Annotated in this window: 54 protein-coding genes (2 of these 54 cut by a window edge); 29 read left to right on the plus strand and 25 right to left on the minus strand. The window is 52.8% G+C overall.

Translation table 11 applies throughout. The features are described 5' to 3' along the window. Together JTN23_RS07475 and JTN23_RS07480 are read left to right on the plus strand one after the other, a co-directional pair. Positions 1-810 carry the 3' end of a carboxy terminal-processing peptidase gene (locus tag JTN23_RS07475; protein ID WP_247233488.1) on the plus strand. 1,299 nt of this gene lie to the left of the window's left edge, so the window shows 810 of its 2,109 coding nt (coding positions 1,300-2,109); its start codon lies beyond the left edge, outside the window; it ends in the stop codon at positions 808-810. A gap of 82 nt (positions 811-892) precedes the next feature. Then, a complete protein-coding gene (locus JTN23_RS07480; RefSeq protein WP_247233489.1) occupies positions 893-1,627 on the plus strand; it encodes a CPBP family glutamic-type intramembrane protease in 735 nt (244 codons plus the stop codon). 5 nt (positions 1,628-1,632) lie between these two features. Here the strand turns inward: JTN23_RS07480 and JTN23_RS07485 are convergent, their stop codons facing one another. Continuing rightward, a complete protein-coding gene (locus JTN23_RS07485) occupies positions 1,633-3,000 on the minus strand; it encodes an MATE family efflux transporter (RefSeq protein ID WP_247233490.1) in 1,368 nt (455 codons plus the stop codon). 139 nt (positions 3,001-3,139) lie between these two features. On the opposite strand from JTN23_RS07485, the gene JTN23_RS07490 reads away from it, so the two are divergent. Then, positions 3,140-3,874, plus strand: coding sequence for a DUF4290 domain-containing protein (locus JTN23_RS07490; RefSeq protein ID WP_247233491.1), 735 nt, complete (start codon positions 3,140-3,142; stop codon positions 3,872-3,874). A gap of 207 nt (positions 3,875-4,081) precedes the next feature. Further along, positions 4,082-5,389, plus strand: coding sequence for a UDP-N-acetylglucosamine 1-carboxyvinyltransferase (gene murA, locus JTN23_RS07495; protein WP_247233492.1), 1,308 nt, complete (start codon positions 4,082-4,084; stop codon positions 5,387-5,389). A gap of 57 nt (positions 5,390-5,446) precedes the next feature. On the opposite strand, the gene JTN23_RS07500 is transcribed toward murA, so the two are convergent. Both JTN23_RS07500 and JTN23_RS07505 read right to left on the minus strand, forming a co-directional pair. Further along, entirely contained in the window at positions 5,447-7,033 is a 1,587-nt protein-coding gene (locus tag JTN23_RS07500; protein ID WP_247233493.1) for a capsule assembly Wzi family protein, read from the minus strand. A gap of 88 nt (positions 7,034-7,121) precedes the next feature. Then, a complete protein-coding gene (locus JTN23_RS07505; protein ID WP_247233494.1) occupies positions 7,122-7,865 on the minus strand; it encodes a class I SAM-dependent methyltransferase in 744 nt (247 codons plus the stop codon). A 94-nt stretch (positions 7,866-7,959) separates the two neighbouring features. Between JTN23_RS07505 and JTN23_RS07510 the strand changes: the two genes are divergently transcribed. Next, the gene (locus tag JTN23_RS07510; protein WP_247233496.1) at positions 7,960-8,688 is read left to right on the plus strand and encodes a DUF3267 domain-containing protein; all 729 of its coding nucleotides are present in this window, start codon (positions 7,960-7,962) and stop codon (positions 8,686-8,688) included. Between the two features lie 4 nt (positions 8,689-8,692). On the opposite strand, the gene JTN23_RS07515 is transcribed toward JTN23_RS07510, so the two are convergent. Both JTN23_RS07515 and JTN23_RS07520 read right to left on the minus strand, forming a co-directional pair. Further along, entirely contained in the window at positions 8,693-9,565 is an 873-nt protein-coding gene (locus JTN23_RS07515) for a 3-keto-disaccharide hydrolase (protein ID WP_247233497.1), read from the minus strand. A 120-nt stretch (positions 9,566-9,685) separates the two neighbouring features. Continuing rightward, positions 9,686-10,957, minus strand: a complete 1,272-nt coding sequence (locus JTN23_RS07520) for an McrC family protein (protein WP_247233498.1) — start codon at positions 10,955-10,957, stop codon at positions 9,686-9,688. A gap of 178 nt (positions 10,958-11,135) precedes the next feature. On the opposite strand from JTN23_RS07520, the gene JTN23_RS07525 reads away from it, so the two are divergent. The 4 genes from JTN23_RS07525 (at position 11,136) to JTN23_RS07540 (ending at position 15,933) form a co-directional block, all read left to right on the plus strand. Continuing rightward, complete coding sequence (locus JTN23_RS07525) at positions 11,136-12,116, plus strand: Kelch repeat-containing protein (protein ID WP_247233499.1); 981 nt, start codon at positions 11,136-11,138, stop codon at positions 12,114-12,116. A gap of 86 nt (positions 12,117-12,202) precedes the next feature. After that, positions 12,203-13,834, plus strand: a complete 1,632-nt coding sequence (locus JTN23_RS07530) for a M1 family metallopeptidase (RefSeq protein WP_247233500.1) — start codon at positions 12,203-12,205, stop codon at positions 13,832-13,834. Between the two features lie 51 nt (positions 13,835-13,885). After that, on the plus strand, positions 13,886-14,335 hold the full coding sequence (locus tag JTN23_RS07535; protein WP_247233501.1) for a DUF4265 domain-containing protein: 450 nt from the start codon (positions 13,886-13,888) through the stop codon (positions 14,333-14,335). 455 nt (positions 14,336-14,790) lie between these two features. Further along, on the plus strand, positions 14,791-15,933 hold the full coding sequence (locus JTN23_RS07540) for a S8 family serine peptidase (RefSeq protein WP_247233502.1): 1,143 nt from the start codon (positions 14,791-14,793) through the stop codon (positions 15,931-15,933). Between the two features lie 6 nt (positions 15,934-15,939). Here the strand turns inward: JTN23_RS07540 and JTN23_RS07545 are convergent, their stop codons facing one another. The 7 genes from JTN23_RS07545 to JTN23_RS07575 all read right to left on the minus strand — a co-directional run bounded on the left by JTN23_RS07545 (position 15,940) and on the right by JTN23_RS07575 (position 23,935). Next, on the minus strand, positions 15,940-17,061 hold the full coding sequence (locus JTN23_RS07545; protein WP_247233503.1) for a vWA domain-containing protein: 1,122 nt from the start codon (positions 17,059-17,061) through the stop codon (positions 15,940-15,942). Positions 17,062-17,295: 234 nt separating this feature from the next. After that, positions 17,296-18,198, minus strand: a complete 903-nt coding sequence (locus JTN23_RS07550) for an AAA family ATPase (protein ID WP_247233504.1) — start codon at positions 18,196-18,198, stop codon at positions 17,296-17,298. A 156-nt stretch (positions 18,199-18,354) separates the two neighbouring features. Further along, positions 18,355-19,185 (minus strand): FAD binding domain-containing protein, encoded by an 831-nt coding sequence (locus tag JTN23_RS07555; RefSeq protein ID WP_247233505.1) that lies wholly within the window; start codon positions 19,183-19,185, stop codon positions 18,355-18,357. Positions 19,186-19,200: 15 nt separating this feature from the next. Further along, positions 19,201-21,606, minus strand: coding sequence for a xanthine dehydrogenase family protein molybdopterin-binding subunit (locus tag JTN23_RS07560; RefSeq protein WP_247233506.1), 2,406 nt, complete (start codon positions 21,604-21,606; stop codon positions 19,201-19,203). Then, entirely contained in the window at positions 21,603-22,157 is a 555-nt protein-coding gene (locus tag JTN23_RS07565; protein ID WP_247233507.1) for a (2Fe-2S)-binding protein, read from the minus strand. Before JTN23_RS07565 ends, JTN23_RS07560 begins: the two co-directional genes overlap by 4 nt. 50 nt (positions 22,158-22,207) lie before the next feature. After that, a complete protein-coding gene (locus JTN23_RS07570; protein ID WP_247233508.1) occupies positions 22,208-22,660 on the minus strand; it encodes an SRPBCC family protein in 453 nt (150 codons plus the stop codon). 291 nt (positions 22,661-22,951) lie between these two features. Beyond that, positions 22,952-23,935, minus strand: a complete 984-nt coding sequence (locus tag JTN23_RS07575) for an AraC family transcriptional regulator (RefSeq protein ID WP_247233510.1) — start codon at positions 23,933-23,935, stop codon at positions 22,952-22,954. Between the two features lie 392 nt (positions 23,936-24,327). On the opposite strand from JTN23_RS07575, the gene JTN23_RS07580 reads away from it, so the two are divergent. Further along, entirely contained in the window at positions 24,328-25,446 is a 1,119-nt protein-coding gene (locus JTN23_RS07580) for an XdhC family protein (protein WP_247233512.1), read from the plus strand. Positions 25,447-25,461: 15 nt separating this feature from the next. On the opposite strand, the gene JTN23_RS07585 is transcribed toward JTN23_RS07580, so the two are convergent. Both JTN23_RS07585 and JTN23_RS07590 read right to left on the minus strand, forming a co-directional pair. Next, the gene (locus JTN23_RS07585; protein WP_247233514.1) at positions 25,462-26,625 is read right to left on the minus strand and encodes an IscS subfamily cysteine desulfurase; all 1,164 of its coding nucleotides are present in this window, start codon (positions 26,623-26,625) and stop codon (positions 25,462-25,464) included. A 158-nt stretch (positions 26,626-26,783) separates the two neighbouring features. After that, on the minus strand, positions 26,784-27,713 hold the full coding sequence (locus JTN23_RS07590) for a sugar phosphate isomerase/epimerase family protein (protein WP_247233516.1): 930 nt from the start codon (positions 27,711-27,713) through the stop codon (positions 26,784-26,786). Positions 27,714-27,873: 160 nt separating this feature from the next. Here JTN23_RS07590 and JTN23_RS07595 point away from each other — a divergent pair, with 160 nt between their 5' ends. Further along, positions 27,874-28,773: an SMP-30/gluconolactonase/LRE family protein gene (locus JTN23_RS07595; RefSeq protein ID WP_247233518.1), complete on the plus strand. Its 900-nt coding sequence runs from the start codon at positions 27,874-27,876 to the stop codon at positions 28,771-28,773. 57 nt (positions 28,774-28,830) lie between these two features. Here the strand turns inward: JTN23_RS07595 and JTN23_RS07600 are convergent, their stop codons facing one another. Further along, positions 28,831-30,261 carry an arylsulfatase gene (locus JTN23_RS07600; protein WP_247233520.1) on the minus strand — a complete coding sequence of 477 codons (1,431 nt, stop codon included), beginning with the start codon at positions 30,259-30,261 and terminating at the stop codon, positions 28,831-28,833. Between the two features lie 115 nt (positions 30,262-30,376). Between JTN23_RS07600 and JTN23_RS07605 the strand changes: the two genes are divergently transcribed. After that, on the plus strand, positions 30,377-31,129 hold the full coding sequence (locus JTN23_RS07605; protein ID WP_247233522.1) for an SDR family NAD(P)-dependent oxidoreductase: 753 nt from the start codon (positions 30,377-30,379) through the stop codon (positions 31,127-31,129). Here the strand turns inward: JTN23_RS07605 and JTN23_RS07610 are convergent. Beyond that, positions 31,117-31,767 (minus strand): alpha/beta hydrolase, encoded by a 651-nt coding sequence (locus JTN23_RS07610; protein WP_247233523.1) that lies wholly within the window; start codon positions 31,765-31,767, stop codon positions 31,117-31,119. The genes JTN23_RS07605 and JTN23_RS07610 overlap by 13 nt on opposite strands. A gap of 70 nt (positions 31,768-31,837) precedes the next feature. Then, complete coding sequence (locus JTN23_RS07615) at positions 31,838-32,773, minus strand: Ppx/GppA phosphatase family protein (RefSeq protein WP_247233525.1); 936 nt, start codon at positions 32,771-32,773, stop codon at positions 31,838-31,840. A 132-nt stretch (positions 32,774-32,905) separates the two neighbouring features. On the opposite strand from JTN23_RS07615, the gene rpsU reads away from it, so the two are divergent. The 11 genes from rpsU to JTN23_RS07670 all read left to right on the plus strand — a co-directional run bounded on the left by rpsU (position 32,906) and on the right by JTN23_RS07670 (position 44,667). Next, positions 32,906-33,103: a 30S ribosomal protein S21 gene (rpsU, locus tag JTN23_RS07620; protein WP_247233526.1), complete on the plus strand. Its 198-nt coding sequence runs from the start codon at positions 32,906-32,908 to the stop codon at positions 33,101-33,103. Between the two features lie 101 nt (positions 33,104-33,204). Then, a complete protein-coding gene (locus tag JTN23_RS07625; RefSeq protein ID WP_247233527.1) occupies positions 33,205-34,077 on the plus strand; it encodes a tyrosine-type recombinase/integrase in 873 nt (290 codons plus the stop codon). Between the two features lie 66 nt (positions 34,078-34,143). Further along, entirely contained in the window at positions 34,144-36,729 is a 2,586-nt protein-coding gene (locus tag JTN23_RS07630; protein WP_247233528.1) for a phosphoenolpyruvate carboxylase, read from the plus strand. A 562-nt stretch (positions 36,730-37,291) separates the two neighbouring features. After that, entirely contained in the window at positions 37,292-38,470 is a 1,179-nt protein-coding gene (locus JTN23_RS07635; protein WP_247233529.1) for a homogentisate 1,2-dioxygenase, read from the plus strand. A 152-nt stretch (positions 38,471-38,622) separates the two neighbouring features. Continuing rightward, entirely contained in the window at positions 38,623-39,762 is a 1,140-nt protein-coding gene (gene hppD, locus JTN23_RS07640; protein WP_247233530.1) for a 4-hydroxyphenylpyruvate dioxygenase, read from the plus strand. A gap of 81 nt (positions 39,763-39,843) precedes the next feature. Continuing rightward, on the plus strand, positions 39,844-40,578 hold the full coding sequence (gene phhA, locus JTN23_RS07645) for a phenylalanine 4-monooxygenase (RefSeq protein ID WP_247233531.1): 735 nt from the start codon (positions 39,844-39,846) through the stop codon (positions 40,576-40,578). Between the two features lie 102 nt (positions 40,579-40,680). After that, the gene (locus tag JTN23_RS07650; RefSeq protein WP_247233532.1) at positions 40,681-41,124 is read left to right on the plus strand and encodes a MarR family winged helix-turn-helix transcriptional regulator; all 444 of its coding nucleotides are present in this window, start codon (positions 40,681-40,683) and stop codon (positions 41,122-41,124) included. Continuing rightward, positions 41,121-42,374 carry a fumarylacetoacetase gene (gene fahA, locus JTN23_RS07655; protein WP_247233534.1) on the plus strand — a complete coding sequence of 418 codons (1,254 nt, stop codon included), beginning with the start codon at positions 41,121-41,123 and terminating at the stop codon, positions 42,372-42,374. The genes JTN23_RS07650 and fahA overlap by 4 nt, the downstream gene beginning before the upstream one ends. 96 nt (positions 42,375-42,470) lie before the next feature. After that, on the plus strand, positions 42,471-43,346 hold the full coding sequence (locus JTN23_RS07660) for a flavin reductase family protein (protein WP_247233536.1): 876 nt from the start codon (positions 42,471-42,473) through the stop codon (positions 43,344-43,346). Between the two features lie 169 nt (positions 43,347-43,515). Continuing rightward, positions 43,516-44,253, plus strand: a complete 738-nt coding sequence (locus JTN23_RS07665) for an SIMPL domain-containing protein (RefSeq protein ID WP_247233538.1) — start codon at positions 43,516-43,518, stop codon at positions 44,251-44,253. A 120-nt stretch (positions 44,254-44,373) separates the two neighbouring features. Further along, positions 44,374-44,667 (plus strand): YtxH domain-containing protein, encoded by a 294-nt coding sequence (locus tag JTN23_RS07670; RefSeq protein WP_247233540.1) that lies wholly within the window; start codon positions 44,374-44,376, stop codon positions 44,665-44,667. Between the two features lie 45 nt (positions 44,668-44,712). Here the strand turns inward: JTN23_RS07670 and nudK (JTN23_RS07675) are convergent, their stop codons facing one another. Together nudK (JTN23_RS07675) and nudK (JTN23_RS07680) are read right to left on the minus strand one after the other, a co-directional pair. Further along, positions 44,713-45,294: a GDP-mannose pyrophosphatase NudK gene (gene nudK / locus JTN23_RS07675; RefSeq protein WP_247233541.1), complete on the minus strand. Its 582-nt coding sequence runs from the start codon at positions 45,292-45,294 to the stop codon at positions 44,713-44,715. Positions 45,295-45,470: 176 nt separating this feature from the next. Then, a complete protein-coding gene (nudK, locus tag JTN23_RS07680; RefSeq protein ID WP_247233544.1) occupies positions 45,471-46,052 on the minus strand; it encodes a GDP-mannose pyrophosphatase NudK in 582 nt (193 codons plus the stop codon). 57 nt (positions 46,053-46,109) lie between these two features. Between nudK (JTN23_RS07680) and JTN23_RS07685 the strand changes: the two genes are divergently transcribed. Both JTN23_RS07685 and JTN23_RS07690 read left to right on the plus strand, forming a co-directional pair. Beyond that, positions 46,110-46,862, plus strand: a complete 753-nt coding sequence (locus JTN23_RS07685; RefSeq protein WP_247233546.1) for a DeoR/GlpR family DNA-binding transcription regulator — start codon at positions 46,110-46,112, stop codon at positions 46,860-46,862. Positions 46,863-46,941: 79 nt separating this feature from the next. Then, complete coding sequence (locus JTN23_RS07690) at positions 46,942-47,631, plus strand: metallophosphoesterase (protein ID WP_247233547.1); 690 nt, start codon at positions 46,942-46,944, stop codon at positions 47,629-47,631. On the opposite strand, the gene ggt is transcribed toward JTN23_RS07690, so the two are convergent. Then, positions 47,628-49,391 carry a gamma-glutamyltransferase gene (gene ggt, locus JTN23_RS07695; protein WP_247233549.1) on the minus strand — a complete coding sequence of 588 codons (1,764 nt, stop codon included), beginning with the start codon at positions 49,389-49,391 and terminating at the stop codon, positions 47,628-47,630. The genes JTN23_RS07690 and ggt overlap by 4 nt on opposite strands. 233 nt (positions 49,392-49,624) lie before the next feature. Here ggt and JTN23_RS07700 point away from each other — a divergent pair, with 233 nt between their 5' ends. Together JTN23_RS07700 and JTN23_RS07705 are read left to right on the plus strand one after the other, a co-directional pair. Beyond that, a complete protein-coding gene (locus tag JTN23_RS07700; RefSeq protein ID WP_247233551.1) occupies positions 49,625-50,866 on the plus strand; it encodes an ABC transporter permease in 1,242 nt (413 codons plus the stop codon). Between the two features lie 64 nt (positions 50,867-50,930). Next, positions 50,931-51,404: a hypothetical protein gene (locus tag JTN23_RS07705; protein ID WP_247233553.1), complete on the plus strand. Its 474-nt coding sequence runs from the start codon at positions 50,931-50,933 to the stop codon at positions 51,402-51,404. Between the two features lie 176 nt (positions 51,405-51,580). Here the strand turns inward: JTN23_RS07705 and JTN23_RS07710 are convergent, their stop codons facing one another. Next, positions 51,581-51,916: a translation initiation factor gene (locus JTN23_RS07710; RefSeq protein ID WP_247233555.1), complete on the minus strand. Its 336-nt coding sequence runs from the start codon at positions 51,914-51,916 to the stop codon at positions 51,581-51,583. A gap of 158 nt (positions 51,917-52,074) precedes the next feature. Further along, the gene (locus JTN23_RS07715) at positions 52,075-52,953 is read right to left on the minus strand and encodes a diacylglycerol/lipid kinase family protein (protein WP_247233557.1); all 879 of its coding nucleotides are present in this window, start codon (positions 52,951-52,953) and stop codon (positions 52,075-52,077) included. A 237-nt stretch (positions 52,954-53,190) separates the two neighbouring features. On the opposite strand from JTN23_RS07715, the gene JTN23_RS07720 reads away from it, so the two are divergent. Then, positions 53,191-53,622, plus strand: coding sequence for a YybH family protein (locus JTN23_RS07720; RefSeq protein ID WP_247233559.1), 432 nt, complete (start codon positions 53,191-53,193; stop codon positions 53,620-53,622). Positions 53,623-53,784: 162 nt separating this feature from the next. Next, a complete protein-coding gene (gene nhaA, locus JTN23_RS07725) occupies positions 53,785-55,071 on the plus strand; it encodes a Na+/H+ antiporter NhaA (protein ID WP_247233560.1) in 1,287 nt (428 codons plus the stop codon). Positions 55,072-55,124: 53 nt separating this feature from the next. On the opposite strand, the gene JTN23_RS07730 is transcribed toward nhaA, so the two are convergent. The 3 genes from JTN23_RS07730 to JTN23_RS07740 form a co-directional block, all read right to left on the minus strand. Then, on the minus strand, positions 55,125-55,604 hold the full coding sequence (locus tag JTN23_RS07730; protein ID WP_247233563.1) for a hypothetical protein: 480 nt from the start codon (positions 55,602-55,604) through the stop codon (positions 55,125-55,127). Between the two features lie 152 nt (positions 55,605-55,756). Continuing rightward, positions 55,757-56,743, minus strand: coding sequence for a methylmalonyl Co-A mutase-associated GTPase MeaB (gene meaB / locus JTN23_RS07735; protein WP_247233565.1), 987 nt, complete (start codon positions 56,741-56,743; stop codon positions 55,757-55,759). 169 nt (positions 56,744-56,912) lie between these two features. Then, positions 56,913-57,101, minus strand: partial view of a 2-C-methyl-D-erythritol 4-phosphate cytidylyltransferase gene (locus JTN23_RS07740; RefSeq protein WP_247233567.1) — the final stretch only. Its footprint extends 483 nt past the window's final position; 189 of the gene's 672 nt are visible here — the last part of the coding sequence; its start codon lies off the right edge, out of view; the stop codon is at positions 56,913-56,915.

The following is a 57,101-nucleotide window of genomic DNA, read 5'->3' on the forward strand; positions in this document are numbered from 1 at the left end:
ACCGGCTTGTTTATCAACAAAGGCCCTGTGGTACAGGTGAAGGAGTCGATGGGAGATATCGAAGTACAGGCTGATACCGATCCGTCGGTAGCTTATACAGGTCCGCTGGCGGTAATTGTAAACCGTTTTAGCGCCTCGGCTTCTGAGATTTTTGCGGCGGCTATCCAGGATTACAAGCGTGGATTGATCGTAGGCGAGCAGACGTATGGTAAAGGTACCGTTCAGACGCTGATCGACCTGAACCAGTGGATGCCGAAGGAAAGCGAGCAGCTGGGACAGGTTAAAATGACCGTGGCTAAGTTCTACCGGATTAATGGTAGCAGTACCCAGCTTCGTGGTGTAATGCCGGATGTAGAGCTACCTACTGCCTTTAAGATAAATGAGTACGGGGAAGGCTCACAGAAGAGTGCACTACCCTGGGATCAGATAGCTTCTACCCGCTTTGAGATCACAGACAACATCAGCGATAAGCTGGTGAGCCAGGTCAAAGACAAGTATAATCAGCGTCTGCGTAGCGACGAGGAGCTGAAAAAACTAGCCGAAGATCTAGAGTCGTTCCGTAAGGCCCGTGAAGATAAGACGGTATCGCTGCAGGAGTCGAAGCGTAAAAAAGAACGCGAAGAAGCCGAGAAGAAGCGGGCTGCTCTTACCAAACTGGGTGAAACTGATTTGGACGCCGAGGAGGAAGACACAACCGCGAAAGCTGATACCAAGAAGAAGGATGTGTATATCACCGAAACCGGACGTATTCTGGCTGACCTGATTACTTTTTCGAAGGAGCCTAGCCTGGCAGGCACCAAGAAGAAATAATACAATAAACTAATGCAAAAGCGACCGCTCCGGATCTTGCCGGGGTGGTCGCTTTTGTAATTTATCAGCTCATAGCTACTGTATGCGCCCCGGCTTTATAGTTAAAGATTTCCTCCATTTTCTTCGCAATCCTACCTATTCGCTGGCTGACGTGCCCGTGCGGCTGCGGGTAGTTTTGGGACTTTTTGTAGCTCTGACCATTTTCAGAGCCGCCGCCATTGTGGCCGATGTGTGGCTGATTAGGCCGATAGCCAAGCTGCTCAGCCATCAGGACCTGGCCCGGCAGACGGTTTATTCGACGAGTCTGCTGGAACTGGTGGTGGGTTCTCTGGTAATGGCGCCACTGGTTGAAGAACTGGCCTATCGCTGGGGGCTTCACTACTCACCGGCGCGTATTGCCCTGTCGCTGGGACTGATCGTGTTTTACTGGCTGCCGTTTGGAGGGACCTATTCGACCAACATTATTCAGGTACTTAATCAGCCGGGCTTCTATCTGATGGTCGTTATGGCTGCCGTAGCGGGGCTTACTGCCTTTGCTTTGCTAAGCGTCCCGCTCCTGGAGGCTTCTTTTCGCCGGCGCTGGCAGCAGCAGTTTGGTCTTATTTTCTACCTGTCGTCGCTGCTCTTCGGCCTGATGCATATCTTCAATGTAGCCGAACTGACGTGGAGTGTATGGCTGCTGGCCCCCTTTATTACGGTACAGCAGATTGTATTTGGCTTGTTCAATGGCTATGTACGTATGCGCTTTGGCTTTATGCATGCGGTAGTGCAGCACGCTCTATTCAACCTGATCCCCCTTTTACTACTGTATGTATAGTAGCATCAGTGGCCAGTCACTGCCTCAGGCTTTACCTCGTCCAGCCTGACCCGTCGGAGTTTCCGGAAGAATCGGATGGTGAGCAGCAGCGCTGATACCGTCAGACCTACCGATAAGCCGATCCACACGCCCGTCACATCCATGCCCAGCGGGAAAGCAAATACATAGCTCATGGGTAGTGCCAGTCCCCAGTAGGCAAACAGCGTAATAACCGTAGGAATATTGACATCGGCGATACCTCGCAAGGTACCCAGCCCTACTACCTGTATACCATCCGAAAGCTGAAAGAAGCCGGCAATGATGACCAGACCTGCGGCAATGGTAGCTACTTCTGGAGAGTCCCGTATGTAGAGGCTCACCAGCCAGTCGTTGGCTGTAAGGAAGAGGATGCAGCAGAGCCCCATAAATGCCGCTACCAGCAGGAAGGCAGCCGTACCTGCTCTACGTACAGCCTGTATACTGCGTTGCCCCACGGCCATACCCACCCGGATACTCCCCGCGGCGGCAATACCCGTAGCCATCATATAGGTAGTAGAGGCCATGTTGATGGCTATCTGGTGAGCGGCCAGTTGGGGCTCGCCCAGCCAGCCAATCATGATCACGGCCAGTGAGAAGGCGGCAATTTCAAAGAAAAACTGAAATCCACCCGGGAGCCCCAGCTTCAGGATTTTGGTCCGGAGGGCCTGTAACGATGATCCAGGGGCGAAAGCCGTGAAGTAAGGCCGAAAGAAGACGTCCCGCTTCACGTAGAACCAGATGGCTACGGCCATATAGATCCGGGAAAGCAAAGTACCCACGGCGGCACCCAGGAATCCCATGCTCAGGATGAGAGCGTAGTTGAGGATAGCGTTCAGTGCAAGGGCCGACATGGTAATATACATCGCTACCCGCGGGCGCGAGAGGCCATCGCAAAGCTGCCGCACGGCCACGAATAGCAACAGAGGTATATTGGAAATGGTAATAATAATCATGAACGGACGGGCCAGTTCGGTTATATCAGCCGTCTGGCGGAAGATTTCGAACTGCCAGGCAAGCAGCAGGCCGATTACCCCCAGTACTATCCCCAGTAGCCACGCCACCTGGGTACCTGCTTTGTACAGGCGGCTTATTTCGGCTTTTTCGCCCTGTCCGTTGGCTCTAGACACCAGTGCTGATACGATGGAAAGCCCGCCTACTCCGATGCTACCGATCAGGAAGGTGACCGAGTTGGCAATACCGGCGGCCCCCAGCGGCACCGCGCCCAGCAGCCGCCCGATCATGAGGTTGTCGGTTACGCCCATAAGTACCACTCCCAACTGAGCCACCACGATGGGAATGCTTAACTCAAAGGTCTTTTTTATATCACGTTGGTATAGTCGCACTAAAGGATGCATACACTCTTTCTAATCTGCTGATTTTGATTTGGGCCTGCAAAAGTACAAAAACAAACCCGGACCAGCTGCTTCTGGGTTACATCAACTTTTTTCTCAGAAAAAACTTCTTAATTTTGTCTCTCTAAAAATCTTCACGCTCTTGAAAGAATACGGTAGCAACGTACAGAAACTCGCGGATCACATCACTGCCATGCAGGATCGCGACAAGCGCAATCTCTACGCGCATATTTTGGTGGAGCTTATGCGTCAGATTCATCCTAACATGAAGGATAATCAGGACTACTACAATAAGCTTTGGGATGATCTTTATATTATGTCGGGTTTTGAACTGGATGTTGATAGTCCCTATCCACCGCCGTCCAAAGAAGTACTGGGCCGCAAACCATTAAGAGTGGATTACAATCAGCAGAACCTTAACTTCCGCCACTACGGCCGGAACGTGGAGCTACTGGTAGAGAAAGCCATCCAGACCGAAGACAAGGATGACCGTCTGGCTTTTGTATCGTACCTGTTCAGGCTGATGCGCTCATTCTATAATACCTGGAATAAGGATAATCCGGAAGATGTCGTGCTCCTGGAGCATCTGGAGATCCTGGCGGATGGGCAGCTAAATGATGAGATTGCCTATATTCGTCAGAATGGACCGATAGAATCTTCGCCCAAAGATCGGAACAGCAATCCGGAGCGTGGCCGCAATACCCAACCTACCGGCTACCAGGCTCAGACGAATAACTACAATGCCGGAAATGACCGGTCTCAGAATAACTCCAATACTAATCGTAACCGGCACAACAACAACAACAACAACAATAAGTACTCAAACCGGCATAATAACAACAACAATAACAATAATAACCGAAACCGCAGGAAGTAACGATCACATCCGATTTAAGTTACTTTTTACACACTACTGGTCCGGATCTCCCAACCAAAGCGGGTTTAGGTAGTTTGGTACTTAGGTTACAATACATTCACCATCGAGAGCTTTTGCAGTCAGCAAATGTAAAACCATACGCTGACTGAGCCGGTTATTTCGATAGCCAAGACTTTTACGGCATTTTCTAAGACTTTACAATTACATATGGCTTCATTCAAAATAGCAGGCGACTGCCGCCTTAAAGGAGAACTAATACCCCAGGGGGCTAAAAACGAGGCGCTGCAGATCCTGTGCGCAGTACTACTCACCAAAGAACCCGTTACTATTCATAATATCCCTAATATCCGCGATGTAAATCAGCTTATCGATCTATTGAGGGATCTGGGGGTCCGGCAGACCCGCCTGAGCGAATCATCCATCCAATTTGAAGCCAGTGATGTAAACGTGGAGCATCTGGAGTCAGACTCCTATCGTCAGAAAGGATCCGCACTACGTGGTTCGGTAATGCTGCTGGGGCCCATGCTGGCCCGCTTCCGGAAGGGGCGTATACCCCGCCCGGGTGGAGACAAGATTGGCCGCCGCCGCATGGATACCCACTTTATCGGGTTCGAGAAGCTGGGAGCTAAGTTCTCTTTTTCGAGCGATGACGACGGGTTCTATAAAGTAGATGCTACCAACCTCAAAGGTACCTATATACTACTGGACGAAGCCTCTGTGACGGGTACGGCCAACGTACTGATGGCTGCTGTCATGGCCGAAGGTACTACTACGATCTACAATGCCGCCTGCGAACCTTACCTGCAGCAACTGTGCCGGATGCTCAACCGCATGGGAGCTAAGATATCCGGTATAGGCTCTAACATGCTGATCATTGAAGGTGTAGCCGAACTGCACGGAACGGAGCATACGATGCTTCCCGATATGATCGAGATTGGTAGCTTCATCGGCCTGGCTGCCATGACCCAGTCGGAGATCACCATCAAAAACTGCCAGATCCCGATGCTCGGAATCATCCCTGATATATTCAAAAGACTGGGTATCCAGATGGAGTTCCGGGGCGACGATATATTCATCCCGGCGCAGGAGCGCTACCGCATCGAGACCTTCCTCGATGGCTCTACCATGACCGTTGCCGATGCTCCCTGGCCGGGCTTCACGCCTGACCTGCTCAGCATTGTACTGGTGACGGCCGTACAGGCCGAGGGAACAGTGCTGATTCACCAGAAAATGTTCGAGAGCCGCCTGTTCTTTGTAGATAAGCTGATCGAGATGGGAGCGCAGATTGTACTTTGCGATCCGCACCGTGCCATCGTAGTAGGTCTTAACCGGGCCACGCAGCTACGGGGTATCCGGATGACTTCGCCTGATATCAGAGCCGGTGTAGCCCTGCTGATCGCTGCCATGTCAGCCAAGGGCGTAAGTATCATTGATAACATTGAGCAGATAGACCGTGGTTATCAGAATATCGATACACGTCTGAACGCCATCGGTGCCGAGATCGTACGGTTATAATTTAGTCTTTATATCATAAATAAAGGCGAGCTCCGGAAGGTAGCTCGCCTTTGTCTTTTAAAAGGGTAGCCGGTGAAGCAAATCAGGTGCTGGTCGGGTACTCCATCCGGTAGTTCTAAGGCCCAGGTACATGCCCAACGCCGTTGGGTATAAGTCTCCGCGATCATACGCCACCTGACCTATCAGTCGGGTATTGCCCCAGGTGAAGGCAGGAAGCTCAAAGCCCAGGAACGAAGACAGCTGACTCACTTCCGGATTGAAGGCGACATTATGGTTACCAAAGTTCTGGCTGTAGGAAACCTTCGCTCGCAGCAGCACCTGGTTGGCGACAAGCGCTTCGGCCCCCACGTGGTACACAATCATGCTGTTGTTCGGGAAAAATTCACCGTTGCCACCCACTTCCGGGCGGATCTCAGCCCGTGGCGCGATGAAGGGAGTACCCAGTCCTCGTCCGAAGTACGACCATCCCTCGCGGTATTGTCCGTGGTTAAAGTAGTTGTCGTTGCCCATAAAGCGCGAGCCGGGTACTACAAACGTCGCTCCTGACTGACTTCGGGTATAGAGCCACTCCAGGAGGGCTCCCCGAAGCTGGAAGAATGGCTTGTAATCGGGAGTAGCTCTGGACCTCCACCTTAGTCCGTATAGCCCGTCCGGGAAGTTACGGAATACCAGTCCCGAGGCATCTTCAAACGGGTGCTGATGGTACAGGAGCAGGGTACCTCCCGAAAAGCGGTAGTCCATCGCCATGTCGTAGTGGCCTACGTGGTTGCCGACGCGGTTGGTCCCGTCAAATACGGTGTAGCGGTCATTCTTAGCCTGCTTGGGCAACTTGCCCAGCAATATTCCCCACACAAAATCTTCGAAAGTTCGGGTGAGCTTACCGTTGACGGCCACCGGGTTGTTGAGCAGGTACTCGGCTTCTCCTCCCCAGGTAGCATGGTGATTTAGTCCTACAAAGATGTGAAACCGTCCACGGTCCGGCCCGAAGCGGGCAGCTATGTTCTTTTGATGCAGCAGGGCCTTCTGAATATAGGGCGTGTTGAACCAGCCGTGCGAAAAAGTACCCTTGATGCCAACAAAGTCGTGCAGAAAAGGCAGGGATACGTAGTCCGGTATCCGGATTTGTACCTTGGGTATCGGTAAGGCATTACCAGCCCAAGAGTAGGAGCCGGAGGTAAGGGTAGTATCCATCACCCCGAATACCTCGCGGCGACGTCCGGCCATAACTTCAATAAACCGCCAGCCCACCTTGGCGTAGGCTTCGGGTAGAAGTACCTGCGGATCGGCACCGATATTCAACACCCCCTCGACGCCCGCGCCCCAGCTCAGCGAGCGGGTACTGGTACGGGTAATAGTATCCGTGGTGGCCAGTCGGGAGTCATAGTGAAGGCCCAGTAGAGCCGACGCAGTAGGAGTAGACCGTGGTACGCGTCCCCACTGGTTGGCTCTAAGCCAGAAAGGAGTCGCAACATCTGACGAGACGTACCCTCCGGCCTGGCCGTAGGTATACAGGCCCGCGGGTTGTGCCGCAGCAAAAGCCTGCACCAGCAGCACCAGCATAACTGAACTAATCCAGCGATATCGGTAGGGGAGGCGGGGCAATCTGTTGGCGGAGGGAAAAAGTGGAGCGTAGAGACATGCCATAGGCATCGGTGATTCAGGGTTAAGGATTATTTTCCGGATACATGCAGGGGAAGTGCAGTATGTAAAAAGCAATTCAGAGCCGTTTTGTTTAGACTTCTTCCCGACTCCCTATACGCAGGAGCAGGGGGAACTCAACGCTACGGACTCCTTCAATCCAGTAAGGAACTAGCATCTCTTCCAATCCGGCTACCGGATCGTACTGTTTAACTCGCTGAAAATGACGCACTGCTGACCAGGTACGCAGGTAGTTGGTAAAGGTAGGGAGCGACCAATCATACTGTATTTTATAGGCTCCCATCAGATTTATTTCTTTGTATGGGAAAGGAATGGTAACGTATTCTTCATCCAGGTAGCGGCGCTCGGCATCCCAGTAGGGGCCTACGGTATGGGTATAAAAGTAGTCGATGATCGGATCTATATCGGGTGCAACGCGGCACAGGCCGTACCCTATCACCGCCAGCAGGCCGCCCGGCCGCAGTACACGGTTAACTTCTCCGTAGAACTTCTCAAAACTAAACCAGTGAATGGCCTGTGCTACGGTAACCAGGTCGAAGGTGCTATCGGGGGCAGAAGTACGCTCCGCGGGCTCAACAAGGTAGGTAATGTTGTGTTTTTGGGGCGCTTCCAACAGTTGCTGCGCACTGATATCGGTAGCAATTACTTTGTCGAAATTCTCCGACAGGAGTACGGCCAGTTGTCCATTGCCGGTGCCGCAGTCCCAGGCGGTGTGCCGGGCGGGAGCCAGTGAAGCGAGTTCCTCTACAAGGGCAGTCGGGTAGGTGGGTCTGTATTGTGCATAGTGTGCGGCCTGTTCTGAAAAAAGGTCCTTCATAGGCTCAATAATTAGTGTGTGGCTATGAAAGATAAATAATTTTTGCACATCTTGTTGCAACTCTCCTCCTTAACTAAATAATATCATCTACGAGATGATCAAACCCTCTATCCAGGATCTGTACGAGTCGGATCGGTACCGGCTTGTCGAATCGTTTTCAATTGATGAGATGGCTGAGTTCTTAGCTCGTGAAGCTCATACCAGCCGACTCAGTCGTACTCAGTCACGCCGCTCCAAAGGCTACGGGCTGGTATTGATTCTTATGGCTTCTATTGGGGTAGGGGGAGTGATCGGATGGCTGGTAGGTACCATGCTGAAAGCCGGCGAATTTATAATGTCCCCGTTGTGGCAGGTAGCCCTGGCTTTTGTACTGTTTTTTGCGGTGGTGTTGCCGGTGCATGAAGCTATCCACGCCCTGGTGTTCAAGTACCTGGGGGCCCGGAAGGTAGGCTTTGGGCATTCGCTGAAAAGCCTGATGGTGTACTCCTACGCGCAGCGCTTCGTCATGACGCTCCGCGAAAACGCCCTGGTAGCCGCTATGCCATTTATAGTCATCTCATCCCTGCTCATTATCCTGCTTGCCGCCGTACCCGGGCTCCGGATACTCTGGTTTTTGCTACTCATTCTGCACTCGGTGGGCTGCTTAGGCGATTTTATGCTGATCAGGTACTCCTACCGCAACCAGGACCGCCTCATGTATACCTACGACGATCTAGACGAAAGACGAACGTACTTTTTTGAAGAAATCCCTGCCGAACCTACCCGAATGGCAGTCGACAGGGATAAAGAGAAAGGAGCCGTACTCCTTCAGAAACAGGTCTGAGAGCTTACTTCTTCTTGTTCTTACCGTAGGTACAAAGGGTATTATCAGCCTTTACGTAGTATGACTTAAAGTTGGTAGCCTTAGGGTCCATGCAGCCTTTCAGGTCCAGTAGCTCTACCTTCCGGAATTCAACCGGATGGCTTTCGCTTTGCAGGGAGATGGAGCCCTCCGCCAGCAGCTTACCGTCGGTCTTGAACTGCGGGTCAAATCCGCTTACTACGCCTCCACCAATTTGTGGCTTCTGGTATTCGAGTACCTGCTCGCCATTGATAAAGTGCCGGATCAGCGAGTCGCCCAGTACAAGTACTTCGGCACGTACCCACTGGTCGCCGTTGTAGGTTTTGGAGGTAGAGTTGATACAGTGGCGGGTATCGAGCTTGCCTTCGTATACGACGTGCGTACCGGGCGTACACAGGTTACAGGTAGTACGTTCGCCTTTATCCAGTCCACCCAGCAGTTGCACTTCGATGGAGATCGGGAAATCCTGATCCTTGCCCATGGTAGCGGCGGGTTGTCCGTGTACCATGATACCGCTGTTGCGCTGGGCCCAGCCTTCGCCTCCTTTGGGCTGCTCACCCACAAAGCGGTACTCTACCGCAACGCGGTAGTACGAGAAGGGCTGCTTGTAGAAGATATGTCCGTACTTGAACTTGAAGTCGTCGTACTGATCGTAGCTGACTACCATCTTACCATCCTCGACCCGGAAGGTATTGCCAAAATTTTCGTTGAGTTCATGGCCCCGGATCTTAATGTCCCAGCCACTCAGGTCTTTGCCGTTGAATAGTTGCTTCCACTCTTCTTTGCTTTTAATCTGCTTTTTCTGCGCGGAGGCTGCAAGGGCTATCAAACTAAACAGGATGCTGAACGCTAATTTCATAAGTAGGTAAGGTATAGTAGTAATTGTTGGGATAGCAAAGATGAACGATATTTTAAAGGTAGAGAAGGATAATTCCGAATTTAACCACGCGAGTACCCGAAAAGGTGCAGGAGCCGCGGATTAGCCCGGGGCTATGATACTCCAGAGGCGGCTGACCATCTCGGCAGGTGCAACAGACAGGTCAACGGGTATCAGGTACAGCGGCAGTTGAGCATCGTAATAAAATGGAGCTGGAGCTTCCTGAAATGTAGCGGTACGAGGATACAGCAGCACCAGCGTTACCTGATCGGCCTCACTGAGGTAGCGCTGCCCGTAGGCGTACAGTTGATACAGATCCCCCTGGTCAATGCCATGCTGACGGAAGGATGATAGCTGTTTCCACTTGGTATCCAGTACCCACAGTGCATTGCCCCGACGTATGACTACATCGGGTTTTAGTTTGAACTGAGGCGTACCGCGGGGGTCGCTCAGTAAGTGGTGCAGGGCTTCCTGCGTTTGTACGGCATAGTCGGCAGACATATGGCGCTTCAGGCTAGCGGCTACGTACATTTCAAAGAGGCGCGCCGTCGGGAAAAGCATGCCGGGCAACTGACTGCTACCGGCCGATGTACCCGGAGCCTGGCCTCCCAGCAGCCACTGTACCCACGGCCACAGCCAGCTGTAGATCGCAAACGTGCGGTTGGTTTTCTGGGCCAGTACCAGATCCGCCTGCCAGTCGGACGAAGCAGGTATGTCATCCATCGCAAACAGGTACTGTCGCACCCGGCCCGACACGTAGCCCCGCTGAAGCTGCTGCAGGCACGCTTTCAGCAGGCGGTTTGGCGCATTGTCACGGGTGCGCTCATCGTGCACGACTGGTAGCCGCTCCGGATAGAGTACCCGTCGGTGCGGTTGCCGGTGCAGTTGTAATCTGCCCTTTACAAACGATTGCTCACGATCTACCGAGATATAGTCCGTCTGCAGGCCCTGGTGCAGGAGCTTTTCGGCCTGCTGCAGGAAAAGCGTAGCAAGTAGCTCGGGGAGGGGCCGCGAAGTAAACTGGTGGAGGTGTGCCTCCGGCAACAGCCGGAACGGTACCTGTGGTACCGCCCGAAGCATTCGTAGCAGCGAAGCCCTCGCCTGCACCAGCTGATCGGTAGTACCGGTATCTGATGTGATTTTGGGTAGTACTTCAATGGAGGTACTGGCCGTCTGCAGCAGTCCTACCCATGCACCTACCCGCAGGTACTCCCGGCCCCGCTGTACAAAGTATCGTAGTACCGGCTCCGCGTCTTCCTGTAAGGCGTAGGCCTTAAGGGCATCGAAGTCGGCATCGGCCAGGTTAATGGCGGCCTCACTGCCGGAAAGGTTGTGCCTGCCAATGAGGCTATTTTCGGTAATGGCGTAGGTCAAGTAGGTAGTTGCTCCTGGTTAGGGTGAGGTACATATTGCGGGCATGGCCGGTACTTGTTTTCAAGGATTAGGCAGTACAAATTTGCATAGTATATATTATAAACGGAGGATTCCTGCTTTATTACTAGTACGATAGTGCTATTCATCTATATACACTAGGCAAAACACTCATATTCCTATGAAAACACTACACAACCTTTCCTTGATTGTATGGGGGGTACTAGCTTCGGCGGGCCCTGTACTGGCCCAGGAGTGGAAGGCCGCCGAACCCCAAAGCCTCCCCGAAAAAAGACATGAAAACTCTATGACCGCCGCCAACGGCAAGCTGTTTCTGGTCGGTGGCCGGGGCATGCGGCCAGTTGACGTGTACGATCCGAAGAAAGATACCTGGACCAGCAAGAGCCAGACTCCCATGGAGATGCACCACTTCCAGGCGGTGTCTTACGGGGGGGAGGTATACGTACTGGGAGCCTTTACCGGAGGGTACCCCCACGAAACACCCATTCCCAATATTTACATCTACAACCCCGATAAAGACGAATGGCGCAAGGGGCCTGAGATACCCGAAGCACGTCGGCGTGGGGCGGCGGGTGCCTTTGTGCATAATGACAAGATCTACCTGGTCAACGGTATTCAGGACGGGCACTGGGACGGTCACGTAGCGTGGTTTGATGAGTACGATCCCAAGACCCAGACCTGGCGGCAGCTGCCCGACGCGCCCCGCCCCCGTGACCACGTATCGGTAGCGGTACTGGATGGAAAATTGTACGTAGCCGGCGGCCGCCTCTCTACCGCCAAGATCAACCAGGTACTCAACCGGACCATACCCGAGGTAGATGTGTATGACTTCAAGTCCAACAAATGGACGACTCTCGATGCTTCGCAAAACCTGCCTACCCTTCGCGCGGGTAACTCTACAGTGGCCTTTGGCCCCCGAATACTGGTGATGGGCGGCGAAAGCGATAAGCAGGTACCGGCGCACAGCGAGGTAGAAAGCTACAATCCCAAAACCAAGCGCTGGGAGCGACTGCCTTCGCTGCATCAGGGACGTCACGGTACCGGGGCCGCTGTGCTCAACGGTAAAGTGTACATTGTAGCGGGCTCGGCCAACCGCGGTGGTGGTCCCGAACTCGATTCAATGGAGATACTCGAGAAGTAGTATTCTGGTATTTTCTCTATATTCGAAGCGGACTACTACCTGGTCCGCTTCTTTCGTTATATACCCGTACCGTTGGATCAACAGACATGCTGAAAAAATACATTGCCACCGCTCTCCTCTTGCTGCCGTTCATGGCCTCCGCTCAGCGCACTCCGCAGTTTACGCGTCAGGACACGCTCCGCGGTTCCATTACCCCCGAGCGCGCCTGGTGGGACCTAACCTACTACCACCTGGACGTACGGGCTACTCCGGCAGATAGCAGTCTGCGCGGCAGTACTACCATCCACTACAAAGTACTTAAACCCCACCAGACCATGCAGGTAGACTTGCAGTCACCGATGCAGGTAGATCGGGTGGTGCAGGGAGGTGAGGAACTGGCGTTTCGGCGCGAGGGCAACGTGTACTTTATCACGCTGAAAAAGGCCCAGCAGGAGGGAAAACAGGAGGCGGTACAGGTATTTTACTCAGGCGAACCCAAAGTTGCTACGCGTCCGCCCTGGGAAGGGGGCGTACAGTGGGAGCGCGATGGCCAGGGGCAGCCGTTTGTGGCTACGTCCTGCCAGGGGCTGGGCGCCAGCGTATGGTGGCCCTGCAAAGACCACATGTACGACGAGCCCGACAGCATGCTCATAAGCATCACTACCCCAAGGGATTTAATGGATGTCTCCAACGGACGTCTACGAAGCACTACTGAAAACAGCGACGGTACCCGTACCTTCCACTGGTACGTGAATAACCCCATCAACAACTACGGGGTCAATATGAACATCGGGAACTACGTGAGCTGGAACGAAACCTACCAGGGCGAAAAGGGAAAGCTGGACTTGAGCTACTACGTACTGCCCCAGGACCTCGCCCGGGCCAAAGAACAGTTCAAACAAGTACCCCTAATGCTGAAAGCCTTTGAGCACTGGTTTGGGCCGTACCCCTTCTACGAGGATGGCTTCAAGCTGGTGCAGGTACCTTACCTGGGTATGGAGCACCAGAGCTCAGTCACCTACGGCAACGGCTTCCAGAACGGCTACCTGGGCAAAGACCTGTCGGGTACAGGCTGGGGGCTGAAATGGGACTTTATCATTATCCACGAAAGCGGCCATGAGTGGTTTGCCAACAACATTACCTACAAGGATGCAGCCGATATGTGGGTACACGAGAGCTTTACCAACTACTCCGAAAACCTCTTCACGGAGTACTACTATGGCAAAGAAGCCGGCTCCGACTACGTGATAGGTACCCGCCGCCTCATCCAGAACCAGAAGCCCATCGTAGGCATCTACGGCGTCAACCAGGAAGGCTCAGGCGATATGTACTACAAGGGTGGCAACATGTTGCACACCATCCGGCAGATTGTGAACGACGATACCAAGTGGCGTCAGATCCTGCGGGGTATGAACAAGACCTTCTATCACCAGACTGTTGACGGCTCCCAGATCGAAAACTACCTCAGCAAGCAATCGGGCAAGGACCTGAGCAAGGTATTCGACCAGTACCTACGTGATGTACGTATACCGATGTTGGAGTACGCCCTGGAAGGCAATGAACTCCGCTACCGCTGGACCAACGCCATCGAGGGATTTGATATGCCCGTGAAGGTGGCGCTGGATGGAGGTACCTATCAATTTATCCAACCCACTACTTCCTGGAAAACGATGAAGACTAAAGGCACCAAATCATTAACGGTGGATCGGAATTTCTATGTGGGGGCGAAGGGGGTGTAGGGGGAGATTAGGTTTGTTTGTTTATACAGATGTTAGAGGCAATAGATAATCATGCGAGAAGAATCAGAAGAATATACAAAAGTTTACTTTGAGTTCTTCAACGACATTCTCGACGAGGATTATGTTGAGAGTGTTTGGGCGACTGTATTGGAAGAAAAAGAAGGTACTTATAAATTGAAAAACATTCCTTTATTCGTGACAGGCTATTCTAGCGAGGACACAGTTTACGCTGAACTGGAAGAAGATAGATTAGTCGTAAAAGGACTTGTTAAAGAATCAGGAAACAGTACCTTACAGATTATCTGCTTCAAAGAAGAAAACGCTGGACAAGTACAGAAACGACTGGAAGAATTCGGATGCGAATGGGAAGGAAGTTACCTGCCTGGATACTTTTCGGTTGACGTTTCGGCAGACTTAGATTATGAACCGATAAAAGAGTATTTAGCTGACCAAGAAGAAAGGGAAACATTAAGCTACAGAGAGGCCTGTTTGGCTCATTAAAAATAATTACCTCGCTCACCCCGATTTGCAATCGGGCGTGGCATCTTCCAGCGTTTGCAACGCGATAAGTGCGAAATCTACTTATTAATGAGCCGGAGCATTTCCTGTTTAGCTCACGGCGTAACTATGCTGGAATGAGAGAACTATTGGATGTGAAAGCGTTTTAGATAATTCGCGGCTACGCGCCCCGTTTGAAAACGCTATTCGACTCAACACCGATTGCAAATCGGTGTTAGCGGTGGTGGTGTGTGGAGTGGATAGATAGCAGAATCTTTTTAGAAACGCAGGTGTTATAGTAGTCGGTTGGGAGGCTACAACACCTGCGTTTCTTCTTCTTTTGAATAAATTAAAATAGAGTACATAACTCGCTCGTTATTATACACATTTGCTAAAACAAGCAACCTATTTGCAAAACCCTCTACGCTAATTTTCTAAAATAGATATCTCCTCGAAGAATGACTGTGAAAATGATGAAGTGGTGGAGCGTAATGGGCCTGCTCCTGTTTGTTTTTTCCTGCGAACCAAAAGAAGTCGGACCTGTCGAGGATTGCCTGGTACAGGCGGCCGCCGGTCATGGTGAAATTATTGAAGGTACTTATATCGTAACCCTGAAGCCCGGTACGGCCGGTGGTGCTGCCAATGCCCGTATGGCTGCGGGCCGGATTGGGGTGGAAGAGAGCAGCATTGAGCGGTACATTGAGGGAGAGCAGTCGACCCTGGTGGCGCACCTGACCCAGGCCGAGGTGAAAGAAATAAGTACTGACCCGGATGTGGAGCACGTAGAGCCCGATCGGCGGATTTCACTGTGTTCCTGCATTACTGTCCTGGCCCCCCGCCTTACTACCTGGAACATTGTCAAGACTGGCTACGGCGGCCTCAACAACGAGAACCGTACCGCCTGGATCGTGGATACCGGCATAGACCTGGATCATCCTGACCTGAATGTGGATGCAACCCGGGGCAAGTCATTTGTGGATGGACGAACCTCCGCCGATGATCAGAACGGACACGGTACGCACGTAGCGGGTATCATCGGGGCTAAGAACAATAACGTAGGTATGCTGGGCGTAGCTCCCGGCGCCAAGGTAGTACCCATCAAGATCCTGGACAAGGAAGGGGATGGTACCTTGTCAGGACTGGTGGCGGCTCTATCCTACATCAGTCAGCAAGCTAAATCAGGGGATGTGGTCAATATAAGTCTGGGTGGAGAGTTTACCTCCTACCGCCTGGATCAGGAGATACGTGCCGCGGCTGATAAGGGTATCCTGTTCGCGATTGCCGCCGGTAACAAGGGGATCAATGTAGATAGCTATTCACCGGCACGGGTCAATCACCAGAACGTCGTAACGGTATCAGCCATTGATAGTACCGAGACCTTCGCCAGCTTCTCCAACTTCGGCACGGCCGTAGATGTAAGTGCTTTTGGAGTACGCATTCCTTCTACCTATGCTAATGGGCGCTATGCCATCGCCAGCGGTACCTCCATGGCCGCTCCGCACGTGGCAGGACTTATGCTCATCCGGGGCAGGAATATTCCGATGCGGGGCTACGCCAAGAACGATCCGGACGGAAAGCCTGATCCTATTGCCCGGCAGTAGGAGGGGTTAGAGCCACTTCCCGAGTGCTTTCAGGCTCTCCACGTTATGGGCGGAGGCAAATACATCTACGTACGGCAGGGCCGCCTGCATGGCAGCCGTGCGGGGCTGGTAGCTGGGATTGCCAGCCAGCGGATTCAGCCAGATTACCTTGCGGCACTTCTGCTGGATGCGCTGCATGGCTTCGGTCAGTACATCCGGGTCACCCGTATCCCAGCCGTCGCTCAGGACAATGACGATGGTTTCTTTGTTAAGCAACTTTGAATAGTCGTGGGTAAAAGTCCAGAGGCTGGCGCCGATGCGGGTACCGCCCGACCAGCCCGCTGTCCGCTCCGATAGCTCCCGCAGGGCCTCCTGAAAACTCTGCTGCTTAAGGTCAGCCGTGACGTGGTGGAGCTGGGTACTGAACACGAAAGTTTCGATTCGGCGGAATACCGACTGAAACGCGTACAGAAACTGGATCAGGAAGATACTATACAGGTCCATGGACTTGCTGATGTCGGCCAGTACCACGAGCCGGATGCGCTTCCGGCGGGGGCGCTTGTAGGCCAGCTCCACCAGTTCGCCGCCCCGGCGGAGGTTGCGGCGGAGGGTGTTCTTGAAGTCAAATTTCCGGATACTATGCGCCCGCTCCTGTCGGCGGTTCAGCTTACGAGCCAGTGCCTGCGATATTTCCTGTATAATCCTGACCAGGTCGGCCAGCTGATCGGCAGGTATCAGCGAAAAATCTTTCTGACTGAGAGTTTCGGTGACCGAGTGACTGGCTGTTTCGGTCTCCTCTTGATTCTTGTTGCCATTCAGCCACGATTTCAGCGCGTTAAAGGAGGGCTGCTGCGTACCATTCTGCTTGCTCTGTTTCTTTTTATCCTCCTTTACCTTACTATCCAGTGCTCCTTCCAGCTCCTTCCAGTACTCATTAAATAGTTTCGGGAATTGCTGTACCTGCTGCGCATTGCGCGTAAGCGCTACCTGTAGGGCCAGCGCAAAGTGGGTGCGGTCGTCGGGCGTAACGAGTGATAAGGCCCGCAGAGCCGTTGCTTCCTCCTCCGGCCCAATCCGGAACTCGTGCGCCCGCAGGTACCTGCAGAAATCCACTACGTTGCTGGTCAGGTCGGTGCGGCGGGTTATCATAGGCTTTGCGCTGTATGCTTTAGACTTTTTTTACGTAATGCTACCACCGATTTGCAATCGGTGGTATGTCGAATAGCGTTTTCAACGCGAATTTTAGTCAGTGTCACTATATTTAGTTTTTGCTGCTCTTGCGCGTTACAAACGCTAGTAGATAGCGCACTGATTGCAAATCAGGACGAGCGCATGGAGCGTATAGCAAAAAAGCTTACTGCCTATAAGCATACAGCCTACTGCTTAAAGATTATCCAGCTTCGACACTACGCCCGTTTTCTCGTATAGTTCTGACAGCGATAGCTGAGCAGTACGGGTATCTTTCCAGTCTTTCAGGATCACACCCAGTGTTTGCTCAATAATCTCTTTTGGCAGGTAGTCAAAGTGCAGGACAGACAGCGCCTTGGCCCAGTCCAGCGTTTCGGCGATACCGGGTGTTTTTTCGAGGCGGAGTTGTCGTAGCTCCTGCATGAACCGGCAAATTTGCTCAGCCAGTTGCTCGTTGATCTGAGGTACTTTGCTCCTTACAATAGCCAGTTCCTTATCATAATCAGGGTAATCGATCCAGAGGTAGAGGCAGCGCCTGCGCAGCGCCTCCGACAGCTCCCGGATGCGGTTGCCGGTCACGATCACTTGTGGGATGTGTGTAGCCCGGATGGTACCTACCTCGGGTATGGTAATCTGCCAGTCGGAAAGTACCTCGAGCAGAAAACTCTCAAACTCTTCGTCGGCCCGGTCTACTTCGTCAATGAGCAGTACTGGTTTTTTAGGGTAGGTGATAGCCTCCAGCAGGGGCCGCCTCATCAGGAACTTCTCGCTGAATATCTCTTCTTCCAGGTCCTGAGTCGGAGCGGTACCCTGAGCTTCTACCATTTTCAGGTGCAGGAGTTGCCGCTGGTAGTTCCACTCGTAGAGGGCATGGGTGGCGTCGAGGCCTTCGTAACACTGCAGGCGGATGAGGTCAGTATCCAGCGCCCTCGCCATCACTTTGGCTATTTCGGTTTTGCCTACTCCGGCTGGCCCTTCGATGAGCAGGGGCTTCTGCAGCTGCATGGAGAGGTATACGGCCATGGTTACGCTGGGGTCGGTGATATAGCCCTGGGAGTGGAGGAGACTAGCTATTCTATCTAATTCCTGATTTTGCATGCTGTACGTTAAAAAAGTATAGTTAACCATAGAGCTGCTCAGAACCATGCAGAGTAAACTCTAGGGTAGAAAAATTACTCAAAACTATAAAACCTTGAAGCCGGTCCGGGGTTTGACGGCCCAACTCCAAGGTTTTAATGAACAGCCGGGATGTAGTTACGCCACCGCATTAAGCGCCCGTTTGCAGTACACACGGGCCAGGTGCTGGCGGTACTCCTCCGAGGCGAAGTGGTCGCTGTTGAGGGATACGCCTTCGGCGGCTTTGGCTGCTGCTGCCTCAATGACATCATCCGTAAGCTGCTGACCCGAGAGGGCTTCCTCTACGCCTGTATCGCGAAAAGGCGCATCGGATACTCCAGTGAAGGCAACCCGTACGGAGCCATCCGGATGACGTACTACCGCGCAACCTACAATGGCGAAGCGGGAGGCCGGCTGGGCAAATTTCTGGTAGTTCATACGAGTACCCTCGGCCGGAACAGGAAGGCGTATCTCGGTAATGATCTCGCCTTCTTCCAGAGCGGTTGAGTAGAAGCCAATGAAGAAATCAGCCGCCGCTACCGAGCGTGAGCCATTCCTGCCCCGAAGTACAACCTCGCCATCAGCGGCAATGACCATAGCGGGCCAGTCGGCCGAAGGGTCGGCATGGGCCAGGCTACCTCCGATGGTACCCTTATGGCGCACCATAGGGTCGCCAATAAGGGCGGCACCCTCGGCAAACATAGGCAGGTGCTGTTTGAGCAAATCTGACTTCATGATCTCGGCGTGGGTAGTACCCGCTCCGATCACAATCTCACCGTTTTCCTCACGTATGCCTTTGAGCGAGGGGATACGGGCTATATCAATGAGTCGTCCGGGGGCGCTCAGCCGTAGCTTGAGGGCCGGAACCAAACTATGGCCTCCGGCCAGTAGTTTGGCGTCATCGTCGAGCAGATCCAGTGCCTCCTCGACCGACTCGGGCCGTGTGTAATCAAATGCGTATGGTATCATAAGATAGATGTCGATTTAGGAATGAAGGATTTGTGTATTCTGCTCCTGCATGGCGCGCCAGACACGCTCCGAAGTAAGCGGCATCCGGATGTCCTTGACCTTATGCCCGCCGCTCCATAGTGCATCAATTACCGCGTTGACCACGGCAGGCGTAGAGCCGATACAGCCGGCCTCTCCGGCTCCTTTTACCCCCAGCGGGTTGTGTGGGCAAGGGGTTACCTGGCGGTCTAGTTCAAACGACGGCAGATCGTCGGCACGGGGCATAGCGTAGTCCATGTAGGAGCCATTGGTCAGCTGTCCGTTCTCATCATAGATAGCCTCTTCCAGCAGCGCCTGTCCGATACCCTGAGCCAGTCCACCGTGGATTTGCCCGTCCACGATCATGGGATTTATCACGTTTCCGACATCATCCACCGCTATGAATCGTTTTAGTTTTACCCTGCCGGTTTCCTTATCTACTTCCACGATAGCAATGTGGCAGCCGAAGGGATAGGTGAAGTTGGCGGGATCGTAGAAGCTCGAAAAGTCGAGTCCCGGCTCGAGGCCCTGCGGGTACACATGGGGTACGTAGGCCGTAAGAGCCACATCACCAAAGCTGATAGACTTATCAGTACCTTTCACGGTCCATTTACCTTCGGCGTACTCGAGGTCATCCACCGAGCACTCCAGCTTGTGAGCGGCTATTTTGGCTCCTTTTTCAAGTACCTTATCAATGCTCTTGACAATGGCTGAGCCACCCACAGCGAGGCTTCGCGATCCGTAGGTACCCATACCAAAGGCTACGGCATCGGAGTCTCCGTGAATGATATCAATATCTTCCATAGCGATACCCAGCTTATCGGCTACTACCTGCGCAAAGGTGGTAACGTGGCCCTGGCCATGTGAGTGGGCTCCTGTGAATACGCTCACCTTGCCGGTGGGCTGCACCCGTACCTGAGCTGACTCATATAAACCCGCCCGGGCCCCCAGCGCACCCACTACCGCCGAAGGCGCGATACCGCAGGCCTCGATGTAGGTCGAAAAGCCCACACCCAGGAGCTTGCCATTCTGATTAGCCTCCTGCTGCATCTGCCGGAACTCGTCGTAGCCCAGCATCTCCACAGCCCGGTCGAGTACGCCATGGTAGTTGCCGGAGTCGTACTGCAGTGCCACCTGCGTCTGGTAGCCCGGTTGCTCTACACCGTCAAAAGACGGGATGAAGTTCTGCTTGCGGAGCTGTACAGGATTTTTACCCATTTCCAGTGCTGCCAGGTCCAGCATCCGCTCGAGCAGGTAGGTCGCCTCCGGACGACCAGCGCCCCGGTAGGCATCCACCGCTACGGTATGGGTGAATACTCCGTAGAGGTCCAGGTGAATCTTGGGCGTCGTGTAAAGGCCCTGCAGCAGGGTACCGTGCAGGTAGGTAGGTACCGCCGGAGCGAAGGTCGAGAGGTAGGCACCCAGGTTGGCGTAGGTCTTGATGCGCAGGGCCTTGATATTTCCCTCGGCGTCAAAGCCCATTTCGGCTTTGGTGATATGGTCGCGACCGTGGGCATCCAGCATGAAGGCCTCCGAGCGGGTCTCCGTCCACTTGATGGGACGACGGATCTGCTTCGAGGCCCAGGTCACCAGCGCCTCCTCGGTATAATGGTAAATTTTTGACCCAAAACCACCTCCTACGTCCGGCCCCAGTACCCGTACCTTGTGCTCAGGTATGCCCAACACAAACGCGCACATGAGCAGGCGGATCAGGTGGGGGTTTTGGGTAGAGGTGTACAGCGTATACTTGTCGCTGACCTCGTCGTAGTGGCCGATGTAGGCCCTTGGCTCAATGGCGTTAGGTACCAGTCGCTGGTTTACAAACTCAAGCGTGGTTACGTGGGCCGACTGCTCAATGGCCTCATTCACCTCATCAATCGGATTGCCTATCTCCCAGTCAAAGGCCAGGTTGCCGGGGGCGTCGGGATGTACCTGCGGAGCGCCCTCCTGCGTAGCCTTATAGGCACTGACTACGGCGGGTAGTTCTTCCCAATCTACCTCTACGGCCTCCGACGCATCAAAAGCGGCTTCTCGTGAATCGGCGATAATGACGGCTACCGGATCACCAATGTGCTTTACGGTGCTACCGGTAGGTACCAGCAGAGGGTGCGGGGGCTCCTTCATGGTATCCCCGTTCCTGAAGTTGACCTGCCAGCCGGTAGGTACTCCCACAATACCAGCGCTGGCAATATCATCACCGGTAAAGATGGCTACCACGCCCGGCATATCCTTAGCGGCGGAGGTATCTATGCGGTTGACACGGGCGTGGGCGTAGGGGCTCCGTACAAACGAAGCGTAGGTCATACCCGGCAGTTTTATATCGTCGGTATAGCGGCCCTTGCCGGTAATGAAGCGCTTGTCTTCGAGTCGTTTGACCGACTGGCCTATATATTTATTGCTCATAGCTGTTGTTGCTGTTGCTGGTTGAGATTTACGGATGCGTAAACAGGGGAGGGGCTTACAGATGCTCCGTCCAGTACCTTAGCACTGGTTTTCATCTTTTCGGCAGCCCATTGTACCGAGCGGACAATGTTGTGATAGCCCGTGCAGCGACAGATGTTCCCTTCCAGCGCGTGCCGTATATCTTCTTCGGTCGGGTCAGGATTATTCTGGAGCATGTCAACCGTGGCCATGATCATACCCGGCGTACAGAATCCGCACTGCAGACCGTGGCACTCCTTGAAGCCCTCCTGCACCGGATGCAGCTGGTCTCCCTGGGCCAGTCCTTCGATGGTAGTAATCTCACAGCCATCGGCCTGAACGGCCAGTATAGAGCAGGATTTAACGGCCATGCCGTCCATATGTACGGTACAGGCTCCGCAGCTGCTGGTGTCGCAGCCGATGTGGGTACCCGTAAGGCCCAGTTTATCCCGCAGGTAGTACACCAGCAGCTGGCGTGGCTCTACCTCGTGGGTCTGGGAGGTACCGTTTACAGTGACAGTTATTTGAGTCATAGGTATTGGGTAAGGGTTAAAGGTGATGATGCAACAGGTACTAGTCGGAATTAAGCCTCTTTAGGCGTTTTAAGCTCCTTTTCAAAGTTTTCGAAGAACTGCTTGGTAAGGGTATTGGCTACGCCGCTCAGTACGCGGTTGCCGGTGCGGGCCAGCAGACCGGATAGTTTGGCTCCTCCGTCAAAGGTGAGCTGGGTCTGATCCGGCCCTACGGGAGTTAGGTCAATGCGGATGGTCGCGTCGGCGTTACCGATTTTGCTGCTTTGCTTGACATGGATGGTGTACCCTTCATTTTCCCGGATATCCGATAGGGTAAGCCCCCCCGAGAAAGAACCGCTGACTGGGCCCATCTTAATCTCGGCCAGGGCCTTATATTCATTGTCTCCGGTTTTTTCAAGACGTGAGATACCTGGTACGATCCGGGCCAGTACGTCAGTATCCATGAGCATCTCCCATACCTGCTCCGGCGGAGCATTCAATACATGCGAACCTTGTAGTTCCATAGCTGTTAGGTTGTTAGGCTTTAGGTTGTTAGCTAGTAGCTTTCTTTGGTGATAGCTGGTAACGGAGCCTGGTATTATAGTTCTACCGTTGAGCCAATCACTTTCGTCAGAGATGAAATAGCTACTATCCAAAATTATGGTGGAATAATCTTGTTTTTTAAGAACTATTGTATCAATCTGCTACACTATCCTATCAGAACATAGGGTTTATACTGCAAGTACCTGACGTGGGCTCTGAGTACTGGTGAAGGAGACGGATTAACTATAAGCTAATAGCTAATAACCTAATTCCTAGTATGCTCCGTTACTGAAGTAGTCGGTAGTGGCCAGCAGTATCTGCTGGGCCTGCGTACGGGAGCGGTGGCGCTGCCGGTAGTGCGACGGCGGCATACCTACCTGCCTTCGGAACACCTTCAGGAAGTAGTTGACGTTGTTATAGCCGCAGGCGTAGGAGATATCCGTAACGGTGCGGTCGGTAGTACTGAGCAGCTCCGTAGCCAGCCGGATGCGCTCGCGGTTAATGAATTCAATAGGAGTCAGGCCAAACTCCTGCTTGAAGCAGCGGTAGAAGTGGGGCTCACTCATGCAGGCTTTCTGGGCCAGGGTACCTACAGTGAGGTCTTCGTGCAGGTGTTCGCGGAGGTACTGTACAGCGTAAGCAAGGCGGTTCTGGTTGGCGTACTGGGCGGAGTTGGATAGGAGCAGGTGCCGGGCCTGGGTCTGCATGAGACGGATGGTCAGCTCGCGCAGGACCAGCTCCGCAAAAAGGTCCCGTGCCTGGTTACCCTCAGTACAGATGTACACCAGCCGGTTCAGGAGCTGGTTGACCGCCGTATCGTTAGTGAAGTAGAAGTTCTCGCCTCGCATGCGCCACCCCTCGGGTCGGTCTACCAGCGGGTGCTGCTCGTTCAGGATGTCCGTCAGGCTTTGTATCTTTTCTTCCGATAGCGCCAGGGCCAGACACTGTGTAGGGTTGGTCTCGGTGGCTTCAGGGAAGTCGATGCACATCAGCTCGTGACTGGGCAGCATCACCGACTCACCCGGCAGGAAATCAAACGAAGGAGTACCATTCAGGTGCATGACCTTCTTGCCACGTACCATGGTAGCCAGTACCGGATGGCCGAAGCGGAGCTCGACACGCTCGGCCCGGGCGTGGGTTTCGTAGACATTCAGTTCGGCAGCCTGTAGGGAGTAGGCAGTACGATTCTCCACGATATCATTCAGCTGTCGCGTCTGTAGATGTTTGCTGATATTGATACTCTCCCTTGATTTCATGCCCCGGATGCATTTGTGGTTGAACAGAAAGACCTTACTACTAGACTCAATTGATCTGCGTAGATCAAATATATGTAATTTAAAACGGAAAGATTTAGATATAAGTTATTTTTAGGTTAAGGATTGAGGGAATGGCTGTATTAAGCCCTGGAGGAGAGAGGTACTACAGTGGTATAAGAGGCAGATCGGCCCCATTTACTCTAAAAGTCTACTAATGAGCTGAGTACCTGTGCGGCGGTAAATTAGGGTTGGACGCTCCTTTGCTTTATTATAATTTAGCCTGGAGTACACTCCCGGAGCCTCCGGATGAGCGACGGCATCAGGATTTGTTAGCATTGAATTTCAAAATTGGTAAGGCTACTGGCTAACTACCTAACCCCTTATAGCTACCTATGAAAGAGATCAGGAATATCTGGAACGCCTATCAGAACATAGACTTTACCCAGCAACAGGCCGCCCTGGCTACCGTGGTGCGGGTGGAAGGATCGTCGTACCGGCGTACGGGCGCCCGTATGCTCGTTATGGAAAACGGCGACTGGATCGGGGGCATCAGCGGAGGATGCCTGGAAGGTGATGCGCTGAAAAAGTCCCGGCTGGCGATGGCGCAAAAGAAAGCCACCATTATTACCTACGATACTACCGACGACGACCCCTACCAGATAGGCGTAGGATTGGGGTGCAACGGCATTATTGATGTACTGCTCACACCCCTGGACCCAAATGATGTACAGAATCCCGTCCGGCTCCTGAGCCACTACCTCGACCAGCGCCGCCCCGACGTACTGGTGACGGTGGTAGAGGCACCCGGTGGTTCCGAAGCCTTTACGCTTGGTAAGGCGTACCGTTACTACAACGATGCCTACTTCCGGAGCACCTTTCCGGCGGAGGCCGTCGCCGAGCACGATCTGGTGCGGGATATTGAGGAATGTCTGAAAGAGGAGAAATCAGCCACGAAGACCTATGTATTACGCGATGGCGAACGGGTAAGCTTCTTCTTTGAAGTAATTCTGCCGCCCGTACATCTGGTGGCGATGGGGGGCAACTACGATATCTACCCGATGGTGCGGTTGGCGAAGGAAACGGGCTGGAAAGTATCGGTAGTGTGTAATATGGCCAAAGTACACCGTTCGCTGTTTGATATGGCCGACGCAGTGATTCCCAAAGATGGAGGCGAGATACCCGTAGATCCCTACACGGCCGTAATCCTGATGGCGCACGATTACGAAACGGACTACCGCCATCTGCGCCGGATGCTGGGCACGGTGGTACCTTACATCGGGATGCTGGGCCCCCGCAAGCGCACCAATAAAATGCTGACGCGGGCGCAGGAAGAGGGGAGTCCAATCACCGATGAAGAAATGGAGCGGGTGTACAGTCCGGTGGGGCTGGATATCGGAGCCACTACGCCCGAAGAGATTGCCATTTCGGTCATTGCCGAAATCAGGGCGCACTTTGCGGGGCGTAGCGGCGCTTCGCTACGACTACGTGAGAAGCCGATTTATGAAGAGTAGGGGCGTTAACAAAGCCTATTTCACCTGTACTCCCTGCCGCATACGGCTAACTACTTCCTGCACGTGGGCTACGGCGGTAGCTATATCCTCTTCGGTCGTGAACCGACCAAGACTAAAGCGGATGGAGGCATAGGCCAGGTCGTCGGGAACGCCCAGAGCTTTGAGTACGTACGAGGGCTCCACCGAAGCTGAGGTACAGGCCGAGCCGCTGGACACGGCTACGCGGTTGAGGTTCATGAGGAGTTGCTCGCCGTCTACGTCGCCAAAGGAGATGTTGGTCACGTTTGGGAGGCGGTACTCCCGGTTGCCGTTGACGCGGGTGTTGGGGACGGTACCCAAGATACTGCTTTCTAACTGGTCGCGTAGCTGGGCCAGTCGGATAGCCTCGGTACTCATGTCGGTGCTAGCCACTTCACAGGCCTTACCCAGACCTACGATGCCCGGTACATTTAGCGTCCCCGAGCGTAGGCCCCGCTCGTGGCGGCCACCGTCCTGCTGGGCCGTCAGCTTCACTCCCCTTCGTACGTACAGCGCTCCCACACCCTTAGGACCGTATAGCTTGTGCGCAGATAGGCTCAGTAGGTCTATATAGTCCTGATCGACGTCTATGGGTAGCTTACCTACCGCCTGGGTAGCGTCCGTATGAAATAGTACCCCCCGCTCCCGGCATAGCTTACCTATTTCTCTTATTGGCTGTATGGTTCCAATCTCGTTGTTGGCATACATCACCGATACCAATACCGTATCGGGCCGTAGTACTTCAGTTACCTGCTCAACTGTAATGAGACCATCGGCGGCGGGCTGAAGATAGGTCACTTCGGCACCCCAACCTTCCAGGTGTTGGAAGGTATCCAGGACAGCTTTGTGCTCCGTAGCTACGGTTATGAAGTGGCTGCCCCGGTGGCTGTGGGCTTCGTAGGCACCCTTGATAGCTAGGTTATTGGACTCGGTAGCGCCGCTGGTAAAGAGGATTTCTTTTTCACTAGCCCCCAGTAGACCAGCTACCTGCCGACGGGCTTTGGCTACGGCTTCCTCGGCTTCCCAGCCATATAGGTGGGTGCGGCTGGCGGCGTTGCCGAATTGCTCCGTAAACCACGGCAGCATCTGGTCCAGCACGCGCGGGTCCACGGGAGTAGTAGCGTTGTAGTCGAGGTAGATGGGGCGCATTGGAGTAGTCATGCGAATCTTTTAAAAATTTATTTTTTACCACAGAGTGACATAGAGTGGATGCGCAGAGTTGATAAGAGTTTTAAAACTCAATTTTCTCTGTGCCAGACCTCCCTTAACTCTGTGGTAAAGGCTAATTTAGTTATCCAGCAAAATTAAGAATTAACTCTTTATCCCAGCAATTCTGAAAATACCTCCCGAGCATAGGCAAGGCTGCGCTGGTGGGCTTCTATGGCCTGCATGGTATGGGGTGAAGGTTTTTCAATGCACTGCTCCAGTACTATATGTGGTCGTACGCCCAGTGTTTTGAGCTCCCGGGCCAGGCGTCGGTAGTCAATATCGCCTTCGCCCATTGCCTCCGACCACACGCCCCCGACCGACTGCCTTAGGTGCAGCTCTGTGATGCGCTTGCCGTAGAGCTTCAGTACATCAAATACTGCTATCTGCGAGTTGCCGGAGCCGCGGTACACCCAGTGTACATCCATACAGAAGGTTACGTTGCTCGGGTCGGTTGCCAGCAGCATGTGGTGAAATTCCCGCGCCCCCGCCCGTAGCTCTACGTCGTGGGTATGGTAGGAGAGGGTAACGCTCCGCTTTCTGAGTTCGGCTCCCAACTTGTCCAGATTTCTGGCCTGCTCAGTCAGCTCCTGATCGTTTTTGTTCTCGACACCACCCCAACTGATCGGACTCGGATTAGTGACCAGGATGCGGGTACCTAATGGTTTGGTAGCTTCGGCAATCGCCAGTACGGAATCAATGGAGTTCTGAGCTTCGTCCGCCTTGTGCAGCATGCTGTTTACGTAAGCGGAAGGTACAGTCAGGTTGTGCTTTTTTACCAGAGGTATCAGTTTCTTAACTTCATCCGCGTTGTTGAAGCTGGGCTCGTAGGCAGTCAGTCCTGACTTTCTGAACTCGGCCAGCGAAGCATCCAGGTCAGCCGACCAGTTGCGGCCTTCGCGGTTATAAAATGTAAACCAGGTGTACTGATTGCAGGCAATGGGTCGCGGAGCGGCCGAATTACTTTCAACTTGTAGCAGATGTGGGGCCAACATAGCGGCTCCGGTAAGGGTACCTAGAAAATGGCGGCGGTCAGTAGTCATGGTCAAAAAGTAGTACAATACGTAGCTGGTAAACTCTATCTCAGGCTGTTTCTACTGACTTCCACGGGCTAAGAAAGCCATAGACGGAAAAGTAACGGGCTTTCGTTAGCTTTGGGGAGCCGCTGGCTTTTATACCTTGTACCATTACTCCTGACAACCCATGCGTCAAAAACTTGTTCTTGTACTTTCTCTTTTTTTGCTGGCTCCCCTGTTGGGAAATAGCCAGGACAATACCCTCGTAAAACCCGGAGCTACCCTGCAGAAGCTGGCCGGTGGCTTTGCCTTCACCGAAGGCCCCTCCTCCGATAAGCAGGGCAACGTGTACTTCACCGATCAGCCCAATAACCGTATTCACAAGTGGAGCACCGACGGACAACTAAGTACCTATATGGAGCCGGCGGGCCGGGCCAACGGTCTTTTTATAGACAGCAAAGGCAATTTGTGGGCCTGTGCTGACGCCAATACTGAGCTCTGGAAAATCGACAAAAACAAGAATATAGTCGTAGCTCTCAAGGACTATACCGGGCAGAAGTTCAACGGACCCAATGACCTGTGGGTAGCTCGCAACGGCAACATCTACTTTACGGATCCGTTCTACGCGCGTCCCTGGTGGGAGCACAAGACGCCCCCGCAGGATGTACAGGCCGTGTACTACCTGAGCAAGGACCGCAAAACGCTGAACCGTGTAGCTGCTGACCTGAAGCAACCTAACGGGATCATTGGTACTCCCGACGGTAAAATGCTGTACATCGCTGATATCGGCGCCAGCAAAACCTACTCCTACCAAATCGAAAAAGATGGTTCGCTAAGCAATAAGAAGCTATTCTGCGAAATGGGCTCCGACGGCATGACCATCGACAACCGGGGCAACGTGTACCTGACCAACCGCGCCGGTGTGACCGTATTTAGCCCGCAGGGTGAGAAACTGCTGAATATTCCGGTGGATGAGGGCTGGACGGCTAACGTATGCTTCGGAGGCAAAGACCACCAGACCCTGTTCGTAACCGCCAGCAAAGGGCTTTATGCTATTGATATGAATGTAAAGGGAGTGCGGCCTTAGATAATAGCCGGATTAGAGAGCGGAGCGGGAAACATTTTCTTCCCGCTCCGCTTTTTTTTAATACCCCAGCGTTACAAAGGCCGGATGTTCTGATTTAGTACGGGCCGCGTCGAGTAACTGCTCCATCTGACGCAGGCGATCGGGTTGGGTAGCTGCCAGATCTTTTTGCTCACTCAGGTCATTTTTTAGGTTGTATAGTTCCGTTTTTACGCTACCATCTTTCTTTTTCAGTCGTACTATTTTCCAGTCACCTTTGCGGAGCGCCTGCGAGAAACCTCCTTCGTGAAACTCCCAGTAGAGCTGGCGTTCGCCAACGCTAGGTGCTTTGTTAGCCGTAAATAGCGAAGCCATGGATACACCATCGGTTTCGGGCCTTGCCTTACTACCGGCCAGGTCCAGGAGGGTAGGTAGCCAGTCCCAGCTGGCGGCGTAGAAGTCGGTGGTCTGGCCGGGGTTGATCTTTCCTTTCCAGTACGCAATACCCGGTACCCGGATACCTCCTTCGTACATATCGCGCTTGACGCCCCGCAGCGGTCCGCTGCTCCGGAAGAATTCGACATCCTTCGCCGTACGTCCGCCCTCTACGTGCGTGCCGTTGTCACTGGTGAAGAAGATGAGCGTATTCTCCTCCAGCCCCAGTTCACGCAGCTTGGCCCGTACATTCCCCACGTAATCATCCACCCGACTCACCATAGCCGCGTAAGCAGCGCGGGGCTGGCGCTGACCGCCGTAGTGCAGGCCCGGGTAAGGCACTTCAGGGCCAAACACGCTGTTGCCGCTGGAGTCCTGGTAGCGGCTGAGCAGCTTGTCAGGCATCACCAGTTCGGCGTGCGGGATCGTTAGTGACAGGTAGAGGAAAAAGGGCTTTTTCTGATTTTCTTCAATAAATTCAACGGCTTTCTCGGCGATGAAATCATTAGCGAAGCCCTGATGGGCCGTGCCAATGCGCTCCCGAATGGGAGTCTGGCCCTGCCGGAAGTGCCACAGGATGCCCGGTAGCTGAAAGTGAGCCTCTACGTGGTGCAGGAAGCCTACGAAGCTAGTCCAGCCCTTGAGGTCAGGCATGCCGGTGGTGTTCATATCGCCCAGGCCCCACTTGCCAAACATGCCGGTGGTGTAGCCTTCCTGCTGCAGGTACTGAGGCAGGATGGTGTCTTCGGGCCGGAGGGGTATCTCGCCATTGCCCCGGATGTAGTTATGGCCCGTATGCTTACCCGTCATGAGGGCACAACGGGAGGGGGCACACACAGTACTACCCGCGTAGAATTGGTTAAATTTCAAACCGTCGGCGGCCAACTGGTCCAGGTGGGGCGTTTTGATCTTCTCCTGACCGTAGCAGCCCAGGTCGCCGTAGCCCATATCGTCAGCCATAATGTAGATGATGTTGGGTCTGGCGGCTACTGGTGTTTTCTGTGGCGACAGAGCTACCAGCCCGAGTACGGCGCCGAGAGCCAGTAGGGCCATAAGAGCTAAGAAGGTGGATCTCATAGTAGGTAGGGAATAGAGAGTAGTAGGTGGGGAGCTTTATGTCAGATAAAAATGAACATAGCCTTTCTATTTCTGTTTTCTTTGAAGAAAAACCATTAGACCCCCAATACTACTCATGCCCCGTATTGCCCTAATCACCGGGGCCTCTTCCGGTATCGGAAAGGCCACCGCCGAAGCCTTTGCCGTGGCAGGCTATGATCTGATCCTCTGCGGTCGACGCGAAGATCGTCTGAAAGAGCTGGTAGATAGTCTCTCCACCCGCGTACGCGCCATCGCGCTGGCGTTCGATGTACGCAGCCGTAAGGCTATGGCCTATGCGCTGGACTCTTTGCCTAACGACTGGCGCGCCATTGATATACTGGTCAACAACGCCGGTAATGCACATGGATTTTCATCAATCAACGAAGGAGATCCGGACGACTGGGACGCCATGATGGACAGTAATGTCAAGGGACTGCTGTACATGACCAGAGCCCTCACCCCCGGCATGATAGAGCGGGGCAGAGGGCATATCGTCAATGTCAGCTCCATTGCGGGTAAAGAAACCTACGCCAACGGAGCTGTATACTGCGCTTCCAAGGCAGCGGTAGAAGCCCTGAGCCAGGGCATGCGTCTGGACCTTATCAGGCACGGAATAAAGGTGACGAATATCGCCCCGGGAGCGGTGGAAACCGAGTTTTCGGTGATCCGCTTCAAGGGCGACAAAGATCGTGCTGATAAGGTATACGAAGGCTTTGAGCCGCTACGGGCCGAGGATATTGCCAAAACCATCCTGTTCGCCGTGAGTGCGCCCGACCATGTTACCATAGCGGATATCACGATACTGGCTGCGGCTCAGGCCTCGGCCACTACCATTCACAGAAAGTGAGTCTTAAGGACATGCTCGTTGATGGCGTGTCCTCCCTGGTAGCGAATGATCTGTAGGTCAGGGGCCTCCACATTGAGCCGGACCATGTACTCCTGAACGTTTATTTTAGAGAGGAACTGGTCCTGCTCCCCATACACAAAGTACGAGTTGGTCTTAGGCAGTTTGTCAAGACTCACCAGATCAGTCAGGCCATTGGCAAAGTGGCCGGCCCAGAGGATCAGCCGGTCGCAGCTGATCATGCCCCGGTCGAGCCAGCGGCAGGCCGTAGCGCTACCCTGCGAAAAACCCAGCAGCGTTATTTCAATATTCTCCATGTTACCTCCCGACATGATGGTCTGGTAGAGCTGATCCAGGTAGGATACATAATCATCAATCTCCAGTTCACGCTCTTCGCGGGTCATCCAGGAGGCCCCTATATGCTCGAAGCCATTTTCCAGATAAAAGCGCGATAGGGCCTCCGGAGCTACAACCAGGGTCTGCCCGTCGTCGAGTACCCCGAATTTCTTTATGAATTGCTGAGCCAGCTGGCCGTACCCGTGCAGGACAAACCACACGCGGCGGGTATTTTCTCCTAATTTTCCTAAGGTGTAGTACGTAGCCGTGCGTGAAACGGGCAAATGATGTTTGTTTGCATCCATAGCAGGAAATGAGTGTCTATATAATAGGTACTTCGTGATTGTCAGAAGTTATCCTCTATAAAAACTATACCTACTCCTCAGTCATAACGGCCAGTACTCCCTCTTTTAGTGAATACGTAGATACCTGTATCTCACGAATGCCGTAGGTACGCAACAGGTAATCTATCAGACAGACAGCCACAACGATCATATCCACCCGTAGCTCAATCATGCCCGGCAGTGCCATGCGCTCGTCGTGATTGCGGGTAAGCAGTAGTTCGTAGCTTCGGTAGAATTCCGCAAGTGGGAGGTCACAGCCCTTGAGGTTCTGGGGAGGCCACTGCCCGGTTCGGTGCTGGTAGTCCATATCCACCAGCGTATCAAAAGTACCCGACGACCCTACCAGTACCGACGGAGCGTACTGATGTACGGCATTGGCCAGGGGAATGAGCTGTTCGTCAAAATAGTTGTAAAGCCGCTTGCGGTCGCTTTCGTGCAATGGGTCCGTATGCATAAATCGCTCCAGGAGGCGTTGTCCGCCTATTTCAAAGCTTTGCTTCCAGAATATCTGCCGGCTGTTGCAGATGATGAATTCGACGCTGCCGCCACCGATATCAACAATGAGGGAAGTCGCAGAGCCAAGATCAACGGCCGATCGCACACCGTGGTAGATGTAGCGGGCTTCTTCGTCGCCGTTGATGACGGTGATCCTGATACCGGTTTCGCGCAGGATGGTGTTGCAGAAGTCGGCGCTGTTATCGGCATTACGGATGGCGCTGGTGCCAAAGGCAAAGGTATGGTCGGTCGAAACCTGATATTCGTCCAGTTTTTCGCGAAAGGAGTGGAGCACCCCTAACGCCCGCTGCGTAGCCTCCTCCGTAATGACCCGCTGATTGATTCCACCCTTACCGATTCGGGCAGGACGGCTGATCCGGAAAAGGGGCGTAGTACCGTCGGCGGTCTTTTCGACGATCAGCAGATGGAAGGTATTGGTACCTAAGTCAATGATACCCAAACGAGAGGCCATAGGGATTAAATTTAGTAAGACCTTCAAAAATAGGTAAAATTAGATGACTTAGTCCTTGATTTTCTGTTCAATCTATGTTTTCTTTGCAATCCGATTTTCTAGAAACTAACAAAACATCTATAATTTTTAGGTATGCTCATTATTAACGTAAAAGACAACGAATCAATCGACCGCGCACTGAAGCGTTACAAGAAGAAATTTGAGAGAACAGGTACTATGCGTCAGCTTCGTGCACGTACGGCTTTCGAAAAGCCATCAGTAAAGCGTCGTTTTGAGGTTCTGCGTGCCGTTTACAAAGAGAGAATGTACGGTAACCACAACGAGCAATAGTACGTTGAGAATCTACGACGTGTAGCGTTCTACAGGATTACTGTAACCATATAAAAAGGGGCTGTCTTGTCAAAGACGGCCTTTTTTTGTAGCTTGGCTCTATGATAGAGCCTTTTTTAGATCATCTGCGCTACGAAAAGCGCGCCAGCGGGCACACCATTACGGCCTACGCCAATGACCTCGACCAGTTCGGGAAGTACCTGCTGTTTCAGTACGAGCTGGATAAGCCCGAGCAGGCTACTCCGCCCATGCTGCGGTCGTGGGTGGTGAGTCTGGTGGAGGAGGGTATGAACCCTACCTCCGTCAACCGGAAGATGGCCACCATTCGCTCGTACTACAAGTATCTACGCAAAAAGAATCATATCCTCAAAGATCCCACTACCAATCTTACCTCTCTTAAAACCCGCAAGAAGCTGCCGGCTTTTGTCGAAGAGAAGGCCATGGACCTGCTCTTTGATAACGTGGAGTTCCCCGATGGTTTTGAAGGTCTGCGTGACCGCATCCTGCTTGAGCTACTGTACGGTACCGGTATGCGTCTGTCTGAGTTGATTGGCCTGGAAGTAGACCAGGTAGATACCAGCAGCCGGGTGGTGCGGGTATTTGGTAAGCGCTCCAAAGAGCGGCTGATACCCATTACGGCTAGTCTGGCGCACCTGCTTACCGACTACATAGGCCAGCGGGCTCCTGAGGAAGATACCCGTGTGCTACTGCTCACTGATTCAGGAAAAGCCGTGTACCCGGTATTTGTGCAGCGGCTGGTTAAGAAGTACTTATCCGCCGTCACGACTCTGCAGCAGAAAAGCCCGCACGTACTACGCCACACCTACGCGACACACCTGCTCAACCGCGGCGCTGATCTGAATGCCATTAAGGAATTGCTGGGTCACGCTAATCTGGCTGCTACGCAAATATATACCCATAACTCCATCGAGAAACTTAAAAAAACGCATCAACAGGCGCACCCAAAGGCCTGAAACCGATTTTTTAGGATATATTTGCCCTGTACTAGAGAATTCAAGATATAATTTTGTCCCTATTCTATGAGTCACGTATTTCAGGACGCAGTCGTTACCAAATACAATATTTTTAACAGCCTTTTTCTGAGTTTGCCCTACCCGGGTATATTTCAGACGGGCTCACTGCTGCCACTTCTTACCCAGCAGAGTGAGGAGGGGTTTCAGGCCGGTAAATCGCCGCGTCAGATCATAGAAGACTTCTTCAGTGAGCTACTGGAAGACGCTTCGCCCAAAGAGCGGATAGATCTGCTGTTTGCTTTTATTCAATATATAGAGCGACAGGTAGTACTCTTTGACTCCGTAGAGGACGCCGCTTTTGATCAGACCCACGATCTGAGCGGAAAAGGCTCGGTACCTTTTCTGGTGGAGCGCCTGGAGACTCCAGAGCTGCGTCAGAAGATGCTGGATAAGCTGCAGGATTTCTCTGTACGCATTGTACTGACAGCTCATCCCACGCAATTTTATCCGGGCAAGGTGCTGGGTATTATCCATGACCTGGAAGATGCCATCCGGATCAATGATTTTGCGGAAGTCAACCGTTTACTGCTGCAGTTGGGCAAAACTGGTTTTACGAATGATACCAAGCCAAGCCCCTATGACGAAGCGGTAAGCTTAACCTGGTTTCTGGAGAATGTATACTACGAAGCCATACCGGCTATCCTGCTCAAGCTCATCGATAGCCTGGATATGTCGGTGCACGAGTGGTCTTATCCGCAGCTGTTCCGGCTGGGCTTCTGGCCCGGCGGCGACCGCGATGGTAATCCCTTTGTCAATGCCGAAACTACTTTACAGGTAGCCGATCGCCTCCGCGAAACGCTGCTGCGGGCCTACTACCGGGATATTCGTAACCTGAAACGCCGGCTCACGTTCCGCGGCGTAGAGGATGCCATATCGCTGGCAGAGCTCAAGATGAACAGTACCATATTCGGTCCCGAAGAGGAAGGATATGCCAGCGTGACAGAGCTCATCAATGAGCTACTCGAAGCACGGGAAGTACTTATTGATAAGCACCAGGGGCTGTTTGTGGAGATGCTGGATGTATTTGTGCTCAAACTGCGTCTCTTCGGCTTTTTCTTTGCCAGCCTGGATGTACGTCAGGATAGCCGCAAGCATACCAAAGCCTGGAAAGACATTCTGACCCGCCTGGAACAGAAGATACCCCTGATCAAGTACAGTGACTACCAGAGCTGGGACGAAGACCGTAAAATAGACCTGCTGCTTTCGCTGAATATCCCACTGCGCGAAGATGACTACGAAGACCCGCTAACCAAAGATATACTGGGGGCTATCAAGTCCATACGTACCATACAGCAGCGCAACGGTGAAGAGGGGGCTCACCGCTACGTGATCAGTAACTCCCAGAGTGCGCTGAATATCATGGAAGTACTGGCCATCGCCAAAAACCTGATCGCGGATGAGGAAGGAAAGCTGGCGCTGGATATAGTACCGCTGTTCGAAACAGTAGATGACCTGGCCAATGCGTCGGGTATCATGCGCAAACTATACGAAAATGAGTACTACCGCAATCACCTGACCAACCGGGGCAACCACCAGACCATCATGGTGGGCTTCTCGGATGGTACCAAGGATGGAGGGTATCTGCGGGCCAACTGGTCGATCTACCGCGCTAAGGAAGAGCTCACCAAGATATCGCGCGAGTACGGTATCAAGGTAACCTTCTTCGACGGTCGGGGAGGACCTCCGGGTCGTGGGGGTGGAAATAACCACAACTTCTACGCCTCGCTGGGTAAGGATATAGAGGATAAAGAAATACAACTGACCGTACAGGGACAGACCATCAGCTCCAACTACGGTACCGTTTCGACGGCTATGTATAACCTCGAGCGCCTCTTTACGGCGGGCCTCGAAAATCACCTGTTCAGTTCCAGCCGTCAGGAAGAGCAGCTCACCGAAGCAGACAAAGCACTTCTGGAAGAACTGGCCCAGGCGGCTTACCACTCGTACCTCGAGCTGAAGAACGACCCGGTATTTGTAAAGTACCTGGAAAAGAAGACGCCGCTCCGCTTCTACGGCCAGACCAACATCGGAAGCCGCCCTACCAAGCGCGGCAACGATGGCGAAGGCCTCAAGTTTGAGGATCTGCGGGCTATTCCGTTTGTAGGTTCGTGGGCTCAGATGAAGCAGAACGTACCCGGCTTCTACGGATTCGGCTCGGCTATTGAGAAACTGATGGCTGAAGGAAAAGGAGATGCCATCAAGGCCCTGTACAAAAAGTCGCTCTTCTTCCGTACCCTGATCGAGAACTCCATGCAGTCTCTGTCGAAGGCATTTTTCCCGGCTACGGAGTACCTGCGCCGTGAAGAAGAGTACCGGGCGTTCTGGGATACTATGTACGCGGAGTTTGAACTGACCTATAAGCTGCTCCTGGAGATATCGGGCCAGAAAGAGCTGCTGGACAGCAACCAGGTAACCAAAGAATCCATCAAGGTACGTGAGCGTATCGTTATGCCGCTTATCACCATACAGCAGTACGCCCTGCAGATGCTGGCTGAGGATCCCAAGACGCTGCCGGTAGATGTAGAAAGATACCATAAACTGGTAGTACGGGCTATGTTCGGGATCATCAATGCGGCCCGTAACTCGGCGTAGCCATACATAACAGCTACCTTACAAAATATATCCCCCTCGGAACGACCGGCTGGTTATCCGAGGGGGATTTTTGTAGGTGTGGATATAGTAGTCAGGAATGGTGTGGTGGCAATGGGTTGGGAAGCTGTGGATGGATATAGTGTAACAGAAATGACAAAGACAGACTTATGTACTTGTATGGTTGTACAGGGTATAGGTAGTAATCAGCCGGTTAGGCTTGGATAACGGCAGGTTTGGTGGTATAACTCTACTACGGATCTACTACTGCTACGACCTTCCTGAAAGGTACTCTGGGGACAGAGCTTGTGAGGCGACTTAATCTTTTTGATGGTGTAGCCAAACACTTTGCTGACTACTGCTGTTTATAAAATCCAGATAAAGTTATTACTATTTTTAAATTTAAAAATAAAATAATGCAAAAATATTTGCGTTAAATTTTTATTGTTACTATAATTGTTGCCAAGGCAATTAGATATCAAATTACACTTCGTCATGCAGGGGTGGACGAAGGTCCACCCCAATTTTTTAGAATACAGATGTAGACGCTAAACCGACTAGAGCCATGCCGATCTATCACCGACTCGGAAAGATTCCACACAAGCGCCACACGCAGTTTGAGAAGCCCGACGGTGGCCTGTACTACGAGCAGGTATTCGGTACCATCGGCTTTGACGGGATGTCATCCCTGATGTACCACGTGCACCGCCCCACGCAGGTGCAGGCCATTGCTCCGGCCCTGGATGTGTCGCCCCGGCTCGCCGTTGCTAACAACCTCACCATGCGGAAGCTGATCGGATTTGCGCTGCCTCCCATGGACGACTACATCGAAAGTCGTATACCTCTGATGGTGAATAAGGACGTCACCATAGGCCTGGCGGCTCCGCGTACTTCCCAGACGGAGTATTTTTACAAAAATGCCGACGCCGATGAGCTACTGTTTATCCACCGGGGCAGTGGGCGGTTGCGGACGTTGTTGGGTACTTTACCCTTTGAGTACGGCGACTACCTGGTGATACCGCGGGGCATGATCTACCAGATCGAGTTCGATACAGCAGACAACCGTCTCTTTTACCTCGAGTCGCACTCGCCAATCTACACACCCAAGCGGTACCGCAACCACTTCGGACAACTGATGGAGCACTCGCCCATGCACGAGCGCGACTACAAGCTCCCAACCGACCTGGAGACGCACGACGAGCGGGGGGAGTTTCTGATGAAAATCAAAAAGGGCAACGCCATGCACCATCTGGTGTACGCCTACCACCCGTTCGATGTAGTAGGCTGGGACGGCTACAACTTCCCGTGGGGCTTTTCTATTCACGATTTTGAGCCTATCACGGGGCGCGTTCATCAGCCACCGCCGGTGCACCAGACCTTCCAGACCGACGCCTTCGTGGTGTGTTCGTTCTGTCCGCGGTTGTACGACTACCACCCCAAGGCCATACCGGCTCCCTACAACCACAGCAATATCGACTCCGACGAAGTACTTTACTACGTAGATGGCGACTTCATGAGCCGCAACGATATAGCGCAGGGGCACATCACGCTGCACCCCGGAGGTATTCCGCACGGGCCGCACCCGGGAGCCTATGAGCGGAGTATCGGCAAGAAAGAAACGCAGGAGCTGGCCGTGATGGTAGATACCTTCCGCCCCCTGATGCTCACCGAAGCCGCCCTAGCCATTGACGACGGTAAGTACTTCCAAAGCTGGCTGGAACCGGAGCGGGAGGAGAAAAGGTAAGAAAGAATAAAAGGCGGAAGGGCGGCCGCCGTGCGGTAAGAAAGCAGGAAAGTAGGAATGGCGGCCGCCGCGCGGAAATAAAGGTACAAGAAAAACTATTTTTCTCCTTTCCTCCCTTCTTCCTTAAAAAAGACATCTTCATCAACAAGACTATGGAAACGCTGGAATTAAAACATAAACAACAAGCCGGAACGGAGCAGGAGGTGGACTTCCTGCCCATCAACGGTACGGATTATATAGAGATGTACGTAGGCAATGCCCGCCAGGCGGCGCACTACTTCCAGACGGCCTTTGGCTTTCAGCCGCTGGCTCATGCGGGACTGGAAACCGGGCTGCGCGATCGGGAGTCGTATGTACTGGTACAGGATAAGATCCGGCTGGTATTGACTTCACCTCTGGTGGGCGGAACCGCTATTGGTTCGCACATCGACCTCCACGGCGATGGGGTGAAAGTAGTAGCGCTATGGGTGGATGACGCCACCTACTCCTACGAAGAAACCCTGCGCCGGGGAGCTACCTCTTGCCTGGAGCCTACTACCGAAGAGGACGAACACGGGCGTGTCGTACGCTCCGGCATCTGCACCTATGGCGATACCGTACACGTATTTGTGGAGCGTAAGGAGTACCAGGGGGTGTTTCTGCCGGGCTATAAGAAATGGGAGCCTGCCTACCGCCCTGAGTCCGTCGGACTCCGCTACGTCGACCACATAGTAGGCAACGTAGGCTGGAACGAGATGAACAAGTGGGTCAAGTTTTACGCCGATGTGATGGGCTTCCGGCAGCTGGTGTCGTTTGACGACAAGGACATCTCTACTGACTACACGGCTCTGATGAGCAAGGTCATGAGCAACGGCAACGGACGGATCAAGTTTCCGATCAATGAGCCCGCCGAGGGTAAAAAGAAATCGCAGGTAGAGGAGTACCTGGATTTTTACGGAGGGCCGGGCGTACAGCACATTGCGGTAGCTACCGACAATATCATCGAAACTGTTACGGCGCTTCGGGATCGTGGGGTGGAGTTTCTACAGGTACCCACTACCTACTACGACGACCTGCAGGAACGGGTAGGAACCATTGACGAAGAAATCAATGAGCTGCGCCAGCTGGGTATACTCGTAGACCGCGACGATGAAGGGTACCTGCTACAGATTTTTACGAAGCCTATCATGCCCCGGCCTACGTTGTTTTTCGAAATTATCCAGCGCAAGGGAGCCAGGTCCTTTGGCAAAGGCAACTTCAAAGCCTTGTTTGAAGCCATCGAACGCGAACAGCAACTACGAGGAACCTTATGATGGAGTACCGGTAGTCATGGAGGGGCAGGCACAGCTATTTAACTACCCATGACAGCTAGTCTATATTTAACTAATTGAGCCATGGATCAAGCATATGATAAATATACCGCCGAAGACCATGCGGTGTGGAAGCGGCTTTTTGAGCGGCAGATGGAGCAGTTACCTGCCATTGCCAGCCGGGCCTACCTGGAAGGAATTGAGAAGGTAGGTTTTGTAGCGGATCACATTCCCAACTTCGTGGAGGAGACCAACCCGCGCCTGCGGGCCCATACCGGTTGGGAGGTATGGGTAGTACCCGGCCTCATTCCCCATAAGGAGTTTTTCGGCTTGATGGCCGACAAGAAGTTTCCGGCCTCTACCTGGCTGCGTACCCTTGAGCAGCTGGATTACCTGGAAGAGCCAGACATGTTTCATGATACATTTGGACACGTGCCGTTATTGACCAATCCGTCTTTTTGCCATTTTCTAACCGATCTGAGTGAAGTAGCGCTCCGGTTTATCGACAGCGAAGAAGCCATCCAGCGCATATCGCGGCTCTACTGGTACACGGTGGAGTTTGGACTTATCCACGAGGAGGGGAAATTGAAAATCTACGGAGGGGGGATCCTGTCTTCACCCGGCGAAAGTGTGTACTGCCTGAGCGATGAAGTACCCAAAATCGCCTTTGATGTGATTACGCTGCTGGACACGCCGTACCATATCGATCGGTACCAGGACCACTACTTTGTTATTGAATCGTACGAGCAACTTTACGGATCAGTAACACAAATAGCGGAATCCTTAGATAAAACTATAAATAAATTAACCGTTTACTAAAAATATAGCAAAAAAAGGCTGGTTTACTTAGTAGGCTAATAGTTGGTGTGTACTATATTTGTAAGGTTCTGACGCCGAGCCTAACCCTAAAAGACTACAAGTATGACTCACCATTCCGACCAGCGTGCTTACTTTTTCAAAATCGACACCACCATCAAAAAAATTCGTAACGCGTTGCAGAAGCGTTTGAATGAAGCGGGTGTTGATCTGACCGTAGATCAATGGGTACTCCTGGATCATATCTACCGGGAGGAAGGCATCAGTCAGAATGCACTGGCCGAAGTAACATATAAAGATCCTCCGACCGTAACCCGCATCATTGATCTGCTGGAAAAGAAAGCCCTGGTGGAACGTAGAATGGCTGCCGGTGACCGTCGTAAATTCAATCTGTTCCTGACCGAAAAGGGAGTAGCCTGTCACAACGAAGCTTTCCCCGTAGTAGCCGAGATTCGTCGGAAGGGTTGGGGCGAGCTGGATGAGTCAGACTACCAGCAGTTTGTACGGATTATGGATTCGATTTACAATAATTTTAGCGAAACAGAATGATACAATCCGCTTCATGGCTAGCCATACCTTCTGACTCCGATTTTTCTGTTCATAACCTGCCTTATGGCATATTCAGCAGAGAGGGAGGGGCTCCGGGAGTAGGGGTAGCCATCGGAGAGTGGATCATAGACCTGACCGCCGCCGCCCAACTCGGACTACTAACCGAGTGGGAGGGGGCGGTTTCTGTTTTTGAGCAAAGCGTACTGAATGACTTCATCGCTCTGGGCCGCCCGGCCTGGCAGCGCCTGCGGGCTATTTTGCAGCAGTTGTTAATGGATGAGGAGTCACCGCTGCGCGCGGTAGCAGATCGGGTACTGGTACGACAGACTGAGGCCCGAATGCACCTGCCCGTACGCATTGGCGACTACACCGATTTTTATTCCAGCCTGGAGCACGCTACTAACGTTGGCAAGCTCTTTCGGTCCGACAACCCTCTGATGCCCAACTGGAAGCATCTGCCCGTAGCCTACCATGGGAGAGCCTCCTCGGTAGTGGTATCGGGTACGCCGGTACACCGGCCGCAGGGACAGATCCTGCCAGCGGGAGCGGAAGTACCTGTATTCAGCCCCACCAAGGCGCTGGACTACGAGCTGGAATTGGGTTTTATCATAGGCAAAGATTCTGCGCTGGGCAGACCCGTGACGGCGGCTGAGGCAGAGGAGTACCTGTTCGGCTGCGTACTGGTCAATGACTGGTCGGCGCGTGATATACAGCGCTGGGAGTACCAGCCGCTGGGCCCGTTCCTGAGCAAGAATTTTGCTACTTCCATATCGCCCTGGGTTGTAACACTCGACGCACTGGCCCCTTTTCGGACCAAAGGGCCCCTGCAGGAGCCTGCACCGCTACCATATCTACAAACGAGCGGTGCCTTCAACTTTGATCTGGACTTGCAGGTGGCAATACAGCCGGCCGAACAACCGGAAAGTACTCTTTGCCGCACCAATGCCAGGTACCTGTACTGGAATGTGAGGCAACAGCTGGCTCACCACACCATCACGGGTTGTAATATGAAGGTAGGTGATTTGATCGCTACCGGAACCATCAGCGGCCCCGACGAAGGAAGCAACGGCTGTCTGCTGGAGCTGACCCAGGGAGGTACCAGGCCCGTAGCGTTAGAGGGTGGCGAGCAGCGTACCTACCTGCTGGATGGCGATGAGGTAGTAATGCGGGGCTACGCCTCTGGGAACGGCTATAGGATAGGTTTTGGGGAGGTGCGCGGAATGATACTACCGGCAGCTGAGCTTTTCTGAACTGGTCTTTCCAGTACCAAGCCCCTAAACTTTTGCCGAAACTTCACGGTTCTACCCAAGTACACCCTTTAGTCATTTAGCTTCATCAACGACTGCATGAAAACCATAGACCCTTCTGAGCTCGGCGCCCGGGCCTTTTATAAACACATGACCGCTTCGGTGGCCCCCCGTCCCATTGCCTTTGCCAGTACGGTGGATGCCCAGGGCAGTGTAAATCTAAGCCCATTCAGCTTCTTCAACTACATGGGTATTGATCCGCCCCTGCTGGTGTTTGCGCCTAATCGTCGTGGTCGCGACAATGCCCATAAGCATACCGCCCTCAACATCCGTGAAGTACCCGAGGTAGTAATCAATCTGGTAGACTACGCGATGGTAGAGCAGGTGTCGCTGGCAAGTGCGGAGTTTGAGCGGGGAGTCAATGAATTCACCAAGGCCGGTTTTACACCACTCTCTTCCGAGCGGGTCCAGCCACCACGGGTCAAGGAATCACCGGTGCAGTTTGAGTGCAAGGTACTTGAGGTGAAGGAGATTGGCTCCATGGTGCTGGTTATTGCGGAGGTGGTACTGGCGCATTTTTCGGAAGCGCTCTTTGGCGAAGACGGACAAATAGACCAGCGCCGTACCAACTGGGTGGCCCGCATGGGAGCCGACTACTACGCCCGGGCTACGGGCGAGGCCCTGTTTGAGGTACCGCGCCCGCAGATGGGTATAGGGGTGGATGCCCTGCCCGAGTCCATACGTACGTCCCGCATATTGACCGGCAATGATTTGGGGCGGTTGGGGAGCGTGTTGCAGCTACCTGAGCAGGCCGAGGTACAGGCGTATGCTCAATCTGAAAGCATACGGACCTTGTACGAGGACGCCGTACACGGCTGCCAGTACTTCCCGGATCTGCTGCACCGCCGGGCCCAGCAGCTACTGGCCGAAGGCAAGGTCAATGAAGCCTGGCTTACCCTACTGCAGGTAGTCTAGTATCATATCTCCATACTTTCCCGTAGTTTTGGCCGTGCAATAAGCTTCACCGGCTAGCGTTTAGCTGACAGATTTTTCCATACAAATAATGGATAGATGTCGGTTAAACGATTTGCCTGCTTTTGCATCTAATACCTATCAAGCTTATACCAGACAACCTAAAAAAGCCATGAAAAAACACCTGTTAGTTGCCACCCTTCTGCTGGCTACTCCTGCCTTCCTGCCTGCTTTTTCACAGACCACACCTACCCAGCAAAACATGACGCACAAGATTGAAGTCACGGGCTTTGCCGAAATGGAAGTCACCCCCGATGAGCTGTACTTTACGATATCGTTGCGGGAGTACTTCAAGGACGAAAAAAATCAGAAGGACAAGGTAGCCATCAATACCCTGGAGCAGCAACTGATCAAGGCGGTAGCTGCCGCCGGACTACCCAAGGAGAGCCTTACCGTAAGTGGGCTGGGCGGCTACCAGAACTACTGGGAAAAGAAAAAGCGCCCGAGTACCTTCCTGGAAGCAAAGCAGTATCAGCTGAAAGTAAGCCGCCCCGACAAGTTGGATGGTATCCTGTCGGAGGTAGATAGCCGGGGTATTCAGTATGCCAACATCAGCCGGGTGGATCATTCGCAGAAAGAGGAGCTGAAAAAACAGGTGAAGATCAACGCCCTCAAAGCCGCTAAGGATAAAGCCACCTACCTGCTGCAGGCTATAGACCAGAAAGTGGGGCCGGTGATGGAAATCCGTGAACTGGAAGATAATATGTACTACCCGCAGCCGGTATACGCCAAGGCCAATGTACGCATGATGGCTGCCGAGTCGATGGATGCGGCAGCACCTGAAAGTGATCTGGATTTTCAGAAAATCAAGTTAAGCTACCGTATGCAGGCTATTTTCGAGATTAAGTAATACGAGTAAGGGGTGAATGAACGTTGGTAGATAAGGTAACAGGTATAACACTTTGAAAGTGTTGCTGGTATGCCTACTTTTGACTTTTAGTTTGTTCACCTTAACCACTACCGCACAGGCATGTATAGCAGTTTTTTAATCACCTTTGTGCTCGGTACCGCCGCCGGAGTTGTATTACAGCGATTCATGAGGACCGAGCAAGGCGAAAGAATACTGGAAGATCTAAAGGCCACGGCCCATGATCTGCGCAGCGAAGCCGAAGAATTAGTGGACAGAGCTCCGCAGTACCTGGAGCAGATCAAGGCTAAAGTGGAGGAGGTACTTAAAACCACCGTACCCGATGCCGAAAAAGTACTACGAGACCTGGTAGCTAACTTATCCGGTAAAAAGCCGGGTGGATCTACCGCTTCCTAGCACACAAAAGCACGGCCCGGGCCGTGCTTTTGTGTTGTACAGGGGTTAGTCCAGCAGGCCGTTGATCTGGGCGTACTGGAGCAGCAGTATCGTTTTGGCGTCTTTGATCTCTCCGCTTTGTACCATTTGCAGGGCTTTTTCGAAAGGTACCTCCAGTACCTCTATGTGCTCCTGTTCTTCGTCCTCGCCGCCTCCCTCGCTTACTTTCATAGTATCGGTATATTCAGCCACAAAGAAGTGCAGCTTCTCCGACACGGCTCCCGGCGACATATATGCCTCAAATACCTTCCGGGCCGACTGTATCTTCAGGCCGGTTTCTTCCTCCGTCTCCCTGATGACCGCCTTCTCCGGGTCCTTTTCGTCCATGATACCGGCGCAGGTTTCAATCAGCATGCCCGAAGGGTTGCCGTTGGTGTAGCTGGCAATCCGGAACTGTCGCGTAAACAGGACGGTCTTTTTTTGTCGGTTGTACAGAAGTACCGTAACGCCGTTTCCATTGTGGTACACTTCCCGCTTCTGCTCCTCCTGCACGCCTTCGCGGTTTTTGTATTCGAAGGTATAGTTCTTAAGCGTGTACCAGTTGTCTGAGAGTGTATCTTCCTTAAGTATGGTGATGGTGGGATTCATGCCTGTATAGTTATGTATGATATACGATCCTGTATACCATCCTATACGTAATCAAAAGCGTACCAGCGGGTACGGGACGAAAATGCCTATAAACCTGGTAGCCATATACCGGAACATCCTTAGACACAGAAAGCACGACCGGAGCCGTGCTTTTTGTATAGATAGGTAGAAGTAAGCTATCCCAGCAGTTTGTGGATCAGAGCGTGCTGGAGCAGCATGATGGTCTTGCCATCTTTGATTTCTCCGTTGGCTACCATAGCGAGCGCCTCCGCAAACGGGATTTCAAGTACATCTATGTTTTCCTGTTCGCTGGCTTCGCCGCCTCCATCGCTCACCTTCATGTCGTGGGTATACTCCGCTACAAAGAAGTACAGCATCTCGGTAACCGAGCCCGGCGACATGTAAGCTTCAAATACCCGCTTCACCGATTGTATCTTATAGCCGGTTTCTTCTTCCGTTTCGCGACGGATGCACTCTTCGGGGTTGTCTTTGTCCAGCAGTCCGGCGCAGGCTTCGATAAGCATACCGCTGGTATTTCCGTTGACGTAGCTGGGTAGTCTGAACTGCTGCGTCAGGATGACCGTCTGCTTCTCAGTATTATATAGCAGGATGGCGGCTCCGTTGCCCCGGTCATAGGCTTCACGCTCCTGCCGCTCCCAGGTACCATCCTTGCGGAGGTAGTCAAAGGTGTACTTTTTGAGGATGTACCAGTTGTCGGAGAGGGTTTCTTCTTTGCTGATTTTTACGTTTGGATTCATAGCTAATGATTGTTTTTGATTGTTTTTGATTAATTTTGAACAAATGTACAACCTATTATGAGTTTTCAAAACAGAAAGAATAAGATTTTAGCCATCGTTGAAGAAAAAGGGGAGGTAGATGTAAAGGAGCTGGCTCTGGCGCTGGATACTTCTGACATTACCGTCCGGCGTGATCTGGCGGCGCTGGCGGCTGATGGGTACATCCTGCGCACGCACGGAGGCGCCATGAAGGTAGAGCCGGTAAGAGGCCCGGTGGACTTTGCACAGAAAGCAGCCGTGAACGGAGACCTGAAAGACCACATCTGCCGGATGGCGGCGCAGGAGATCCAGGAAGGCGAGGTGGTTTTTCTGGACTGCGGTAGTACGGTGTTCCGGCTGTGCCAGTTTATCCGAAACAAGAGGCTCAAAGTCATTACTAACTCGCTACCCGTGGTGTATGAGCTGTTGGGAAGTCAGGTGTCGGTCAATCTGGTGGGAGGAGAGGTAGACTCTAACCGGCTGGCAATACATGGGAAAATAGCTGAGGAACACATTGCCCGCTATCAGGCCGACCGGGCCTTTTTGGGAGTAGACGGAATATCAGTAGACAGAGGATTAAGCGCACATAGTGAGAAAGAAGCCTCCATGACCCTGGCTGTGGCCGCTCAGGCCCGTGTTACCTACCTTTTGTGTGATTCGAGTAAGCTGGGAAAGGACAAGTACCTGCAGTTTGCCCCCCTGACCCTGGCCGATGTACTCATTACAGACGCCGACGAGGGTATCGTACAGCCCTACCGTGAGCAGGGGGTACGGGTGGTAAATGGCCGGTAAAGCAGGAATGGTACTATTTTTTTAGCTTGATAGGAGTGATCATGTGTGGTGATACTTTATCTGAAAATAGCCTTCTACTATGTACATACTGGCTATCGGCGACATACACGGGCGTGATGTCTGGAAAGAAATAATTGGGACGCGAGCGGACCAGGTTGTATTCATAGGTGATTATGTGGATTCGAGGGGAGAGGTAGAGGCTTCGGATATAGTCCGAAACTTTAAGGAGATTATACAGTTCAAGCAGGACCTCCCGGACCGGGTCACCCTCCTGCTGGGCAATCATGATATTCAGTACCTGTACTATCCCGGATACCGGTGCAGTGGCTTTCGGGCTGATCTGCAGCCTACCTATACGGATATTTTTACCCGGCATGCCGACTTGTTCAATGTAGCTTACCAGTACCAGAACTACCTGTTTACCCACGCGGGGGTTTCAGAAGGCTGGTGCCGGTCGCACTTTCGCCTGTTCGACAGGTACCGTAGCGGGTATGCTACCTTTGCGGATATGCTTAATGCGCTTCATCGAAGCGCTGATAATCACATCCTGTTTGATGTAGGAACGACGCGGGGAGGTCTGCAGCCCTACGGTGGTCCTGTCTGGGCGGATAAGTCCGAAACAGAAGCCGACTACCTGGATGGATACCACCAGGTAGTCGGGCACAGCCGCGTCGATCACTTTATCAGGGTAGGTGACGAAGCAGCCTCTATTACGTACATCGATGTACTAACGAAGCGTACGGATTTTTACCGGCTGGACCTGCCTTAGTAGCCCATGCTCACATTATCGCCGCGGGGGTCAGAGCCGCCTTCCAGCGAGCCATCAGGACGTACCAGTATACAATCCATCCGGCCGATGGAGTTGCGCTGCATCTCCAGGGTATAGCCCCGGTTCTGTAGCTTCCTGATGGTATTGTCGGCGAAGGCGCCCTGCTCGAAGGTAGTCTTGTCGGGTAGCCACTGGTGGTGGAATTTCAGGGCGTTGACCGCCTGCTGCATGGTCATGCCGTGTTCCACTACGTTGAGGATGGTCTGGTACACTGCCGTAATAATGGTAGAGCCACCAGGGGTACCTACTACCATGTACAGCTTTCCGTCTTTTTCCAGTATGGTAGGTGTCATGGACGACAGCATGCGCTTACCCGGCTCGATGGCGTTGGCTTTGTTGCCGATCAGGCCGAACATGTTGGGTACTCCCGGCTTGATGCTGAAGTCGTCCATCTCGTTATTCATAAAAAATCCACCACCCTGCACGACTACCCTGCTGCCATAGCCGCCGTTAAGGGTAGTAGTGATGGCCACCGCATTCTGGTCTTTATCCACTACCGAAAAGTGCGTAGTCTCCAGGCTTTCGTAGCCGGCAATGGCCCCGCCGCTTACCTCCCTGCTATCCGTAGCCTGAGCAAAGCTGAAACTCTTCCAGCGCTCCCTGAGGTACTCGTAGCTGATCAGCTTATCCACGGGTACATCCACAAAATCAGGATCGCCCAGAAACTTGGCCCGGTCGGCGTAGACACGGCGCTCGGCTTCAATCATGACCTGCGTAGTAGAGTCGGCATTCCAGCCCCAGCGGGTAATAGGGTAGGGCTCCACCAGGCGCAGAAGCTGCATCAGGGCTACTCCACCGCTGGAGGTAGGGGGCATGGTAATGACTTTGTAGTTCTTGTAGGTACCTATGATGGGCTCCCGCCACTTCGACTGGTAAGCTTTCAGGTCTTTGGTGGTGATGAGGCCGCCGCCCCTCTTCATTTCGGAAGCCAGCATACGGGCTACCTTACCCTTATAAAACCCGTCGCGGCCTTTCTTCTGAATCAGCCGCAGTACCCGGGCCAGGTCCTCTTGTACCAGCGTATCGCCCGCTTTCCACTCGCGGCCGTCGGGGCGGAGGAAGTAGCTACCGCCCGGGTTTACCTTCTGCATCGACTCCCGGATGTTGTTGAGGCCGCGGGCTTCGCGCTCCGTCTGTACCACGCCTCTTTCGGCCAGGTCTATTGCGGGCTGGATGAGGTCACGCCAGGGGAGTTTGCCAAAGCGCGCATGGGCTGCTGCCATGCCATCTACCGAGCCGGGTACGCCACTGGCCAGGTGCCCCAGGGTACTCAGGCCGGGGACTGGGTTACCCTGCTTGTCGAGGTACATATCTTTGTGGCTTCTGCGTGGAGCCATTTCCCGGAAGTCCAGCGTGTAGCTCTTACCACTAGCATCCCGAAACACCATAAAGCCGCCGCCGCCGATGTTGCCCGCCGATGGATGTACAACGGCCAGCGCAAACTGTACCGCTACGGCCGCGTCTACGGCATTACCTCCTTTTTTGAGGATATCCACTCCTACCTGCGAAGCATCCGGATGCGCCGAGGCCACCATGCCGTTATTGGCTATGACTCCCTGACGATCGCTATAAAAGGGCTTCTGGTTCGGGTCTTCGGTCAGGAACTGGTAAAAGCCCTGCGATTCCCTGACCGGCTGTTGGGCCTGTCCGACTGATACTGAACTGAATGAGGCAAAGAGGAAGAGATAGAGTTTTTTCATGTATTTGAGCAGGTACAGTAGGTCTAGTGCCATTAAATGTATCGAAGTAAAGTATTTTATAAAAGGAAAATTTTGACTGAATGGGTACTGATTGTCATATACTTTGATTAGTACTATTCAAACTTTTTTAGAGCCACTTGTCCCAAATGTAGTTGATACCAGGTAGCTAGTAGCTAACTTTTGGAAAATGAATGGTTCTTCCCTACTGGAACGAATCGCAGAGGCCTTTTCCTATGAAGTTTATCAGACAAACCTTCGAGAGCTTTCGGTTTGCGTGGCAGGCGCTGAAGTCTAATCTCACCCGCACCATACTGTCCCTGCTGGGAGTGACGGTGGGTATATTTGCCATTGTGGCGGTATTTACCATCGTAGATTCGCTGGAGCGGAACATCAAGGAGAGCCTGAGCGCCATTGGAGATAAGGTACTGTACGTACAGAAGTGGCCCTGGGGCTTTGGTGGCGAATACCAGTGGTGGAGGTACTTTCAGTGGCCGAGCCCTTCCTATGCCGAGTACAAGTACCTGTATGATAACCTCGAAATGGCCAGCGCCGTAGCCGTCATGGACTTCCGGGGAGGTACTACCGTCAAAAGGGGCTCCAACAGCATGGAAGCACTTATTCAGGGCGTATCGTACGAGTACAATGAAATATCGGATGTACCCATAGCCTTGGGCAGGTACTTTTCACCCATCGAAACGGACGGAGCCCGTAACGTAGCGATCATCGGAGCGGAAGTGGCCGAAACGCTGTTCCCCAATCAGGACCCCATCGGCAAGGAATTTAAGCTGGCCGGTAACCGCTTTGTGGTAGTAGGGCAGCAGGTTAAGAAAGGAGAGAGCCTGCTGGATATTGGGGGCAACCCGGATACCAAGTGCCTTATTCCGTACGGAGCGTTTGCCAAGTTGTTCCAGTCGGGGCGGCCCGACCCGGATATAGTAGTAAAGGGCTACGAAACGGACGAAGGACTGCAGGAGCTGGAAGCCGAGATAGTAGGCCTGATGCGTACCCGCCGGGGTCTGAAGCCCCGGCAGGAAAACAACTTCTCGATCAACCGCCCCGAGGCAGCGGCGCAGGCCATAGCCGGTATTTTTTCGGTACTGACGGTAGCGGGCTGGGTGATCGGGAGCTTCTCGATCCTGGTAGGCGGTTTTGGAATAGCCAACATTATGTTCGTATCCGTAAAAGAGCGAACCAACCTGATCGGGATTCAGAAATCACTGGGAGCCAAGAACTACTTCATCCTGTTCCAGTTTCTGTTTGAGGCGGTCATGCTGAGTCTGGTAGGAGGGCTGGTGGGTATTCTGCTGGTGTACCTGGGGTCTTTTATTCCGTTAGGTACCCTGGATATACGACTTTCTATGGGTAATATCCTGCTGGGGCTGGGGGTATCCAGCGTGATCGGTATCCTGTCGGGTATTATACCGGCCCTCATGGCCGCACGACTTGACCCCGTTATTGCAATCAGGGCCAAATAGATAGTTGGAAAAATAGCGCCAATTAACGAAGTTGCACCCTCACTACCCCAATACTGTTTGTACCATGCGCAAATGGGTCATACTCTTACTTATACTCGCTATTATTTTTGGCGTATTCTATTACCTGACCTTTGGCTATTATAGCGAAGGAAAGCGGGGCGGCTTTGTAGTCAAGCTGAGCAAGCGGGGCTACCTGCTCAAAACCTACGAAGGTGTACTGAATGTAGGAGGAATCTACGAAGGTGGGGGTACCCTCAATGCCGAGCAGTGGGACTTTTCGGTAGGAGGGAACAATAAAGAGGCCATCGCCAAGCTGGAAGAAGCTATCAAGAGCGGCCAGCGCGTCTCGCTGACCTACCAGGAGAAGTTTTTTGTTTTTCCCTGGAACGGCGACACCCAGTACTTCGTGACTGATGTGGAGCTACTGGATGTGTACGCACCTTCGCCGGCTAATCCTACTTACCGGCCGCCAGCTGCCCCCCAGGAGCCCCAGCCACTCCCTCCACCCCCAGACACGTCGGAGACAGTGGTACTTTGAAGTATTGAGTGAATGAGTGAGTGGAGATTGAGTGAATTGTGGATGAGTGAATATATAAGGAGCAGTGTAGTGTATACCTGTTTATCCATACTACCATTTCTTCCACTCGTACACCTTAAGCTTATTAGAAGGTTTCCATTCACTCAATCATTCAATCACTAATTCACAAATTAATGTTATCCTCCGGCTTTCTTGGCTTTGTAGCCTTTGTTCTGGAGCCAGGCCAGTACCTTGTCGCGGTGGTCGCCCTGGATGATTACTTCGCCCTCCTTGGCGGCTCCACCGGTTCCGCATACGCCTTTGAGCTGCTTGGTCAGAGCTTCCAGGTCGGCGGTGGTACCTACAAAGCCCTTCACTACGGTGGCTACTTTACCACCTCCCTTGCGCTCGAGCCACAGGCGCAGGTCCTGCTGGGCCGGAGCGAGTGTATCGGGCTCATCGGATTGATCGTTCTGATATTCAAAATCCGGATCGGTGGAGTACACAATGCCGGTGCGGTTTTTCTTAGACATAGGTTTTAGCTAAGTGCTGTAGGCTGTATGCTATAAGCAATAGGCCTTTTGTATGAATAATATATTTTAACTAAATCAACGCATTGTTTACTACGGGCAGAGGCAGTGATACTGAATTTAAAAAGCTTACAGCCTAATGCCTACAGCTTAAAGCTACATTAACACACCACCCGCAGGCTCTGCGGTACGATCTGTACCTCTACTCTATTAGTATCCAACAAGTACGGTTCTCCATCATAATGCACGAGTGCCGGGCCTTCTGTTTCTACCACGGCTTGTGTGACTGGCTCGTAGCTCACATAGGCTGAGGGACACATACCTTTCGAAAACAGGCGGTATACCAGTGTGGTTCCGTACCATTTGGGAAAAGGCGTGATCGTACATTGCTCCAGCATGCCGTCGGTCAGATCGGCCTGCGGGGCTACCCAGGCATTGTTGCCAAACTGACCGGCATTGGCAAAGCTCAGCGAAAAGGCCTGCACAGGCTGGCCGTTCAGCTTATACGTCTGGGGCAGGTAGTTCCAGTAAGCATCCCATGATACCTTCAGATACGCCTCAAAGCCACGTTTGGTATGTTGACTGAACAGATGACTGACGTGCGCATCAAAACCTACCCCGGCTACGCAGAAGTACGGGTTGCCGTTCAGCTGAGCGCTGTCAATGGTAAGGGTTTGGCCGTGTAGTACCCGGTCCAGGGCCGAAGGCAGAGACAGGGGCAGCGCCAGATGACGCGCCAGACCATTGCCGGAGCCCAGCGGCAGTATACCTAGCGGAGTAGTGGTATGTAGCAGGGCCCGGGCTACTTCGTTGACCGTGCCATCGCCTCCTACGGCCACTACGGCTGTCCACTCATTGGCCTTAATACTTTCCCTGACCAGCTCCGTCGCGTGGCTCCGGTACTCGGTAGTAACGGTCCGGACGGCATGGCCTTCCTTTTGAACGTGTGACTCAATATAGGCCGCTACTTCAGCGGCACTCTGTCCCAGGCGGGTACCGGAGCGGGGATTAAGTATGAACAGGTAAGAGCGCTCGGCCACAGATCAGGCAAAAAATAAGAACAGCACCAGGATGAACAGGATAATGAACAGGTAGTACAAGCCATCCACGAATGGGTACTGCTGCCGGTCCAGTTTCTTGAATAAATTATTAAACATAACAGATGGGATGGTTAGGCCGGGTATTACCGGCTATGAGTAGCTTTACAGGTAGTTCCTCTATGAGCCAGAGCCTTTATTCTATATTTGAACATAATTTTACAAAAATCCATAAAATATATGAAAAACCAGCTTGTACTACTAGTGCTTTTGCTAACAGCGGTAGTCGCCAAAGGCCAGACGGCCGACGACCGTACAGCCATACTGGGTATTCTGGACCGCCAGACCCGTGACTGGAACTCCGGAAACATAGCCGCCTTTATGAAGGGCTACTGGGAGTCAGATTCGCTGATGTTCGTGGGCAAAAACGGCGTGACCTACGGCTATCAGAGTACCTACCAAGGGTACCTGAAGCGCTACCCCGACCGGGCTACCATGGGTACTCTGAAATTCGATATTCTGCATGTAAATTTCCCCGGCAACGATGTTGCCTTTGTAGTAGGAAAGTGGAACCTGACTCGTCCCGAAAAAGGAGACATAGGAGGTCATTATACACTACTGTGGCGTCGGATTGATGGTCGCTGGGTCATTGTGTGTGACCATACCAGTTAGCTGAAGATCACCTACTTATGAACTTTCCCCTGTCTGACCTGTTGTAAATAGATGCAGGTTACATCATATTTTACTTCTACTTTTTAGCAACTCATATACAGAAGAGGGTTAGATTGCATTAAATATTAACAATCATAGTAAGTCATATATAAGAATAGTACAATGAAAAAAAGGCAAAAAGGTGAAAAAAGAGCCATGATCAAGAAAGCGATTAGGCCTGTAACTGATCCTTTAAAACCAATAATCAGACCAATCATTAATCCAATTAAAGATCTGGCCGAAAGCGGACGCCTCTCGGGTATTCTGCTGCTCCTGGCAACGGTCATATCCATGACACTAGCTAACTCAGCCGTCGGTGATGATTATATTCATTTCTGGGAACAATATGTAGGGGTGGAGCCTCTGCGAAAGACCATCGACCACTGGATCAACGACGGACTGATGGTGATCTTCTTCTTCTTCGTGGGCTTGGAGATCAAGCGGGAGCTGCTGGAGGGAGAGCTTTCTACGTTCAGGCAGGCCTTATTGCCGGCCGCTGCGGCCATCGGGGGAGTGGCCTTGCCGGCTTTGATATTCGTACTTTTTAATCCCAACGACCCCGAAGTACATGGTTGGGCCATACCTACGGCTACCGACATTGCTTTTTCTCTGGGTATATTGTCTCTGCTGGGCGATCGGGTTCCTTTCTCGCTGAAGGTGTTTCTTACCGCACTGGCTATCATAGATGACCTTATTGCAGTACTGGTTATTGCGCTGTTTTACACCGCCGAGATTGACTCTGCTATGCTGATGTACTCAGCCGGTGTCCTGGCAGTACTGGCCGCCTTGAACTTCTTCAAAGTACGAGTGATAGCACTATATGTACTGATGGGTTTGTTCCTGTGGTTCTACGTGCTGAAGTCAGGAGTACATGCGACCATTGCGGGGGTACTGCTGGCGATGACCATTCCGCTGGACCAGGTAGATGATATAGAGCACGCCCTGTACAAACCAGTCAACTACCTGATCATGCCTATATTCGCCCTGGCCAATACGGCTATCTTGCTGCCAGCGGATATAGGTGGTCTGTTATTCTCATCGTTAAGCCTGGGTATCATAGCCGGTCTGTTTATAGGCAAGCCGCTGGGTATCTTCCTGACGACTTGGGCAGTGGTCAAGACCAAGCTGGTAAAGCTGCCCCTGGGTATGCACTGGCGCCATGTGCTGGGGCTGGGCTTAACGGCAGGTATTGGCTTTACCATGTCTATTTTTATAACCAGCCTTTCTTTCGCCGATCTGGATCTGCAGAATGCGGCTAAGCTGGCCATTATGGTCGGAACGCTACTATCGGGTGTTCTGGGGTTAGTGTGGTTAGCCCGCGCGGACAATCCGGCGACTTCGCCCTACACCGGTGAAGACCTATCGGAGCAGCCAACGGACAATCCCTACCTGGATCCGGAAAAGCAATAAAACAAAAAGAGGAGCGGGTACCCGCTCCTCTTTTTGTTTAGAATCAATGCTGATTATTTACGCTTGAACTCGATAGTGTAACGGTAGGTTTTGCCATCGTCTTCGTCAACCTCGCTGTATGACCATCCCATGGTGGTTTTGTTAACATCCAGATCGTATTCTGAAACGTCGGTGCCGCTGGTCAGAACAATTTTGTTACCTTTTACTTCCCACTTTGAGTTCTGGCCTACACCAAAATCTTCGGCGGCAGCTTCGGCATCCTGACATTCTTTAGGAACATCACCAGTCAGCGTACCATTGCCTCGGAAGTTAAAGGTGATTCTGGAAAGACAGTCGTTTCCTAGGAACAGGTTTATAACCTGGAGGTAGTCAGATACGCCATCCATCGCTGGGTCAACTTTAATGGCTGAGATATTCCAGCTTCCTTCTACGCCATTGCCACCACTTGGTGTTGGATCATTGTCATTGTTACAGGCAACGGTAGCAAAAGCTAGTACGAAAAGCAGTAAGTAGGTGCTACGAAAACGGTACATTAAATTTTTCATGGGCTTATAATTTTTAGGATTTTAAAAATGTGTTTGAAACGCACAAAAATAAAGAGTCTGCTGATATATGAGTACCGTCAGTAACATAAAAGAGTACAAAAGGCTGAAAAACTTAGTGAACGGCAAATAGGATGGAGCAACTACTGGTGCAGGAAGAGGGAGAGCAGTCGCCGGGCGGCTACTACGGGTAGTTCATATCCCTCGCGTACGGCCCGTTCGGTGGCGGCTAGTTGTTGCTGTACCGCCGGATGATTGAGAAAATGGTCCTCCAGTGCGTGGCGAATATAGCTGTACATCCAGTCGAGGTGCTGGGCCTGGCGGTTGCGGGTGAAGTAGCCATTCTGCTGTACCTGCGCGAAGTACTGTTGGATCAGTAGCCACAGCTCGTTGATACCCTGCTTATGTAGAGCCGAACAGGTCACTACCTGGGGCACCCAGCCCGACTCCGCGACCGGATATAGATGCAGGGCATTCTGGTATTCCCGTACGGCCTGCTCGGCAGCTTCCTTAGTAGGGCCATCGGCCTTGGTGATGGCAATGGTATCGGCCATCTCGATGATGCCCTTCTTAATGCCCTGCAGCTCATCACCCGCACCGGCCAGCATCAGCAGCAGGAAGAAGTCTACCATGCCACGTACCAGCGTTTCGGACTGGCCTACGCCCACGGTTTCAATGAGTATTACCTCAAAGCCTGCCGCCTCGCACAGCAGCATGGCCTCACGGGTACGACGTGCTACTCCACCCAGCGAACTACCGGCAGCCGATGGACGTATGTAGGCCAGGGGATCGTGCGAGAGCTCTTCCATGCGCGTCTTATCCCCCAGTATACTGCCCCCCGACCGCTGACTGGTAGGATCAATGGCCAGTACGGCCAGTCGCTTGCCCAGGCTGGTGATGTGCCTGCCGAAGGCTTCGATGAAGGTACTCTTGCCTACGCCGGGTACGCCGGTAATGCCTATGCGCAGTGACGAGCCCGAATGCGGAAGTACCTGCTCAAGTACCTGCTGGGCCAATTGCTGATCGGCCGGAAGCTGGCTCTCTACGAGGGTAATAGCACGGCTCAGGATAATCCTATCTCCAGCAAGTACTCCTTCTACGTAGGCTTCGGCGGTCAGGCGTTTGGGCATAGAGGCTTCGTTTATAACTGGACAGCTAAGAAAGATACAATACGGAGCAGGGTTTGTTTCAGCTATCACATAAAGTACTGCATTGTGAAAGCTATATAGCGAATTTCCTGAATCATAGAAAACAGCAATTGGTCACTGGTCATTGGACACTGGTCACTGTTGTTACTGGTCACTGACCTAAAAAGGCTTTCGCCCACAGAAGGTCCTCCGGCGTCGTGATCTTGATATTCTCGTAAGCTCCTTCTATCAGATGGATGGAGTACCCTGCGTGCTCCAGTACGCTGGCGCAGTCGGTGAAGGTAGGTAGGTACTCGGTATGGAAAGCCTGCCGCATCCAGTCGAGTCGGAAGGTCTGCGG

Source organism: Telluribacter roseus, assembly GCF_017355915.2.
Classification (GTDB): Bacteria; Bacteroidota; Bacteroidia; order Cytophagales; family Spirosomataceae; genus Telluribacter.

Coding starts and splice junctions, on each gene's coding strand:
- nudK (WP_247233541.1), bottom strand. CDS start 45,294: ATGAATCCCACCATCACCATACTTAAGGAAGATACACTCTCAGACAAC.
- JTN23_RS07535 (WP_247233501.1), top strand. CDS start 13,886: ATGCGAGAAGAATCAGAAGAATATACAAAAGTTTACTTTGAGTTCTTC.
- JTN23_RS07650 (WP_247233532.1), top strand. CDS start 40,681: ATGACTCACCATTCCGACCAGCGTGCTTACTTTTTCAAAATCGACACC.
- JTN23_RS07710 (WP_247233555.1), bottom strand. CDS start 51,916: ATGTCTAAGAAAAACCGCACCGGCATTGTGTACTCCACCGATCCGGAT.
- JTN23_RS07505 (WP_247233494.1), bottom strand. CDS start 7,865: ATGAAGGACCTTTTTTCAGAACAGGCCGCACACTATGCACAATACAGA.
- JTN23_RS07580 (WP_247233512.1), top strand. CDS start 24,328: ATGAAAGAGATCAGGAATATCTGGAACGCCTATCAGAACATAGACTTT.
- JTN23_RS07530 (WP_247233500.1), top strand. CDS start 12,203: ATGCTGAAAAAATACATTGCCACCGCTCTCCTCTTGCTGCCGTTCATG.
- JTN23_RS07545 (WP_247233503.1), bottom strand. CDS start 17,061: ATGATAACCCGCCGCACCGACCTGACCAGCAACGTAGTGGATTTCTGC.
- JTN23_RS07610 (WP_247233523.1), bottom strand. CDS start 31,767: ATGGATGCAAACAAACATCATTTGCCCGTTTCACGCACGGCTACGTAC.
- JTN23_RS07575 (WP_247233510.1), bottom strand. CDS start 23,935: ATGAAATCAAGGGAGAGTATCAATATCAGCAAACATCTACAGACGCGA.
- JTN23_RS07595 (WP_247233518.1), top strand. CDS start 27,874: ATGCGTCAAAAACTTGTTCTTGTACTTTCTCTTTTTTTGCTGGCTCCC.
- JTN23_RS07665 (WP_247233538.1), top strand. CDS start 43,516: ATGAAAAAACACCTGTTAGTTGCCACCCTTCTGCTGGCTACTCCTGCC.
- murA (WP_247233492.1), top strand. CDS start 4,082: ATGGCTTCATTCAAAATAGCAGGCGACTGCCGCCTTAAAGGAGAACTA.
- JTN23_RS07615 (WP_247233525.1), bottom strand. CDS start 32,773: ATGGCCTCTCGTTTGGGTATCATTGACTTAGGTACCAATACCTTCCAT.
- rpsU (WP_247233526.1), top strand. CDS start 32,906: ATGCTCATTATTAACGTAAAAGACAACGAATCAATCGACCGCGCACTG.
- JTN23_RS07555 (WP_247233505.1), bottom strand. CDS start 19,185: ATGATACCATACGCATTTGATTACACACGGCCCGAGTCGGTCGAGGAG.
- JTN23_RS07630 (WP_247233528.1), top strand. CDS start 34,144: ATGAGTCACGTATTTCAGGACGCAGTCGTTACCAAATACAATATTTTT.
- JTN23_RS07480 (WP_247233489.1), top strand. CDS start 893: ATGCGCCCCGGCTTTATAGTTAAAGATTTCCTCCATTTTCTTCGCAAT.
- meaB (WP_247233565.1), bottom strand. CDS start 56,743: ATGCCCAAACGCCTGACCGCCGAAGCCTACGTAGAAGGAGTACTTGCT.
- JTN23_RS07565 (WP_247233507.1), bottom strand. CDS start 22,157: ATGACTCAAATAACTGTCACTGTAAACGGTACCTCCCAGACCCACGAG.
- JTN23_RS07635 (WP_247233529.1), top strand. CDS start 37,292: ATGCCGATCTATCACCGACTCGGAAAGATTCCACACAAGCGCCACACG.
- JTN23_RS07560 (WP_247233506.1), bottom strand. CDS start 21,606: ATGAGCAATAAATATATAGGCCAGTCGGTCAAACGACTCGAAGACAAG.
- JTN23_RS07525 (WP_247233499.1), top strand. CDS start 11,136: ATGAAAACACTACACAACCTTTCCTTGATTGTATGGGGGGTACTAGCT.
- JTN23_RS07685 (WP_247233546.1), top strand. CDS start 46,110: ATGAGTTTTCAAAACAGAAAGAATAAGATTTTAGCCATCGTTGAAGAA.
- JTN23_RS07605 (WP_247233522.1), top strand. CDS start 30,377: ATGCCCCGTATTGCCCTAATCACCGGGGCCTCTTCCGGTATCGGAAAG.
- JTN23_RS07500 (WP_247233493.1), bottom strand. CDS start 7,033: ATGGCATGTCTCTACGCTCCACTTTTTCCCTCCGCCAACAGATTGCCC.
- nhaA (WP_247233560.1), top strand. CDS start 53,785: ATGAAAAAAAGGCAAAAAGGTGAAAAAAGAGCCATGATCAAGAAAGCG.
- JTN23_RS07515 (WP_247233497.1), bottom strand. CDS start 9,565: ATGAAATTAGCGTTCAGCATCCTGTTTAGTTTGATAGCCCTTGCAGCC.
- JTN23_RS07730 (WP_247233563.1), bottom strand. CDS start 55,604: ATGTACCGTTTTCGTAGCACCTACTTACTGCTTTTCGTACTAGCTTTT.
- JTN23_RS07590 (WP_247233516.1), bottom strand. CDS start 27,713: ATGACTACTGACCGCCGCCATTTTCTAGGTACCCTTACCGGAGCCGCT.
- JTN23_RS07600 (WP_247233520.1), bottom strand. CDS start 30,261: ATGAGATCCACCTTCTTAGCTCTTATGGCCCTACTGGCTCTCGGCGCC.
- hppD (WP_247233530.1), top strand. CDS start 38,623: ATGGAAACGCTGGAATTAAAACATAAACAACAAGCCGGAACGGAGCAG.
- JTN23_RS07585 (WP_247233514.1), bottom strand. CDS start 26,625: ATGACTACTCCAATGCGCCCCATCTACCTCGACTACAACGCTACTACT.
- JTN23_RS07540 (WP_247233502.1), top strand. CDS start 14,791: ATGACTGTGAAAATGATGAAGTGGTGGAGCGTAATGGGCCTGCTCCTG.
- phhA (WP_247233531.1), top strand. CDS start 39,844: ATGGATCAAGCATATGATAAATATACCGCCGAAGACCATGCGGTGTGG.
- JTN23_RS07625 (WP_247233527.1), top strand. CDS start 33,205: ATGATAGAGCCTTTTTTAGATCATCTGCGCTACGAAAAGCGCGCCAGC.
- JTN23_RS07700 (WP_247233551.1), top strand. CDS start 49,625: ATGAAGTTTATCAGACAAACCTTCGAGAGCTTTCGGTTTGCGTGGCAG.
- JTN23_RS07510 (WP_247233496.1), top strand. CDS start 7,960: ATGATCAAACCCTCTATCCAGGATCTGTACGAGTCGGATCGGTACCGG.
- fahA (WP_247233534.1), top strand. CDS start 41,121: ATGATACAATCCGCTTCATGGCTAGCCATACCTTCTGACTCCGATTTT.
- JTN23_RS07570 (WP_247233508.1), bottom strand. CDS start 22,660: ATGGAACTACAAGGTTCGCATGTATTGAATGCTCCGCCGGAGCAGGTA.
- JTN23_RS07690 (WP_247233547.1), top strand. CDS start 46,942: ATGTACATACTGGCTATCGGCGACATACACGGGCGTGATGTCTGGAAA.
- JTN23_RS07670 (WP_247233540.1), top strand. CDS start 44,374: ATGTATAGCAGTTTTTTAATCACCTTTGTGCTCGGTACCGCCGCCGGA.
- JTN23_RS07705 (WP_247233553.1), top strand. CDS start 50,931: ATGCGCAAATGGGTCATACTCTTACTTATACTCGCTATTATTTTTGGC.
- JTN23_RS07485 (WP_247233490.1), bottom strand. CDS start 3,000: ATGCATCCTTTAGTGCGACTATACCAACGTGATATAAAAAAGACCTTT.
- ggt (WP_247233549.1), bottom strand. CDS start 49,391: ATGAAAAAACTCTATCTCTTCCTCTTTGCCTCATTCAGTTCAGTATCA.
- JTN23_RS07720 (WP_247233559.1), top strand. CDS start 53,191: ATGAAAAACCAGCTTGTACTACTAGTGCTTTTGCTAACAGCGGTAGTC.
- nudK (WP_247233544.1), bottom strand. CDS start 46,052: ATGAATCCAAACGTAAAAATCAGCAAAGAAGAAACCCTCTCCGACAAC.
- JTN23_RS07550 (WP_247233504.1), bottom strand. CDS start 18,198: ATGCAAAATCAGGAATTAGATAGAATAGCTAGTCTCCTCCACTCCCAG.
- JTN23_RS07660 (WP_247233536.1), top strand. CDS start 42,471: ATGAAAACCATAGACCCTTCTGAGCTCGGCGCCCGGGCCTTTTATAAA.